52 protein-coding genes and 1 pseudogene (1 of these 53 running past the window's edge) are annotated in these 55,919 nt (G+C 72.5%); 27 read left to right on the top strand and 26 right to left on the bottom strand.

Translation table 11 applies throughout. The annotated features are described in order from the left end of the window. The 3 genes in view from ACSNN7_RS10445 to deoC are tightly spaced (at most 5 nt apart) and all read right to left on the bottom strand, a layout consistent with a single transcriptional unit that may run on beyond the window. Positions 1-416, bottom strand: the 5' portion of a protein-coding gene (locus tag ACSNN7_RS10445; protein ID WP_436680479.1) for an aldehyde dehydrogenase family protein. 409 nt of this gene lie to the left of the window's left edge; 416 of the gene's 825 nt are visible here — the first part of the coding sequence; its start codon is at positions 414-416; its stop codon lies beyond the left edge, outside the window. Continuing rightward, positions 409-1,839: an aldehyde dehydrogenase family protein gene (locus ACSNN7_RS10440; protein WP_436680478.1), complete on the bottom strand. Its 1,431-nt coding sequence runs from the start codon at positions 1,837-1,839 to the stop codon at positions 409-411. The genes ACSNN7_RS10445 and ACSNN7_RS10440 overlap by 8 nt, the downstream gene beginning before the upstream one ends. A gap of 5 nt (positions 1,840-1,844) precedes the next feature. Next, positions 1,845-2,804 (bottom strand): deoxyribose-phosphate aldolase, encoded by a 960-nt coding sequence (gene deoC, locus ACSNN7_RS10435; RefSeq protein WP_334451502.1) that lies wholly within the window; start codon positions 2,802-2,804, stop codon positions 1,845-1,847. Positions 2,805-2,941: 137 nt separating this feature from the next. Here deoC and upp point away from each other — a divergent pair, with 137 nt between their 5' ends. From upp to ACSNN7_RS10420, 3 genes are all read left to right on the top strand, one after another. Then, the gene (upp, locus tag ACSNN7_RS10430; RefSeq protein ID WP_436680477.1) at positions 2,942-3,574 is read left to right on the top strand and encodes a uracil phosphoribosyltransferase; all 633 of its coding nucleotides are present in this window, start codon (positions 2,942-2,944) and stop codon (positions 3,572-3,574) included. Positions 3,575-3,672: 98 nt separating this feature from the next. Next, a complete protein-coding gene (locus ACSNN7_RS10425) occupies positions 3,673-4,245 on the top strand; it encodes a VanZ family protein (RefSeq protein ID WP_436680476.1) in 573 nt (190 codons plus the stop codon). Positions 4,246-4,333: 88 nt separating this feature from the next. Further along, the gene (locus ACSNN7_RS10420; RefSeq protein ID WP_436680475.1) at positions 4,334-5,029 is read left to right on the top strand and encodes a GOLPH3/VPS74 family protein; all 696 of its coding nucleotides are present in this window, start codon (positions 4,334-4,336) and stop codon (positions 5,027-5,029) included. Between the two features lie 72 nt (positions 5,030-5,101). On the opposite strand, the gene ACSNN7_RS10415 is transcribed toward ACSNN7_RS10420, so the two are convergent. After that, positions 5,102-6,787, bottom strand: coding sequence for a phospho-sugar mutase (locus ACSNN7_RS10415; RefSeq protein WP_436680474.1), 1,686 nt, complete (start codon positions 6,785-6,787; stop codon positions 5,102-5,104). Positions 6,788-6,836: 49 nt separating this feature from the next. Next, on the bottom strand, positions 6,837-8,942 hold the full coding sequence (locus tag ACSNN7_RS10410) for a protein kinase domain-containing protein (protein ID WP_436680473.1): 2,106 nt from the start codon (positions 8,940-8,942) through the stop codon (positions 6,837-6,839). A gap of 196 nt (positions 8,943-9,138) precedes the next feature. Here ACSNN7_RS10410 and ACSNN7_RS10405 point away from each other — a divergent pair, with 196 nt between their 5' ends. Both ACSNN7_RS10405 and ACSNN7_RS10400 read left to right on the top strand, forming a co-directional pair. Further along, entirely contained in the window at positions 9,139-10,722 is a 1,584-nt protein-coding gene (locus ACSNN7_RS10405) for an acyl-CoA mutase large subunit family protein (protein WP_436680472.1), read from the top strand. 615 nt (positions 10,723-11,337) lie between these two features. Next, complete coding sequence (locus ACSNN7_RS10400) at positions 11,338-12,597, top strand: amidohydrolase (protein WP_436680471.1); 1,260 nt, start codon at positions 11,338-11,340, stop codon at positions 12,595-12,597. On the opposite strand, the gene ACSNN7_RS10395 is transcribed toward ACSNN7_RS10400, so the two are convergent. Next, a complete protein-coding gene (locus tag ACSNN7_RS10395; RefSeq protein WP_436680470.1) occupies positions 12,554-13,519 on the bottom strand; it encodes a DUF4349 domain-containing protein in 966 nt (321 codons plus the stop codon). The two genes, ACSNN7_RS10400 and ACSNN7_RS10395, sit on opposite strands and share 44 nt — an antisense overlap. A gap of 120 nt (positions 13,520-13,639) precedes the next feature. Here ACSNN7_RS10395 and ACSNN7_RS10390 point away from each other — a divergent pair, with 120 nt between their 5' ends. The 4 genes from ACSNN7_RS10390 to ACSNN7_RS10375 all read left to right on the top strand — a co-directional run bounded on the left by ACSNN7_RS10390 (position 13,640) and on the right by ACSNN7_RS10375 (position 17,095). Further along, entirely contained in the window at positions 13,640-14,269 is a 630-nt protein-coding gene (locus tag ACSNN7_RS10390; RefSeq protein ID WP_436680469.1) for an MBL fold metallo-hydrolase, read from the top strand. Between the two features lie 3 nt (positions 14,270-14,272). Next, positions 14,273-15,214 carry a hypothetical protein gene (locus ACSNN7_RS10385; protein WP_436680468.1) on the top strand — a complete coding sequence of 314 codons (942 nt, stop codon included), beginning with the start codon at positions 14,273-14,275 and terminating at the stop codon, positions 15,212-15,214. 31 nt (positions 15,215-15,245) lie between these two features. Then, on the top strand, positions 15,246-15,995 hold the full coding sequence (locus ACSNN7_RS10380; protein ID WP_436680467.1) for an SCO6745 family protein: 750 nt from the start codon (positions 15,246-15,248) through the stop codon (positions 15,993-15,995). Positions 15,996-16,132: 137 nt separating this feature from the next. Next, positions 16,133-17,095, top strand: coding sequence for a GNAT family N-acetyltransferase (locus tag ACSNN7_RS10375; protein ID WP_436680466.1), 963 nt, complete (start codon positions 16,133-16,135; stop codon positions 17,093-17,095). Positions 17,096-17,167: 72 nt separating this feature from the next. Here ACSNN7_RS10375 and ACSNN7_RS10370 read toward each other — a convergent pair whose 3' ends face one another. After that, complete coding sequence (locus tag ACSNN7_RS10370) at positions 17,168-17,623, bottom strand: gamma-glutamylcyclotransferase (protein WP_334451523.1); 456 nt, start codon at positions 17,621-17,623, stop codon at positions 17,168-17,170. A 106-nt stretch (positions 17,624-17,729) separates the two neighbouring features. Between ACSNN7_RS10370 and ACSNN7_RS10365 the strand changes: the two genes are divergently transcribed. Continuing rightward, the gene (locus ACSNN7_RS10365; RefSeq protein WP_436680465.1) at positions 17,730-19,133 is read left to right on the top strand and encodes an NAD(P)H-quinone dehydrogenase; all 1,404 of its coding nucleotides are present in this window, start codon (positions 17,730-17,732) and stop codon (positions 19,131-19,133) included. A 48-nt stretch (positions 19,134-19,181) separates the two neighbouring features. Here the strand turns inward: ACSNN7_RS10365 and ACSNN7_RS10360 are convergent, their stop codons facing one another. The 3 genes from ACSNN7_RS10360 to ACSNN7_RS10350 form a co-directional block, all read right to left on the bottom strand. Then, positions 19,182-20,015: an SDR family oxidoreductase gene (locus ACSNN7_RS10360; protein WP_436680464.1), complete on the bottom strand. Its 834-nt coding sequence runs from the start codon at positions 20,013-20,015 to the stop codon at positions 19,182-19,184. Positions 20,016-20,053: 38 nt separating this feature from the next. Next, positions 20,054-20,737, bottom strand: coding sequence for a DUF998 domain-containing protein (locus tag ACSNN7_RS10355; RefSeq protein WP_436680463.1), 684 nt, complete (start codon positions 20,735-20,737; stop codon positions 20,054-20,056). A 272-nt stretch (positions 20,738-21,009) separates the two neighbouring features. After that, on the bottom strand, positions 21,010-21,615 hold the full coding sequence (locus ACSNN7_RS10350; RefSeq protein WP_436680462.1) for a DedA family protein: 606 nt from the start codon (positions 21,613-21,615) through the stop codon (positions 21,010-21,012). 544 nt (positions 21,616-22,159) lie between these two features. On the opposite strand from ACSNN7_RS10350, the pseudogene thrS reads away from it, so the two are divergent. Beyond that, positions 22,160-23,383 (top strand): annotated as a pseudogene (thrS, locus tag ACSNN7_RS10345) (threonine--tRNA ligase); the annotation flags it as partial. A gap of 5 nt (positions 23,384-23,388) precedes the next feature. On the opposite strand, the gene ACSNN7_RS10340 reads toward thrS, so the two are convergent. The 3 genes from ACSNN7_RS10340 to ACSNN7_RS10330 all read right to left on the bottom strand — a co-directional run bounded on the left by ACSNN7_RS10340 (position 23,389) and on the right by ACSNN7_RS10330 (position 27,711). After that, complete coding sequence (locus tag ACSNN7_RS10340; RefSeq protein ID WP_436680490.1) at positions 23,389-25,332, bottom strand: ABC transporter ATP-binding protein; 1,944 nt, start codon at positions 25,330-25,332, stop codon at positions 23,389-23,391. 125 nt (positions 25,333-25,457) lie between these two features. Then, positions 25,458-27,191 carry an ABC transporter ATP-binding protein gene (locus ACSNN7_RS10335; protein ID WP_436680461.1) on the bottom strand — a complete coding sequence of 578 codons (1,734 nt, stop codon included), beginning with the start codon at positions 27,189-27,191 and terminating at the stop codon, positions 25,458-25,460. Between the two features lie 82 nt (positions 27,192-27,273). After that, positions 27,274-27,711: a MarR family winged helix-turn-helix transcriptional regulator gene (locus tag ACSNN7_RS10330; RefSeq protein WP_436680460.1), complete on the bottom strand. Its 438-nt coding sequence runs from the start codon at positions 27,709-27,711 to the stop codon at positions 27,274-27,276. An 87-nt stretch (positions 27,712-27,798) separates the two neighbouring features. Here ACSNN7_RS10330 and ACSNN7_RS10325 point away from each other — a divergent pair, with 87 nt between their 5' ends. Then, positions 27,799-28,335, top strand: coding sequence for a TetR/AcrR family transcriptional regulator (locus ACSNN7_RS10325; RefSeq protein WP_436680459.1), 537 nt, complete (start codon positions 27,799-27,801; stop codon positions 28,333-28,335). 93 nt (positions 28,336-28,428) lie between these two features. Here the strand turns inward: ACSNN7_RS10325 and ACSNN7_RS10320 are convergent, their stop codons facing one another. Further along, entirely contained in the window at positions 28,429-29,868 is a 1,440-nt protein-coding gene (locus tag ACSNN7_RS10320) for a GuaB1 family IMP dehydrogenase-related protein (RefSeq protein ID WP_436680458.1), read from the bottom strand. A 184-nt stretch (positions 29,869-30,052) separates the two neighbouring features. Further along, positions 30,053-31,804, bottom strand: coding sequence for an acetyl/propionyl/methylcrotonyl-CoA carboxylase subunit alpha (locus ACSNN7_RS10315; RefSeq protein WP_436680457.1), 1,752 nt, complete (start codon positions 31,802-31,804; stop codon positions 30,053-30,055). Positions 31,805-31,952: 148 nt separating this feature from the next. Here ACSNN7_RS10315 and ACSNN7_RS10310 point away from each other — a divergent pair, with 148 nt between their 5' ends. The 4 genes from ACSNN7_RS10310 (at position 31,953) to ACSNN7_RS10295 (ending at position 35,757) form a co-directional block, all read left to right on the top strand. Next, entirely contained in the window at positions 31,953-32,564 is a 612-nt protein-coding gene (locus ACSNN7_RS10310) for a PadR family transcriptional regulator (protein WP_436680489.1), read from the top strand. A gap of 127 nt (positions 32,565-32,691) precedes the next feature. Beyond that, positions 32,692-33,651, top strand: a complete 960-nt coding sequence (locus ACSNN7_RS10305) for an ATP-binding cassette domain-containing protein (RefSeq protein ID WP_436680456.1) — start codon at positions 32,692-32,694, stop codon at positions 33,649-33,651. A gap of 23 nt (positions 33,652-33,674) precedes the next feature. Continuing rightward, positions 33,675-34,430: an ABC transporter permease gene (locus ACSNN7_RS10300; RefSeq protein ID WP_154939599.1), complete on the top strand. Its 756-nt coding sequence runs from the start codon at positions 33,675-33,677 to the stop codon at positions 34,428-34,430. Between the two features lie 58 nt (positions 34,431-34,488). Then, positions 34,489-35,757, top strand: a complete 1,269-nt coding sequence (locus ACSNN7_RS10295) for an MFS transporter (protein WP_436680455.1) — start codon at positions 34,489-34,491, stop codon at positions 35,755-35,757. Between the two features lie 144 nt (positions 35,758-35,901). Here ACSNN7_RS10295 and ACSNN7_RS10290 read toward each other — a convergent pair whose 3' ends face one another. The 4 genes from ACSNN7_RS10290 to mycP are packed head-to-tail and all read right to left on the bottom strand — an operon-like array spanning position 35,902 to position 38,710. After that, a complete protein-coding gene (locus ACSNN7_RS10290) occupies positions 35,902-36,555 on the bottom strand; it encodes an O-methyltransferase (RefSeq protein ID WP_436680454.1) in 654 nt (217 codons plus the stop codon). 9 nt (positions 36,556-36,564) lie between these two features. Next, the gene (locus ACSNN7_RS10285) at positions 36,565-37,221 is read right to left on the bottom strand and encodes a Maf family protein (RefSeq protein ID WP_436680453.1); all 657 of its coding nucleotides are present in this window, start codon (positions 37,219-37,221) and stop codon (positions 36,565-36,567) included. Between the two features lie 53 nt (positions 37,222-37,274). Then, the gene (locus ACSNN7_RS10280; RefSeq protein ID WP_436680452.1) at positions 37,275-37,553 is read right to left on the bottom strand and encodes a hypothetical protein; all 279 of its coding nucleotides are present in this window, start codon (positions 37,551-37,553) and stop codon (positions 37,275-37,277) included. Continuing rightward, positions 37,550-38,710, bottom strand: a complete 1,161-nt coding sequence (mycP, locus tag ACSNN7_RS10275) for a type VII secretion-associated serine protease mycosin (RefSeq protein ID WP_436680451.1) — start codon at positions 38,708-38,710, stop codon at positions 37,550-37,552. Before mycP ends, ACSNN7_RS10280 begins: the two co-directional genes overlap by 4 nt. 795 nt (positions 38,711-39,505) lie before the next feature. Here mycP and ACSNN7_RS10270 point away from each other — a divergent pair. Further along, positions 39,506-39,727 carry a hypothetical protein gene (locus tag ACSNN7_RS10270; protein ID WP_436680450.1) on the top strand — a complete coding sequence of 74 codons (222 nt, stop codon included), beginning with the start codon at positions 39,506-39,508 and terminating at the stop codon, positions 39,725-39,727. Between the two features lie 355 nt (positions 39,728-40,082). On the opposite strand, the gene ACSNN7_RS10265 is transcribed toward ACSNN7_RS10270, so the two are convergent. Continuing rightward, a complete protein-coding gene (locus ACSNN7_RS10265; protein WP_436680449.1) occupies positions 40,083-40,535 on the bottom strand; it encodes a hypothetical protein in 453 nt (150 codons plus the stop codon). 146 nt (positions 40,536-40,681) lie between these two features. Beyond that, on the bottom strand, positions 40,682-40,894 hold the full coding sequence (locus ACSNN7_RS10260; protein ID WP_436680448.1) for an acyl-CoA carboxylase subunit epsilon: 213 nt from the start codon (positions 40,892-40,894) through the stop codon (positions 40,682-40,684). A gap of 91 nt (positions 40,895-40,985) precedes the next feature. Between ACSNN7_RS10260 and ACSNN7_RS10255 the strand changes: the two genes are divergently transcribed. Both ACSNN7_RS10255 and ACSNN7_RS10250 read left to right on the top strand, forming a co-directional pair. Then, complete coding sequence (locus ACSNN7_RS10255; RefSeq protein WP_436680447.1) at positions 40,986-42,935, top strand: protein kinase domain-containing protein; 1,950 nt, start codon at positions 40,986-40,988, stop codon at positions 42,933-42,935. Positions 42,936-43,024: 89 nt separating this feature from the next. Further along, complete coding sequence (locus ACSNN7_RS10250) at positions 43,025-43,255, top strand: hypothetical protein (protein ID WP_436680446.1); 231 nt, start codon at positions 43,025-43,027, stop codon at positions 43,253-43,255. A gap of 92 nt (positions 43,256-43,347) precedes the next feature. Here the strand turns inward: ACSNN7_RS10250 and ACSNN7_RS10245 are convergent, their stop codons facing one another. Both ACSNN7_RS10245 and ACSNN7_RS10240 read right to left on the bottom strand, forming a co-directional pair. Further along, the gene (locus ACSNN7_RS10245) at positions 43,348-44,100 is read right to left on the bottom strand and encodes a GH25 family lysozyme (RefSeq protein ID WP_436680445.1); all 753 of its coding nucleotides are present in this window, start codon (positions 44,098-44,100) and stop codon (positions 43,348-43,350) included. Between the two features lie 125 nt (positions 44,101-44,225). Further along, on the bottom strand, positions 44,226-44,777 hold the full coding sequence (locus ACSNN7_RS10240) for a Uma2 family endonuclease (protein WP_436680444.1): 552 nt from the start codon (positions 44,775-44,777) through the stop codon (positions 44,226-44,228). Positions 44,778-44,878: 101 nt separating this feature from the next. On the opposite strand from ACSNN7_RS10240, the gene ACSNN7_RS10235 reads away from it, so the two are divergent. The 4 genes from ACSNN7_RS10235 to ACSNN7_RS10220 all read left to right on the top strand — a co-directional run bounded on the left by ACSNN7_RS10235 (position 44,879) and on the right by ACSNN7_RS10220 (position 48,069). After that, entirely contained in the window at positions 44,879-45,622 is a 744-nt protein-coding gene (locus tag ACSNN7_RS10235) for a M50 family metallopeptidase (RefSeq protein WP_436680443.1), read from the top strand. Between the two features lie 25 nt (positions 45,623-45,647). Continuing rightward, positions 45,648-46,631: a ketopantoate reductase family protein gene (locus tag ACSNN7_RS10230; protein WP_436680442.1), complete on the top strand. Its 984-nt coding sequence runs from the start codon at positions 45,648-45,650 to the stop codon at positions 46,629-46,631. A 63-nt stretch (positions 46,632-46,694) separates the two neighbouring features. Beyond that, positions 46,695-47,195 (top strand): RNA polymerase sigma factor, encoded by a 501-nt coding sequence (locus ACSNN7_RS10225; protein ID WP_436680441.1) that lies wholly within the window; start codon positions 46,695-46,697, stop codon positions 47,193-47,195. Further along, positions 47,188-48,069: a hypothetical protein gene (locus tag ACSNN7_RS10220; RefSeq protein WP_436680440.1), complete on the top strand. Its 882-nt coding sequence runs from the start codon at positions 47,188-47,190 to the stop codon at positions 48,067-48,069. Before ACSNN7_RS10225 ends, ACSNN7_RS10220 begins: the two co-directional genes overlap by 8 nt. A 39-nt stretch (positions 48,070-48,108) precedes the next feature. Here the strand turns inward: ACSNN7_RS10220 and ACSNN7_RS10215 are convergent, their stop codons facing one another. Beyond that, positions 48,109-49,692 (bottom strand): acyl-CoA carboxylase subunit beta, encoded by a 1,584-nt coding sequence (locus ACSNN7_RS10215; protein WP_436680439.1) that lies wholly within the window; start codon positions 49,690-49,692, stop codon positions 48,109-48,111. An 84-nt stretch (positions 49,693-49,776) separates the two neighbouring features. Here ACSNN7_RS10215 and ACSNN7_RS10210 point away from each other — a divergent pair, with 84 nt between their 5' ends. Continuing rightward, complete coding sequence (locus tag ACSNN7_RS10210; protein ID WP_436680438.1) at positions 49,777-50,652, top strand: biotin--[acetyl-CoA-carboxylase] ligase; 876 nt, start codon at positions 49,777-49,779, stop codon at positions 50,650-50,652. A gap of 119 nt (positions 50,653-50,771) precedes the next feature. Next, positions 50,772-51,344 carry a PH domain-containing protein gene (locus ACSNN7_RS10205; RefSeq protein ID WP_436680437.1) on the top strand — a complete coding sequence of 191 codons (573 nt, stop codon included), beginning with the start codon at positions 50,772-50,774 and terminating at the stop codon, positions 51,342-51,344. A gap of 69 nt (positions 51,345-51,413) precedes the next feature. On the opposite strand, the gene ACSNN7_RS10200 is transcribed toward ACSNN7_RS10205, so the two are convergent. Both ACSNN7_RS10200 and ACSNN7_RS10195 read right to left on the bottom strand, forming a co-directional pair. Continuing rightward, positions 51,414-52,130 carry a GtrA family protein gene (locus ACSNN7_RS10200; protein ID WP_436680436.1) on the bottom strand — a complete coding sequence of 239 codons (717 nt, stop codon included), beginning with the start codon at positions 52,128-52,130 and terminating at the stop codon, positions 51,414-51,416. A 62-nt stretch (positions 52,131-52,192) separates the two neighbouring features. Then, on the bottom strand, positions 52,193-52,729 hold the full coding sequence (locus ACSNN7_RS10195; protein WP_436680488.1) for a GtrA family protein: 537 nt from the start codon (positions 52,727-52,729) through the stop codon (positions 52,193-52,195). Between the two features lie 449 nt (positions 52,730-53,178). Here ACSNN7_RS10195 and ACSNN7_RS10190 point away from each other — a divergent pair, with 449 nt between their 5' ends. Together ACSNN7_RS10190 and ACSNN7_RS10185 are read left to right on the top strand one after the other, a co-directional pair. Beyond that, entirely contained in the window at positions 53,179-55,023 is a 1,845-nt protein-coding gene (locus ACSNN7_RS10190; protein ID WP_436680435.1) for a phosphoenolpyruvate carboxykinase (GTP), read from the top strand. Between the two features lie 37 nt (positions 55,024-55,060). After that, a complete protein-coding gene (locus ACSNN7_RS10185) occupies positions 55,061-55,912 on the top strand; it encodes a hypothetical protein (RefSeq protein WP_436680434.1) in 852 nt (283 codons plus the stop codon). Positions 55,913-55,919: the final 7 nt, after the last annotated feature.

Here is a 55,919-nt window from a genome sequence, read left to right as displayed (position 1 = left end):
ACCACGGCGACCACGCCGGTCGGCTCCGGCGCGGACAGGTTGAAGTACGGGCCGGCGACCGGGTTGGCCCCGCCGTACACCTGGGGGAGCTTGTCGGACCAGCCGGCGTACCAGACCCAGCGGTCGACCGCCGCGTCCACCTCGTCGCCCGGCACGCCCAGCGCGACGAACTGCTCGCGCCGGCCCTCCAGCATCTCGGCGACCCGGTAGAGGATCTGACCCCGGTTGTACGCGGTCGCGCCGGCCCACCCCTTCACGGCGGCGCGGGCGGCGACGACGGCGTCCCGCGCGTCCTTGCGAGAGGCCAGTGACACGTTGGCGTCCTGCACGAGATACGACCGCCCCGACTCGCTGCGTGGGAACTTCCCGCCGATGAAGAGCTTGTACGTCTTGCGTACCGCGACCCGCTCAGACATTGAGGTAGCCCTCCAGCCCGTGCCGGCCGCCCTCGCGACCGTAGCCCGACTCCTTGTAGCCGCCGAACGGCGAGGTGGGGTCGAACTTGTTGAACGTGTTGGCCCAGACGACGCCGGCGCGGAGCCGGTCGGCCATCCAGAGGATCCGGGAACCCTTGTCGGTCCAGATCCCGGCCGACAGCCCGTACGGCGTGTTGTTCGCCTTCTCGACGGCCTCGGCCGGGGTGCGGAAGGTCAGCACCGACAGCACCGGGCCGAAGATCTCCTCGCGGGCGATCCGGTGCGCCTGGGTGACCCCGGTGAAGATGGTCGGCGCGAACCAGAAGCCCCGCTCGGGCAGCTCGCACGGCGGCGACCAGCGCTCGGCGCCCTCGGCGGACCCGGCGTCGGAGAGCTCGCGGATCCGCTCCAGCTGGGCGGCGGAGTTGATCGCGCCGATGTCGGTGTTCTTGTCCAGCGGGTCGCCGACGCGCAGCTGGGCCATCCGGCGCTTGAGCGACTCCAGCACCCGGTCGGCGACGTTCTCCTGGATCAGCAGCCGGGAGCCGGCGCAGCAGACGTGCCCCTGGTTGAAGAAGATGCCGTTGACGATGCCCTCGACCGCCTGGTCGATCGGGGCGTCGTCGAAGACGATGTTGGCGGCCTTGCCGCCCAGCTCCAGGGTGAGCTTCTTGCGGGTGCCGGCGACGGACCGGGCGATCGCCCGGCCGACCTCGGTCGAGCCGGTGAAGGCCACCTTGTCCACGCCGGCGTGCTCGACCAGCGCGCGGCCGGTCTCGCCCGCGCCGGTGACGATGTTGACCACGCCGGCCGGCAGCTCGGCCTGCTGGCAGATCTCGGCGAAGAGCAGCGCGGTCAGCGGGGTGGTCTCGGCCGGCTTGAGCACCACCGTGTTGCCGGCGGCCAGGGCCGGGGCGATCTTCCAGGCCAGCATCAGCAGCGGGAAGTTCCACGGGATGACCTGCGCGGCGACGCCCACCGGCTTCGGGTCCGGCCCGAAGCCGGCGTAGGGGAGCTTGTCGGCCCAGCCGGCGTAGTAGAAGAAGTGCGCGGCGACCAGGGGCAGGTCGACGTCGCGGGACTCCTTGATCGGCTTGCCGTTGTCCAGCGACTCCAGCACGGCCAGCTCGCGGGAGCGCTCCTGGATGATCCGGGCGATCCGGTACAGGTACTTGGCCCGGTCGCGGCCCGGCATCGGGCCCCAGACCTTCTCGTACGCCGTCCGGGCGGCGCGGACCGCGCGGTCCACGTCCTGCGCGCCCGCCTCGGCGACCTCGGCGAGCACCTCCTCGGAGGCGGGGTTGATGGACTTGAAGCTGCCACCGTCGGTCGGGTCGACGAACCGGCCGTCGACGAACAGCCCGTACGAGGCTTTGATATCCACCACCGAGCGGGACTCGGGGGCGGGCGCGTATTCGAACATCACTCTCAGTCCAGGGTGAAGTAGTCGGGACCGGAGTAGACGCCGGTCGTCAGCTTGGTGCGCTGCATGAGCAGGTCGTTCAGCAGGCTGGAGGCGCCGAAGCGGAACCAGTCCGGGTCCAGCCAGTCCGCACCGACGGTCTCGTTGACCATGACCAGGTACTTGATGGCGTCCTTGGTGGTCTTGATGCCGCCGGCCGGCTTCACGCCGACCTGCCGCCCGGTGGCGGCGCGGAAGTCGCGGACCGCCTCCAGCATCACCAGCGTCACCGGCAGGGTGGCCGCGATCGGGACCTTGCCGGTGGAGGTCTTGATGAAGTCGCCGCCGGCCAGCATCGCCAGCCAGGAGGCCCGCCGCACGTTGTCGTAGGTGGCCAGCTCGCCGGTCTCCAGGATGACCTTGAGGTGGGCGTCGCCGCAGGCGGACTTGGTGGCCACGATCTCGTCGTAGACCTCCTTGTACCGCCCGGCCAGGAAGGCGCCCCGGTTGATCACCATGTCGATCTCGTCGGCGCCGGCCTCGACGGCGGCCCGGGTGTCGGCGAGCTTGATCTCCAGCGGCGCCTGGCCGGAGGGGAAGGCGGTCGCCACGCTGGCCAGGTGCACGCCGGATCCGCGCAGCACCTCGGCCACGTACGGGACCATCGCCGGGTAGACGCAGACCGCGCCGACGTGCGGGCAGCTCGGGTCGGCCGGGTCGGGGCGCAGCGCCTTGGCCGCGAGCGCCCGGACCTTGCCGGGGGTGTCCGCGCCCTCCAGGGTGGTCAGGTCGACCATCCGGATGGCGAGGTCGATCGCCTGGGCCTTGGCGGTGGTCTTGATGGAGCGGGTGCCGAGCTGTGCCGCCCGCTGCTCCGCGCCGACCTGGTCCACGCCCGGCAGGCCGTGCAGGAAGGTCCGCAGAGCGGTCTCGGATCGTCCCAGCTCGGAGAGGTCCGACCGGGCCGACGTCGTTGTCGCCGTCATGCCCCGAATACTACGCATCCGGGCAGGTGGTGATCTTGGTCACGTCCGCCCCCGCCGGCGCTCGGGCACGTGAGCGGGGTCGCTGGTCGCCCCGCACCCGCAGTGCCGGGCCGGGCGGACCGGTAGGTTGAGCGATCGTGGACGTACACGTCATTGACCACCCGCTCGCCCAGTCCCGGCTGACCGCCATGCGGGACGCCCGCACCGACTCGTCGTCGTTCCGGGCCGCGCTGCACGAACTCACCACCATGCTGGTGTACGAGGCCGCGCGCACCTTCCCGGTCGAGAAGTACCCGGTGCAGACTCCGGTCACCGGCACCGAGGGCACCCGGCTGGCCAACCCGCCGCTGCTGGTGCCGGTGCTGCGGGCCGGTCTGGGCATGGCCGACGCCGCGCTCGGCCTGCTGCCGGAATCCTCCATGGGCTTCGTCGGCCTCGCCCGCGACGAGGAGACGTACGAGCCCCGCGCGTACATGGAGTCGCTGCCCCGCGACCTGGCCGGCCTGCCGGTGCTGGTGCTCGACCCGATGCTGGCCACCGGCGGTTCGCTGGAGCACTGCTGCCGGCTGCTCGCCGACCGGGGCTGCACCGACATCACCGTGCTCTGCGTGCTCGCCGCCCCGGTCGGCATCGCCCGGCTGGAGCAGTCCGGCCTGCCGTTGCGCCTGGTCACCGCGTCGATCGACGAGGGGCTCAACGACAACATGTTCATCGTGCCGGGCCTCGGCGACGCCGGCGACCGGCAGTTCGGCGGAATGCCCCGCTTCTAGGCCGTGGGCCGCCCGTGGGCGGCCACCGGCTGATCGCCGCGACGTGCGGGGCGGTTCTCTTCGTCGTGCCACCCATCCCGAGCAAGCTAGGAGACGCCGTGTCCGGCGCGCTGTACGAGATTCCCGCCCTGGCCGTGGTGCCACCGTTGGCCGTCGTGCTCACCCTCGGGGCGTGGCTGGTGCTCCGGCACCGCGGTGCGTTCTCCGCCCGGCGGCTGCTCGCCTGGTGGGTGATGTGCTGGTACCTGCTGGCCGTGGTGGCCGTGACGCTGTTCCCGTTGCAGATCGCGCTGGGTGCCTACGGCAACCAGAGCCCCTGGTACGAGAAGGCGAACTTCATCCCGGTCCTCACCATCGACCCGACGACGTTCGTGCTCAACATCATCATGTTCGTCCCGCTGGGTGTGCTGCTTCCCCTGGTCACCCGGGTCCGCGGCGTCCGGCACGTCGCCCTCGTGTCGCTGGCCGTCAGCGGCGTCGTCGAGATGATGCAGTTCCTCAGCAACGTCCTGGTCAGCAGCGGTCGCCTGGCGGACCTCAACGACCTGCTCGCCAACACGCTCGGCGGGGTGCTCGGTTGCCTGGCCTGGAAGGTGCTCGGCGGGCCCAGCGCCGCCGAGCGGTTCGTGAACCGGGACCGCGCCCCGCAGGTGCGCCAGCCGGTGGGCTGACGCCGCCGCGGCGGCGTTCGCCGACTCGACACCCCCAGGGGCGCGGTTACGCGCGCGGCGGTGCGGGCACCCGCTAGCGTCTGCGGCTATGACTGGTGTTGCGCTCGCCGAAGAGCTGCTGCTGCTGGCGTACGACGACGAGACGGGCCGGGCCACCATGCCCCGGATCAGCCTCGACCTGGGGATGGCCGCTGCCGTCCTGGTCGAGCTGGCCCTGGCCGGGCGCATCGCGTACGCCGACGGGTCCCTGACCGTCACCGACCCGGCGCCGGTCGGCGAGCCGATCATCGACGGGGTGCTCGGCCGGATGGCCGCCGACACCCCGCACACCCCGTCCTCCTGGGTGCAGCGGCTGCGGCACGGCCTGCGCGACAAGATCCTCGGTGACCTGGTCGCCCGGGGCGTGGTCCGCGACGTCGAGGAGACCGAGCTGGGCTTCATCGTGGTGCACCGCTACCCGGTGGCGGACACCTCGGCGGAGGACGACGCCCGGCGGCGGCTGGCCGAGGCGCTGGCCGGCGACCAGGTGTGCGACGAGCGGACCGCCGCGCTGGCCACCCTGGTCGCGGTGCTGCGGATGGAGCCGGCGCTCGGCCTGACCGGCGACGCGGCCGTCGACGCCCGCCGCCGCCTGGAGGAGATCGCCGGCGGTGCCGGCTTCTCCGGCAACGTCAGCCTCGACGACTCGATCGTCCGCCCCTCCGTCGGCCTGGTCGTCGCCGCCCTGGCCCAGGCCGTGGACCAGGCCCTCCGCACCGAGATCGCCACCGCCCTCGGCCTCTGACCCTCCCACCCCACCGAGTTGATCAAGAGGTTTGCGTCAGGAGAGCGCTTCCGGTTGACGCAAACCTCTTGATCAACGAGGCGGAGGGTGGGAGGCGGGGGGGGCGGTGGCGATCTCGGTGCGGAGGGCGGTTACCGCGGCCTGGGCGCGGGTGCGGGCGGTGGGGACGTCGCCGTTGGTGACCGGCTCCACCACCTCCAGGTACGCCTTGAGCTTCGGCTCGGTGCCGGAGGGGCGGATCACCACCCGGGCGGTGCCGGTCCGCAGGATCACCACGTCGGAGGCGGGGCGCAGGTCCTGCGCCTCGCCGACCGGCTGGCCGAGCAGGGTGGTCGGGGTGGCCGCCCGGATCCGCGCCATCGCGGTGGCGATCTCCCGCAGGTCCTCGACCCGCACCGAGAGCTGGTCGGTGTGGTGCACGCCGAACTCGGCGGCCAGCTCGTCCAGCCGGTCGGTCAGCGTCCGGCCCTGCGCCTTCAGGCCGGCGGCCAACTCGGCGACGATCAGCGCGGCGGTGATGCCGTCCTTGTCGCGGACGTGCTCCGGGGCGACGCAGTAGCCCAGCGCCTCCTCGTACCCGAACACCAGCGGCTGCGCCCCGCCGCCGGCCCGCACGATCCACTTGAACCCGGTCAGCGTCTCGTCGTACGGCAGGCCCCGCGCCGCGCACATGGCCCGCAGCAGCGACGACGAGACGATCGTGGTGGCGTACAGGCCGGTGACGCCGCGCCGCATCAGGTGGTCGGCGAGCAGCGCGCCCACCTCGTCCCCGCGCAGCATCCGCCAGCCGGTGCCGCCGTCGCGGACGACCACCGCGCAGCGGTCCGCGTCCGGGTCGTTGGCGATCGCGATGTCGGCGCCGGTCGAGTCGGCGAGCGCGATCAGCCGGTCCACCGCGCCCGGCTCCTCCGGGTTGGGGAAGTGCACGGTCGGGAAGGCCGGGTCCGGCTCGGCCTGCTCCGGCACCACACCGGGCACCGGGAAGCCGGCCCGGGCGAAGGCGGCGGTCAGCACCGCCGCGCCGACCCCGTGCAGCGGCGTGTACGCCACGGCCAGGTCGCGCGGGCCGTCCGGGGTGACCACCGCGGCGGCCCGCTGGACGTACGACGCCACCAGGTCGTCGCCGAGCGCCTGGCCGGCCGGGCCGATCGGCACCCCGGCCAGCGGGCCGACCGCCCGGATGGCCGCCTCGATCCCCGCGTCGGCCGGCGGCACGATCTGCGCCCCCGCCCCGAGCGCCCCACCGAGCTGGGCGCCCAGGTAGACCTTGTAGCCGTTGTCCTGCGGCGGGTTGTGGCTGGCGGTGACCATCACCCCGGCGACCGCGCCGAGGTGCCGGACCGCGTACGCCAGCACCGGGGTGGGCAGCGGCCGGGGCAGCAGCAGCGCGGGCCGGCCCGCGCCGGTGGCCACCTGGGCGGTGCGCTCGGCGAACTCGCGGGAACCGTGCCGGGCGTCGTACCCGATCACCAGCGGGCCCTCGCCGCCCTGGGCGGCGAGCCAGCCGACCAGCCCGGCCGCGGCCTGGGTGACCACGGCGAGGTTCATGCCGTTCGGACCGGCGCGCAGCGGGCCGCGCAGCCCGGCGGTGCCGAAGGTCAGCGGCCCGGCGAACCGGTCGGCCAGCTCCGGCGCGCTCTCCGGCAGCCGGTCGAGCAACGCTCGGAGCTCGTCACGGCTGGCCGGGTCGGGATCGTCGTCGAGCCAACGCCGGGCCTGGTCGCGAATGTCGTCAAGGTCAGTGGTTTCCGCCGCCATTGCCTATGGATAGCACGGCGGCGGATCACCACACCCCGGCGGCCTCGTCTCAGCTGGCCGCCGTGAGCTGGAACGACTTCACCATCTCGTCGAAGATCGGCTTGCTCTCGGCGAACTTGGCGTCGGTGGAGGAGAGGTAGAACGAGTACATCTTCCCGTCGCTGAGCACGCCCCGCCACACGCCGTGCCGCTTGCCCTCACCGGCGCCGCAGGTGTACTCGAACTGGACGCCCGGCTTGCCGGCGGTCGGTTGCTCATCCATGGCGACCTGCTCGTACGGGTCACCGCAGCTCGTGCTCTTGGTGCGCAGAAAGTTCTGGGCAGTCTCCGCCCACCGGGTGGGGGTGCCCTTCCACTTCTCGGCGAGGATGCGGACCTTGCGTCCCTCGTCCTGCGGATCGACGTAGTCGACGTAGGAACCGCCGGTCGCCTTCTCCCAGCCCTTGGGCACCATTACCCGCACGCCCCTGGCGTTGTGCTCCTGCATCTCGGGCAGCTCGCCGCCGGCCGCCGGCGCGCTCGGCTGGACCTGCGGCGGCGCGGTGCCCTCCGGGTCGCCGCCGCTGAACAGCGTGACCATGGCGATCAGCAGCACCACCGCCAGGCCGCCGGCCGCGGCGAGCTGGAGCTTGCGCGGCCAGCCCTGCACGGTGGCGACCAGCTTGCCGCCGGTGCCCTTGACCCTGCCGAGCGCGCCGCCGCCGGTGGCCCCGGCCGGCGCGGTGGCCGGTGAGGTCCACGACTGGCCGGTGCCCGGCACCGACCACTGGCCGCCGCCGTAGACCGGCTGGGTGGCCTCCGGCGCGCCGCCGTAGACCGGCTGGGTCGCGTCCGGGTGGCCGCCGATGCGCTGGGTCGTGTCGGAGCGCCCGCCGCCGATGCGCTGGGTGGCGTCCGAGCCGCCGCCGATGCGCTGGGTGGCGTCCGGGTGGCCGGTGCTGATCCGCTGGGTGGCCTCGGGCGCCCCGCCGTACGTCGTGCCGGCCGGCGGGCGGCCCGCCGAGGGCATCGCGCTGGTCGGGGTGTGCAGCGGGCCGGCCAGCGCGTCCGCGCTGGTGTCGTCGAGCCCGGCGGCGGGCGTGACCTGCTTGGGCCGCTCGCCCCGGCGCAGCGCGGCCAGCCGGTCGGTCAGCGACTCACCGGGAGCCAGCATGGCCCGGCCGCCGATCTGCCCGCTGGGCTTCGGCTCCGGCTCGGCCGCCGGAGGCGGCGCGGACGGGCGCTGCACCGGCACCACCGCGTACGGGTCGGTGACCGAGTTGACCGCGGTGGCGGTGCTGGTCAGCGGCCCGGCGAGCAGTTCGCGGAGCATCGCCCGGGCGGTGTGCACGTCCAGGCGGCGGGCCGGGTCCTTCTCCAGCAGGCCCATCAGCACCCGGGTCAGCGGCCCGCTGCGCTGCGGCGTGGCCGGCGGGTCCTCGACCACGGCGTGCATGGTCTCGATCGGGTCGCCCTTGTCGAACGGGGGCCGGCCCTCCACCGCGGTGTAGAGCGTCACGCCGAGGGAGAACAGGTCGCTCGGCGGGCCGAACTCCTGGCCCATGGCCCGCTCGGGGGAGATGAAGTGCGGCGAGCCGAGCACCATCCCGGGGGTGGTGAGCTGGACGTCGGTGGGCATCCGGGCTACCCCGAAGTCGGTCAGCACGCAGCGGCCGTCGGTGCAGATCAGCACGTTGGCCGGCTTGACGTCGCGGTGCAGCACACCGTTGGCGTGCGCCACCTCCAGCGCGCCGAGCAGCGCGATGCCGATCTTGGCGACCGCGCGGGGCGCGACCGGCCCGTCCTCGATCACCATGTCGGCGAGGCTGCGCGCGTCCAGCAGCTCCATCACGATCCACGGCCGGCCACCCTCGGTGACCACGTCGTACACCTGGACCACCGCCGGGTGCTGGATGGCCGCGGCGGCGCGGGCCTCGCGCAGGGTGCGTTCGTACATGGCGTCGCGGTCGCTGGGGGCCAGCCCCGGGGGCAGGACGACCTCCTTGACCGCCACGTCGCGCCGCAGCAACGTGTCGGTGGCACGCCAGACCGTGCCCATGCCGCCGTTGCCCACCGCGGAGCGCAGCGAGTAGCGACCACCGATGATGGTGCCGGGTGCCGCGCGTCCGTTGGAGGGACTGACTGGTCCGCCGCTCCACGTCGGGATCTGAGTCACAGAAGAGCCACCGGGGGAAATCGAGGGGGCTGGGACACAACCCCCCTATCTTGCTGGTTCCGACGCCCGATGCGAAACCCGACGCGGCGCGCCTTTACCTACCGGACGGTACGTGCCCGCCCGTTCACCTGTCGTGGGCTCGGGGTGTGCGGTATCCCTCACCCCTCGACGCCGTCGCGCGTCCTACCATCCGGTGATGAGCGAACGGCGGTCCAGCGAGTCCGGTTTCCCGATCAAGGGCGTCTACACGGCGGCCGACCTGCCCGAGGAGCTGGAGACCCGGCTGGGCGGCCCGGGGGAGTTCCCGTACACCCGGGGGGTCTACCCCACCATGTACACCTCCCGCCCCTGGACCATGCGGCAGTACGCCGGCTTCGGCACCGCCACCGAGTCCAACGCGCGCTACCACCAGCTGCTGCGGGCCGGGACGATGGGCCTCTCGGTCGCCTTCGACCTGCCGACCCAGATGGGCTACGACTCCGACGACCCGATCGCGCACGGCGAGGTCGGCAAGGTCGGGGTGGCCATCGACTCGATCGAGGACATGCGGATGCTCTTCGACGGCATCCCGCTGGACAAGGTCTCCACCTCGATGACCATCAACGCGCCGGGTTCGGTGCTGCTGCTGCTCTACCAGCTCGTCGCCGAGGAGTCCGGGGTGGCCGGCTCCGCGCTCAACGGCACCATCCAGAACGACATCCTCAAGGAGTACATCGCCCGGGGGACGTACATCTTCCCGCCGAAGCCCTCGCTGCGGCTGGTGGCCGACACGTTCGGCTACTGCCGCAAGGAGGTGCCGAAGTGGAACACCATCTCCATCTCCGGCTACCACATGGCCGAGGCCGGCGCGACGCCCGCGCAGGAGATCGCGTTCACCCTGGCCAACGGCGTCGAGTACGTCCGTGCCGCGCTGGAGGCGGGGCTGGCCGTGGACGATTTCGCGCCCCGGCTGTCGTTCTTCTTCGTCGCCCGGACCACTCTGCTGGAGGAGGTGGCGAAGTTCCGCGCCGCCCGGCGGATCTGGGCCCGGCTGATGCGCGACGACTTCGGCGCGAAGGATCCGAAGTCGATGATGCTGCGCTTCCACACCCAGACCGCGGGCGTGCAGCTCACCGCCCAGCAGCCGGAGGTCAACCTGGTCCGGGTGGCGGTGCAGGGGCTGGGCGCGGTGCTCGGCGGCACCCAGTCGCTGCACACCAACAGCTTCGACGAGGCGATCGCGCTGCCCACCGAGAAGGCGGCCCGGCTGGCGCTGCGTACCCAGCAGGTGCTGGCGTACGAGACGGACCTGACGGCCACCGTGGACCCGTTCGCCGGGTCGTACGTGGTGGAGGCGATGACCGCCGAGATCGAGGCGGCGGCGGTCGAGCTGATGGAGCGGGTGGCCGACCACGGCTCGGCGGTGGACGCCATCGAGGCCGGCTTCCAGAAGCGGGAGATCGAGCAGTCCGCGTACCGCATCGCCCAGGAGATCGACTCGGGCGAGCGGGTGGTGGTCGGGCTCAACCGGTTCACGGTCGACGAGGAGGAGCCGTACGAGCCGCTGCGGGTGGACCCGGCGATCGAGGCGGCCCAGGCGTCCCGGCTGGCGAAGCTGCGCGCCGAGCGGGACAACGACGCGGTCGAGCGGGCGCTGGCGGAGCTGCGCGCCGCGGCCGAGGGCACCGAGAACGTGCTCTATCCGATGAAGGAGGCGCTGCGGGCCCGGGCCACGGTCGGCGAGGTCTGCGGGACGCTGCGCCAGGTCTGGGGGACGTACCGGCCCAGCGATCGCTTCTGATCAGCGCGTGAACGGCGGCCTCCGCCGGTGCCTCCGGGTGCCGGCGGAGGCCGCCGTCGTCGCGCGTCGGGGTCGACAGGGGTCGTCAGGGGTGCCCCGGCGGAGCTACGGTCGGTGCAGGTTCCCGGTGCGGCACGGAGCTCCTCAAGGCTCCCGTGAGCGCCCGGGCAGCGTGGCCCGCCGGGCGGGGCGTGTGCCGCGAGGGTTCCTGGGTACCCGGACGGGTGATCGGGACGGACAGCGTGTCCGGCCGCGCGCGGGACGACCGTGTCACCGTCGGGAGTCGCCTGGTCGCCGACTGTCGTCGGTTAATTGTCCGAGCGGCAGTTAATTGCGGCGACTAATGCGACAATTCGGAACGACGGCCCCGGATCGACGCCGATTTCGCGACCGCCGAATCGGTTACGCGTTGTAGGAGGTGTGGGGCAGATGACGGCGTCCGAACGCGATCTACCTGCTGTCCCGCCAATATTCGAGCCCTCTCACCAGGGCTTACGTGACGCTGTGCGGTCCGATCATTACCGTAACGAGGTTGCGCAGAGTCACCGCCGGAGGTCTAGGCTGTCTGCTGTCCTCCCCGACGACCCATCCATTCCTAGTGATCGAGAATTCGACGTGACGAGTGCGTTGACGCTGCCGAACGGCAGCCAGCTGGCGTCGTCCTGGCCGGAGGCGCCATCCGGGTCCCAGCCGCTGCCCTTCGAGCTCGACCATCTGCTCGCCCTGCGGGTACCCGGCCTCATCGCCACCCGTCGCCACATCCACTCCCACCCGGAGCTCTCCGGCGAGGAGTTCGAAACGGCGGCGCTGATCGCGCGGGAACTGTCCCTGGCGGGCCTGCAGCCGCGAATGCTGCCCAAGGGCAACGGGGTCATCTGCGACATCGACGGCCGTCCCGACGGCCCGGTCATCGCGCTCCGCGCCGACATCGACGCGCTGCCGCTGACCGACGTCAAGGACGTGTCGTACCGGTCGACGGTGGAGGGCGTCTGTCACGCCTGCGGCCACGACGTGCACACCACGGTGATGCTCGGCGTCGGCATGCTGCTGGCCCAGCTCGCCGACGCCGGCCAGCTCGACGGCCGGGTCCGGCTGATCTTCCAGCCGGCCGAGGAGATCCTGCCCTGCGGTTCGCTGGAGGTCATCGAGGCCGGCGGCCTGGAGGACGTGGTCCAGATCTTCGCCGTGCACTGCGACCCCAACCTGCCGGTGGGCAAGGTCGGCCTGCGGGTCGGCCCGATCACCGCCGCCGCCGACAACGTCACCGTCCGGCTCACCGGCCCGGGCGGGCACACCGCCCGCCCGCACCTGACCGTCGACCTGGTCGACGCGCTGGGCCGGCTGGTCACCGAGGTGCCGGCCCTGGTGAGCCGGCGGGTGCCGGCCAACAGCGGGCTGCTGCTGGTGTTCGGCCACGCCTCGGCCGGCACCCGGTACAACGTCATCCCGTCGGAGGCGAGCGCCTCGGGCACCCTGCGGGTGATGGACCGCGACACCTGGGAGCTGGCTCCCAAGATCGTTGCTCAGGTGGTCCGGGACGTCATCGCGCCCACCGGCGCCACGGTCGACTTGGAATACCTGCGCGGTCGCCCGCCGGTGAGCAACGACGCCCGCGCCATCGGGGTCCTCACCGCCGCCACCGCCGCGGCGCTCGGCCCCGAGGGGATCGCCGAGACGCCGCAGAGCATGGGCGGCGAGGACTTCTCCTGGTACCTGGAGTACGTGCCCGGCGCGCTGGCCCGCCTCGGCGTCGGCCGGTCCGGGCCCAATGTGGACCTGCACCGGGCGTCGTTCGACGTCGACGAGCGGGCCATCCCCGCCGGGGTGCGCCTCATGGTCCAGACCGCGCTGCGGGCACTGGCGGCGGCGCGGTAGGCGCCGGCGGGCGCGGCGTGCCGGCCGGCGTGGTGGGCGGTGCCGGTGGTGCGGGCCGCTGCCGACGCCGCCGGCGCAGCACCGCCAGGACCACCACCAGGGGTACGCCGAGCGTCAGCAGCCAGGGCAGCACCGCCCCCAGCACGGTCAGCAGGATGGTCATCGAGGCCAGGAAGACCTTCCAGCCGCCGCGCAACCCGACCATGAAGCCGGTCTCGGTCTCCTCCTCGGCGGTGGAGGCGTCCTTGCCGACGAAGCTCACCGTGATGGTGGAGAGCGAGGTCAGGTCGGCCAGCCGGCGCTTCTTCGCCTCCAGCGACGCCAGGTCGGCCTCGCGCTTGCCGACCTCGTCCTCCAGCGACACCAGTTCGCTGACCGAGGTGGCGCGGGCGAGCAGCTTTCGGGCACTCTCCACTCTGGCCCGCTGGGTGGCGATCCGGGCGTCCAGGTCGACGGTCTCCTCGGTGACGTCCTGGGTCCGGACCTCCCGGCGCTGCTGCCGGCCGTACGTCGCCAGCTCGTCGATGAGCGCGGTGAACTTCGCCGCCGGCACCCGCAGCTCCAGCTCGGCCTCGGCGTCGGCGGCCACGCTGCGCCGGTTGTCGCCCCCGACGAACCCGCCGGCCGCGACCACCGCGGCGACCGCCCGGCGGGCGGCGTCCTCCACGTCGTCCACCTGCACCCGCATGGTTCCGGTGTAGATGATCGACCGCTGGTCCACCCGCAGGTCCGGCGCGCCCGCGCCGGCCTTGCCCGGCTGGCCCGCACCACCCGGCGGCGCCCCGCCGGCCGGGGCCTCGGCCGCCGAGTCCTCGCTCGTCGAGCTCGAGCGGTCCGCCGCTCCGCAACCGGCCAGCAGCAGAGCCGCCAGCCCCAGCGCCGCCAGGGCCCTGCCCCGGCGTCGTGTCGTCTGTCCGTCCATCCCCGCTCCGTCCTCTGGCTGCCCCGTTCCCGAGGCGATAGCTCGGACGCGACGCGACACCGCGCCGGTTCCGGCAGACTGCGCTGAGGACGTCACGATTCGATAATCGAGGAGTCACGTATGCAGCTCACCAAGTACTCCCACTCCTGCCTACGGCTGCAGCACGACGGCGGGGTGCTCGTCGTCGACCCCGGCGTGGTCAGCGAGCCGGCGGCGTTGGACGGGGTGGACGCGGTGCTGATCACCCACGAGCACCCGGACCACGTGGACGTGGAGGCGCTGACCCGGGCGCTGGACCGCCGCCCGTTCACCGTCCACGGCCCGGCCTCGCTCGCCGGCGTCCTGGGTGACGCCGCGGAGGTGCTGACCGTGGTCACCCCCGGGGAGTCCTTCACCGCCGCCGGCGTGCCGGTCCGCGCCCACGGTGGCCGGCACGCCGTCATCCACCCCGACATCCCGGTCGTGGAGAACATCGGATACCTGTTCAACGACGTCGTCTACCACCCGGGAGACGCGCTGTTCGTGCCGGACGACGTCCAGGTGGACACCCTCTTCGCGCCGATCCACGCGCCCTGGTCGAAGTTCTCCGAGGTGCTCGACTTCATCCGGGCGGTCGCGCCGCGCCGCGCGTACGCCCTGCACGACGGTTACCTCAACGACAACGGGCTCGCCGTGGTCGACCGGCAGTACACGGCCCTGTCCGGGACGGACTACCAGCGGCTGGAACCGGGCAGCCGGATCGACGTCTGAGCCGTGCCCACGCTTTCCTCCGAGCTGGTCCAGCGGCTGTACCGCACGCCCCCGGAGAAGTTCGTCGCCGCCCGGGACGCCGCCGTCGCCGAGGCCCGCCGGGCCGGTGACGCGGCCGGTGCCCGCCAGATCGCCCGGCTGAAGCGGCCCACCGTGGCCGCCTGGCTGGTCAACCTGCTCGCCCTGGAACGCCCCGAGCTGGTCGCCGACCTGGCCCAGCTCGCCGAGGCGCTGCGCACCGCCCAGCGTGACCTGAAGGGACCGAAGCTGCGTGAGCTCTCCGCCCAGCGGCGCGCGGTCGTCGCCGCGCTGGTCGCGGAGGTGCGCCGGATCGCGGCCCGGACGCCGGATGCCCCGTCGGGCGGGAAGCTGCCGCTGGGCGAGGTGGAGGCCACCCTCAACGCGGCGCTCGCCGACGCCGAGGTGGCCGAGCAGGTCCGCGCGGGCACCCTGCTGCGCGCGGTCCACTACGCCGGCTTCGGCGAGGTGCCCCGGCCCCAGCTGCGACTGGTCACCGGTGGGGCCGAGGAGCCCCCGCGGGCACCCGACCGGGCGGCGGAGCGGGCCGGGGAGCGCAGGGCGCGCGACGAGCGGGCGGCGGAGCGTGCCGCCCGGGCCGAGCGCGAGAAACGACGCCGGGCGCTGGAACGGGAGCTGGCGTCGGCGCGTACCGAGCTGGGGCGGGCCGAGAAGGAGCTCGACGGCGCGACGGCGGCCGAGCGGGACGGCGTCGCCGCGCTCGACGAGATCGAGGCGGAACTGGCCGAACTGGAGCGCCGCCGGGCCGCCGCCGAGCAGGAGCTGAGCCGGTCCAGACTGGCGCGCCGGGGCGCCGAACGCTCGCTCACCGCCGCGCGCCGCCGCGCCGGCGAGGTGGAGGCGGCGATCGAGGCGCTGGACGCCGAAGAGGAGGATGTCGCCGGGGGCGACGGCGAGGCACACTGAGCGCGATGGATGCGTGCAGTGGGTGGTCGGGATGACGCCGGAACAGGTGGCCGCCGCCAGCAAGCCTGCCGTGCTCGAACTGGGCGACCTGTTCAGCCGCTGCCCGGGGACCCTGCGCCGGGCCCGGCTGCTGGGCATCTCCGGCTGGGCCTTCTACATCACCGGACGGGCCGGTGCGCTCGGCGACGTCCGTGCGGAGACCGTCGCCGCCGCGCTCGGCTTCATCGCCCCGGAGGCGGTCGCCGAGGGCTGGGACGCCGCCGCCCGGGTGGTCCGTCCGCTGGAGGTGGCGACCGTCAACCTCGCCGAGTGCTGCCGCTGGGGCGCCCAGCACCTGGACGACCTGCCCGGGATGCCCCGGCTGGCCGCGCTGCTGGAGCGGGTGGTCGCCGCGGCGGACGCCACCGGGATGCCGCTCTTCGCCGCGTGGCGCGCCATGCCGGTGCCGCAGCACGCGGCGGGGGCCCGCGCCGCGGTGGCGCTGCTGCTGCTCCGCGAGCACTTCACCGGGGCGTACCTGCTGGCGGTGCGGGCGGGCGGGATGACCCCGCTGGAGGCGGTGCTCGCCGGGCCGGAGGGGGAGGCCGGGGCGTCGGCCTGCGGCTGGTCGCCGCCGTACCCGCCGGTGGGCCCGCTGGTGCGGCGGCGGCTCTGGGCCGAGGCGATGACCGACCGGCTGACCTCCACCGCCTTCCGGGCGCTGCGTGCCGGGGAGGGCGCGGAACTGGTGGAACTGCTCGCCGCCACCCGGGCCCTGCTCGCCGGCGCCGCCCCGCGCTGACGGGGGTGAGCGCCCCCGTTTGCGGCGTGTCGGGGTGTCGTGCGGGCCGGACACCCCGACACGCCGCACAGCGGGGTGGATCACGCGGCGCGAAAAACCGGCGGCGCGGGACCCGCCCGCCCTGCCAGGATCGCGCCGTGACGCTTCCCGCCGGCTGGACCGCCCGCCGCCCCACCCTCGACGACATCCCGGCGATCCTGGCCGTGGTGCACGCCGCCGACACCTTCGCCGTCGGCTACCCGGACTTCGACGCCGAGGACGTCCGGGCCGCGCTGACCGCCCCCTTCTTCGACCCCGCCCGCGACTCCTGGCTGGTCACCGACCCCGACGGGACGGTCGTCGCCTGGACGGCGGTGGACAATCCCACCGGGGTGGGCCGTGACTTCGTCGAGGTCTACGTCGACCCGGAGCGCGGCGCGGCGCTGCGCGCCCCGCTGCTGGCCCGGATGCTCGACCGGACCGCCGAACGGGCCGCCGAGCGCGGGCTGCCCGAGCTGACCGCCCGGGCCACCGCCTTCGCCCCGGAGACCCGCTGGGCGGCGGAGCTGGCCGAGGCCGGCTTCACCCTGGTCAAGCGGTACGTGCGGATGAGCCGGTCGCTGGCCGGGCTGCCCGCCGAGCCGCCGCCCCCGCCCGGGGTGACCGTCCGCCCGCTGCGCGCCGACGACGAAACCGACCTGCGCCTGTTCCACCGCATCTTCGACACCTCGTTCCGGGAGACCCCGGACTACGAGCCGGTCGGCTTCGACCGCTGGCGGGAGCAGCTCCCGGCATCCGGGCGGGTCTGGGACGAGTGGTTCGTGGCCGAGGTCGACGGCGAGCCGGCGGGGGCCCTGCAATCCTCCGACCAGGCGCTGGAACAGGACATGGGCTGGGTCCGCACGCTCTCCGTGCTGCCCGCGTACCGGCGGCGCGGGGTGGGCGCGGCGCTGCTGTGGCGGGCCCTCACCTGCTACGCCGGCAAGGGCCGCGCCGCGGCCGGCCTGGGCGTGGACCTGACCAACCCGACCGCCCCGGTGACCCTCTACCGCTCGGTGGGGCTGCGCGAGGAGCGCTGGACCGACATGTACGAGCGGATCGTCCCCGCCGCCGGTGTGTGATGGGCGACGCCGGGCGGGGTCGACGGTGACGGTCCGTCGTCCCCGGAGCAGACTGGAGGGGTGCGATACGCGCTACGCCGACGCGGTGCCGGTGGGGCGGGACCGCAGCTCGGTGACGTAGTCGTCCGGCGCGCCCGCCTTCTCGGCGGCGTTCGCGATCTCCGACAGGTACCACGAGGTCGGCAGGCCGCCCTCGTACCCGTCGAAGACGTAGATCCAGGCGGTGACGTCGCCGTCCAGGGTCGAGACGCGGACGTGCAGCTTGCGGTACGTGCCGGCGGTCACGCCCTCGATCTCGTCGAGCTGGGCGGCGTCGTACGGGTGGATGTCGTACAGCGCCACGAAGACCCGGTCGCCCGGGGACTCCACGACGGTGCTGACGGAGCCCTCCCAGCCGATGACGTCCTCGCCCGCGAAGGTCAGCCGCCAGCCCTCCAGCCAGCCGATGCCCACCATCGGCGAATGCGGGCAGTAGGCACGCATCCGGGCGGGGTCCAGGTTTGAGCCGTAGGCGGCGTAGTGACGCACGGCGATGACGATAGCCCGGCGGACGGGTGGGGGAGAATACGACGGTGCGTGTCGAACGCGTTCGGGAGAAGAAAGTCACTGTGAACAACGACGAGGGGCGAGCGCTGTGAGCCGGATCGTGATCATCGGCGGGGGGCCGGCCGGCTATGAGGCGGCGCTGGTCGCCGCGCAGCTGGACGCCGACGTCACCGTGGTGGAGGCCGAGGGGGCCGGCGGCGCCTGCGTGCTCTCCGACTGCGTCCCGTCGAAGACGTTCATCGCCAGCTCACAGGTGGTCACCGGCTACCGGGACACCGAGGAGTTCGGGGTGCACTCCGACGGGCTGGAGGCGGTGACGGTCGACGCCCGCGCGGTCCACGAGCGGGTGAAGCGGCTCGCCCTGGCCCAGTCCGACGACATCCACGCCAAGCTGGTCAAGGCCGGCGTGACCTTCGTCGCCGGGACCGCCCGGCTGGGCGAGGACACGCTCGGTCACACCCACCGGGTGATCGTCACCCCGGCCGACGGTGGCGAGGAGCAGTCGATCGCCGCGTCGACCGTCCTGGTCGCCACCGGCGCCACCCCGCGCCAACTGCCCACCGCGCTGCCCGACGGCGAGCGGATCCTGACCTGGCGGCAGGTGTACGACCTGCCGGAGCTGCCCGAGCACCTGATCGTGGTCGGCTCCGGCGTCACCGGCGCCGAGTTCGCCAGCGCCTACCTGGCGATGGGCGTCCAGGTCACCCTCGTCTCCAGCCGGGACCGGGTCATGCCGCACGAGGACGCCGACGCGGCGATGGCCATCGAGCGGGTCTTCCGCAACCGGGGCATGAGCATCCTCAACAACTCCCGGGCCGACGCGGTGCGCCGCACCGATGACGGCGTGGAGGTCCAGCTCTCCGACGGCCGGGTCGTCTCCGGCTCGCACGCGTTGATCGCCGTCGGCTCCATCCCCAACACCGCCGACCTGGGCCTGGCCGAGTACGGCGTCGAGCTGGCCCGGGGCGGTTACGTCACCGTCGACCGGGTGTCGCGTACCAACGTCCCCGGCATCTACGCGGCCGGTGACTGCACCGGGGTGCTGCCGCTGGCCAGCGTCGCGGCGATGCAGGGCCGGATCGCGATGTGGCACGCGCTCGGCGAGGCGGTCCGGCCGTTGCGGCTGCGTACGGTGGCGGCGAACGTCTTCACCGACCCGGAGCTGGCCACGGTCGGCGTCTCCCAGGACGAGGTGGACGCCGGCAAGGTGCCCGCCCGCCAGGTGATGCTGCCGCTGTCCGGCAACGCCCGGGCGAAGATGGACGACCTGGCCGACGGCTTCGTGAAGCTGTTCTGCCGCCCGGCCAGCGGCCAGGTGGTCGGCGGCGTGGTGGTGGCGCCGAAGGCGAGCGAGCTGATCCTGCCGATCACCATGGCGGTGGAGAACAACCTCACCGTCAACGAGCTGGCCCAGACCATCACGATCTACCCGTCGCTGTCCGGTTCGATCACCGAGGCGGCCCGCCAGCTCATGCTCCACGAGCTGGAGTGACCCCCGCGTCCGCCGGGCCGGCGAGCAGGCCGGTCCGGCGGCGGCCGGTCAGCGGAAGGCGGGGGCGTGGTCCGCGGCCCATTCGGCGTACGGGCGGGCCGGGTGGCCGGTGATCCGCTCGACCGTGTCGGTGACGGGTTCGGGGTGATCGACGAAGGCGGCCCAGCCGCGCAACGCCAGCTCGGCGAACTCGGCGTCGCCGAACGCCGCCGTCAACATCTCCCGGGCCTCGTCGACGGGCATCTCCGCCCAGTGCAGGTTCCGCCCGATCGCCCGGCCGATGCGGCGTGCCTGCTCCCGCTGGGTCAGGGCCGCCGGCCCGCTGAGCAGGTACCGGGCGCCCAGGTGCCCGTCCGAGGTCAGCGCCGCGACGGCCACCTCGGCGAGGTCCCGCTCGTGCACCAGTGACCTGGCCGCCTCCCCGTACGGCCAGCGCACCACGTCGCCGGCCCGGATCTGGTCCGCCCACATGAGCGTGTTGGCGGCGAAACCGACCGGGCGCAGGAAGGTCCACCCCGCCCCGGACGCCTCGACGGCCCGCTCCACGACCGCCCAGGACGACTCCTGCTGGTCGGCGCCCGGCGCGGAGAGGTAGACGATCCGGGGGACCCGCGCCGCGATCAGCCGAGCCACCTCGGGGGCGTGCTTCCGGGCCACCGCCGGGTCGGTGAACGGCCAGACCAGGAACACCGCGTCGACGTCGGCCAGGTGCGGCGCGAGCGACGGCGGATCGGCGAGGTCGGCTCGCACCGCCTCCACGTCGGCGGGCAGCCTGGCGGCCGTCGGGTCGCGTGTCACCGCTCGGACCGGCTCCCCCCGGGCTCGCAGGACCGACACCACCTCTCGGCCGACCGTGCCGGTCGCCCCCGTCACCAGGATCATCGCCGCTCCTTCCGGTCCCGCTACGCCGGCCGTCGGCGTCACCCACCGACGCTAGGAGCTGAAGTCCGGTTGAGGTCAACCGCGGAGGGGCCCCGCAGTGGTGCGGGCGCTGCACCGGACCGAGTCAGGGCGGCCGCGACGACGGCGAGCAGGCCCACCTCGGCGAGGATGAGCAGTCGCTCGGCGAGGCCGATCAGCATCCGGTCGCCGGGATGGGCCGACCAGGCCATCGCCGCCGCGAGGGCCAGGCTGGCCAGGGCCAGCCCGCGTACCCACCGGCCCGCCGTCGCTCCGGGCAGGTGCCGGGCGAGCAGCCAGCCGCCCGTCGGCAGGGCCAGGAAGGCGGCCACCGAGGCGTACCGGTGCAGGTGAGCGGCGGTCTCCATGGGCAGGCCCGGCTCGTTGGTCGGCACGATCGCCGCGGCCAGCAGCCCAACCGCCCAGGCGGCCAGCAGCAGGCGCGCACCCCGACCCGCCGTGCCGCCGCCGGTCGGACGCTGAGCCAGCCGGCGCAGGGCGGGAAGCAGGACGGCGGTGGCGGCGGCGAGCACCACCATGGCGGCGTCGATGACGCCGCCCCGGTCGGCGACGGCGAAGTCGCTGACGGTCAACGACCACGGGTCCAGGTCGTCGTTCACCTCCAGGTGGCCGATCACGGTGAGCAGCGCCGCCAGGGCGAGCGCGCCGAGGGCCACCAGGGCGTGCTTCCGGGTCGCAGGCATGCCGCCAGCCTGTCGCCGGACCCACCCGAAGCGAATCGGGGACGCCCACCGAGATCGCGCCCGGGGTGCGCCCCTAGTTGCGTTGGCCGTGCGACGACGGCCCTCCGTGAGGCGGCCCTCCTTCCGGCGCTACAGAGCTGATGACACGAACGACTCAGGCTGCGGCGATCCATTGACGGCATCAGTTCGGTAGCGTCGAAAGGAGCATCGCCCGGTGCCGGGACCGGCGCTGTGTGGGCGGGCACCTCGCCCGCATCGAGCGGAGCGGCCCGTCAGTCGACGGGTACCTCGCCCCGGGTCCGGGCGCCGACCACGGTCATCGCCCAGCCCGCCGCGGCGAACCCGACCGCCGCCGCTGCCGCGATCAGCACCAGCCGCCAGGCCGACTCGGTCAGCGCCGTGCCGCCGAGGTGGCCGACCAGCGCGCCGTAGGCCGCCCAGCCGGTCGCCGCGGCGCCCTCGTAGAACAGGAAGAGCCGGTAGGGGTACCGGCTGCGGCCGGCGGAGAAGCACGCTGCCATCCGGCCGCCGGGCACGAACCGGCAGAGCAGGATGACCAGCGGCCCCGGCTGCCGCAGTCCCCGGGTGACTCGTCCGGCCATCCGCCGGGCCCGGCCCGGCTCGGCGTGCCGGGGGACGCGGCGGTCCGGGGCACTGCGGCCCAGCAGGTAGCAGGCCAGGTCGCCGGCGAAGACGCCGAGCGCCCCGACGCCGATGGTCAGCGGCAGGCTCAGCCCGCCGTAGACGGTCAGCGCGCCGCTGGTGATCATGACGACCTGGGTGGGGATGACCGGGACGAACGCGTCCGCGATCAGCAGCGCGAGCAGCACCAGGTACGCCCACGTCGGCGAAGCGACGTCAGTGAGAAGTTCGGGCACGGCTGCCACCTCGCCGGTCAGGGCCGATCACGTCCACCGAGCCTGACGGCGTGGCCGCCGTCACCGGGGACAGGCCCGGCCGGTGGTGACGGTGGACACGACAGGGCCACCTGGGCACAACGATCCGGTCCCACCCGGAGTGACGGGTCGAGCCGGCCCGATCCAGGCGGGTAGCGGACGGCGAATTCGGGCCGGTCGGCGTACCGTTGTCGGCGCGCGGCCGGACGCGCGTCGGGCCCCCCGTTCCTGACGAGCCGGCCGCCGCGGGTCGCCGGCAGGTCCCGTGCCGGCGGCCCGCCCCTCCTCCCACCCCGCCCCGAGGGCCGTCCGAGCGGCCGGCGGCGGGTGTCGGAAATTCGTTCGCCGCGCTCCGCGCCGGGTCCGTACCGTCGGCGCATGCGCAGCGCGGTGGTGACCACGACGCCGGGAGGCCCCGGCGCGCCGCACTGACGTTTCCGTCGACGAGGCCCCGGGGCGATCCGCCCCGGGGCCTCGCGGCGTCCGTGGACCAGGTCGCCCCCGGGTCGTACCCCGTGAGGAGAGCGACATGATCGACCACCGCAGGCTCGGCCGCGAGCTGGACCTGTTCGTCTCGGACCCACTCGCCGGCGCCGGGCTGCCGATCTGGCTGCCGGCGGGCGCCGCCGCCCGGCACGCCGTCGAGGAGTACGTCCGCGACCTGGAACGCCGGGCCGGCTACCAGCACATCTACTCCCCGCCCCTGGGCAAACGGGAGCTGTTCGAGCTCTCCGGGCACCTCGGCTACTTCGCCGACGACATGTTCCCGCCGCTGCGGCTCAGCGCCGACGACGAGTTCGTGCTGCGCCCGGCGCTCTGCCCGCACCACGCGCTGGTCTACCGGGCCCGTGGGCGCTCCTACCGGGAGCTGCCGCTGCGCGTCGCCGAGCTGGGCGGGATGTACCGGGCGGAGCGGTCGGGCGTGCTGGGCGGCCTGTCCCGGGTCCGCGCCATCTCGCTCAACGACGCGCACAACTTCTGTGCGCTGGACCAGGTCGGCGAGGAGGTGCGGGAGATCCTGCGGCTGATCCGCGAGGCGCACGCCGCGCTCGGCGTCCGCCCGGCCGGGTTCCGGCTGTCGCTGCGCGGGCCGGGGGAGAAGTACGTCGGCGACGACGCCCAGTGGGCGCGGGCCGAGGAGCTGCTGCGCGCGGCGCTCGACGGGGTGGACTTCACCGAGGCCCCGGGCGAGGCCGCCTTCTACGGCCCGAAGATCGACATTCAGATCGTCGACGCCGCCGGCCGGGAGTCCACCCTCTCCACCGTCCAGCTCGACTTCGACAAGCCGGAGCGGTTCGACCTGTCGTACACCGACGCGTCCGGCGCCCGGCGGCGGCCGGTGATGGTGCACCGCAGCCTCATCGGCAGCATGGAGCGGCTCTTCGCCTACCTGATCGAGGTGCACCAGGGCGCCTTCCCGCCCTGGTACGCCCCGGTGCAGCTGGTGCTCCTGCCGGTCGACGCCGGGCAGGCGGAGGTGGCGGCCGGACTCGCCCGCCGGGCGGTCGCCGCCGGGCTGCGGGCCGAGGTCGACGCCGGCGGCTCGCTGGGCGCCCGGATCCGCGACGCCGCCCACCGCCGGGTGCCGTACGTCGGGGTGGTGGGCGCCCGGGAGGCGGCCGACGGGTCGGTCTCGCTGCGCCTGCGCGACGGCCGGGGGTTGGACCCGATGCCGGTCGCGGACGCGCTGGGGCTGGTCGGGGCGGTGGTCGCCGCCCGCTCGGCCGACCTGCTGCCGCCCGCCGCCTGAGCCGGTCATGAGGAGAGCGCCCCCTGGACCGACGGGGTCCGGGGGGCCGCCCCGTCGTCCTCGTCGTCCACCAGCGCGCCGGTGAACTGCGACCGGTAGAGCCGGTGGTACGCCCCCTTCGCGGCGACCAGCTGCTCGTGGGTGCCCTGCTCGACGATCCGGCCGTGCTCCATCATCAGGATCAGGTCGGCGTCCCGGATGGTGGAGAGCCGGTGCGCGATGACGAAGCTGGTCCGGTCCGAGCGGAGCGCCGCCATCGCCCGCTGGAGCAGCACCTCCGTGCGGGTGTCCACCGAGCTGGTGGCCTCGTCCAGGATCAGCAGCGACGGCTCGGCCAGGAACGCCCGGGCGATCGTGATGAGCTGCTTCTCGCCGGCGCTGACGTTGCTGCCCTCCTCGTCGATGACGGTGTCGTACCCGTCGGGGAGGCTGCGTACGAAGCGGTCCACGAAGGTGGCCCGGGCGGCGGCGAGGATCTCCTCCTCGGTGGCGTCCGGCCGGCCGTAGGCGATGTTGTCCCGGATGGTGCCGCCGAAGAGCCAGGTGTCCTGGAGCACCATCCCGATCCGGCTGCGCAGCTCGTCCCGGGGCATGCTGGTGATGTCCACCCCGTCGAGGGTGATCCAGCCCGCGTCCAGCTCGTAGAAGCGCATGATCAGGTTGACCAGGGTGGTCTTGCCGGCGCCGGTCGGGCCGACGATCGCCACGGTGTGGCCCGGCTCGGCGACCAGGGACAGATCGTCGATCAGCGGCTTCTCCGGGTCGTACCGGAAACAGACGTGCGCGAACTCGACCCTGCCGGTGACCCGGGCCGGTGCCACCCTGTGCCGGCTCTGCTCCTCGGCGTCGAGCACCGCGAAGACCCGCTCGGCGGAGGCCACCCCGGACTGGAGCAGGTTCGCCATCGAGGCGATCTGGGTGAGCGGCTGGGTGAACTGCCGCGAGTACTGGATGAACGCCTGCACGTCGCCGAGGCTCATCGTCCCGGAGGCCACCCGCAGCCCGCCGACCACGGCGATCGCGACGTAGCTGAGGTTTCCGACGAACATCATCGCCGGCATGATGATCCCGGAGATGAACTGGGCCCCGAAGCTGGCTCGGAACAGCTCCTCGTTCTTCGCGTGGAAGGCGGCTTCCACCTCGCGCTGCCGACCGAAGATTTTGACCAGCTCGTGGCCGGTGTACGCCTCCTCGATCTGACCGTTCAGCTCGCCGGTGTGCCGCCACTGGGCGATGAACTTGCGCTGGGACCGCTTGGCGATCCGCTGGGTCACGATCACCGACAGCGGCACCGCGACCAGCGCGACCAGCGCCAGCAGCGGCGAGATCCAGAACATCATGGCCAGCACGCCGACGACGGTCAGCAGCGACGTGAGCAGCTGGCTGAGCGTCTGCGACAGGGTCTGCGAGATGTTGTCGATGTCGTTGGTGACCCGGCTGAGCAGCTCGCCCCGGGGCTGCCGGTCGAAGTAGGGCAGGGGCAGCCGGTGGAGCTTCTCCTCCACCTCGGCGCGCAGCCGCAGCACCGTCCGCTGCACCACCCCGTTGAGCAGCCACCCCTGCCACCAGATCAGCACACTGGCTGCCAGGTAGAGCGCCAGGGCCAGGACGAGCACCCGGCCGAGGGCGGCGAAGTCGATGCCGGCGCCCGGCACCACGTCCATCCGGGCGAGCATGTCGGCGAAATTGTCGTTGCCGGCGGCCCGGGCCCCCGCCGCGGCCTGCTCCGTGGTGGTCCCGGCGGGCAGTTGCCGACCGACCACCCCGTTGAAGATCAGGTCGGTGGCGTGGCCGAGGAGCATCGGCCCGATGACGCTGAGCCCGATGCTCGCCACGGCGAGCGTGATCACCGCGGCCAGCTGGAGCCGGTGCGGCCGCAGCCGGCCGAGCAGGCGCCGGGCCGACGGACCGAAGTTCATCGACTTCTCGGCCGGCATCGCGGCGCCCATCCACGGCGGACCGCCGCGTTGGCCGCCGGGGGGCAGCCGCTTCGGCGTCCGTGCCTCCGGGACCTTCTGCCCGGGTACGGGCGCCCGGCCGCCACCGGCTCGGGCAGGCCGCCCGTCGGGCCGGCTCACGCCGGCACCTCCGCCGTCTGCTGGGACGCGACGATCTCGGCGTACGTCGGGCAGCTCTCCAGCAGTTCCTCGTGTCGTCCCGTGCCGACGACGCCGCCGTCCTCGAGCACGATGATCTGGTCGGCGTCGACGATGGTGGAGACCCGCTGGGCCACGATCACCACCGCCGCGTCGGCGGTGACCGGTCGCAGCGCCGCCCGGAGCCGGGCGTCGGTGCCCAGGTCCAGCGCCGAGAACGAGTCGTCGAAGAGGTAGATCTCCGGCTGGCGGACCAGCGCCCGGGCGATCGCCAGCCGTTGCCGCTGACCGCCGGAGACGTTCGTGCCGCCCTGGGCGATCGGGGCGTCCAGCCCGCCCGGCATCTCGGCCACGAAGTCCCACGCCTGGGCGATCTCCAGCGCCCGCCACAGCTCCTCGTCGGTGGCGTCCGGGTTGCCGTACCGGAGGTTGCTGGCGACCGTTCCGCTGAACAGGTACGGCCGCTGCGGCACCAGCCCGATCCGGCGCCACACCTCGTTCGGGTCCAGCAACCGCACGTCCACCCCGTCGACCAGCACCGCGCCGGCGGTCGGATCGACCAGCCGGGGTATGAGCGTGAGCAGGGTGGTCTTGCCGGCGCCGGTGGACCCGATGATGGCGGTGGTCCGGCCCGGCCCCGCCCGGAACGAGATGTCGTGCAGCACCGGTGCGCTCGCCCCGGGGTACTGGAAGGCGACGCGGCGAAGCTCCAGCTCGGCGCGCCTGGTCATCGCGATCATCGGATCGGCCGGCGGCACCACCGACGACTCGGTGTCCAGCACCTCGACGATCCGCTCGGCGCACACCGCCGCGCGCGGCACCATCATCAGCATGAAGGTGGCCATCATGACGGCCATCAGGATCTGCGTCAGGTACTGCAGGAACGCGGTCAGCGCGCCGATCTGCATCTGGCCCGCGTCGACCCGCTGCGCGCCGAACCAGAGCACCGCGACGCTGGAGACGTTGAGCACCAGCATGATCACCGGGAAGATCAACGCCTGGAGCCGGCCGACCCGCAGTGCTGTCGCGGTGAGGTCCGCGTTGGCGGCGCCGAACCGGTCCGTCTCGTACGGCTCGCGGACGAACGCCCGGATCACCCGGATGCCGGTGATCTGCTCGCGCAGCACCCGGTTGACCGTGTCGATCCGGGTCTGCATCTCCCGGAAGCCCGGCACCATCCGCCGGACGACCAGGCCCAGCGCGACCGCCAGCACCGGCACGCTGACCAGCATCAGCCAGGAGAGCCCGACGTCCTCCTGCAACGCCATCACGATGCCGCCGATGCCCATGATCGGGGCGGCCACCAGCATGGTGCAGCTCATCAGCACGAGCATCTGCACCTGTTGCACGTCGTTGGTGTTGCGGGTGATCAGCGAGGGCGCGCCGAACCGGGTCACCTCCCGGGCGGAGAAGCTGTTGACCTGGGAGAAGAGGGCGGCCCGGGTGTCCCGGCCGAAGCCCGCCGCGGTCCGCGCGCCGAGGTAGACGGCGGCCACCGAGCAGGCGATCTGGACCAGGCTGACCAGCAGCATCCAGCCACCCGTACGCATGATGTAGTCGGTGTCGCCCCGGGCCACACCCCGGTCGATGATGTCGGCGTTGAGGCTCGGCAGATAGAGCGAGGCCATCGTGCCGACGAACTGGAGCAGCACCACCCCGGCCAGTGGCCGGCGGTAGGGGCGCAGGTGGCGGCGCAGTAGGCGGATCAGCACGGGCGGCCTCCCGGTCTCGCCTCGTCGGGTTCCTGGTCTGCCGGGTTCAACCTCGCGTCCTCCCCGTCGGACATGGTCACAATCAACTCGGTCGGAACTCGCGGATCACCGCCTTCTTCGCCGGGTCGGCGTCGACGGAGGTCAGCGGGGTGTCGCTGTGGATGAGGTCGAAGAGCGCCTGCACATGCTCGCGGCCCTTGCCGGTCAGCGCGAGCTGCACCGTACGGCGGTCGGCGGCCTGGCGGTGGCGCTCGACGAAGCCGTCGCGCTCCAGGGTGTCGACGATCCCGGTGAGGGTGGCGGGCCGGACGAAGCAGCGGTCGGCCACCGCCCGGTGGGTGGTCTCGCCGGTGCGGGCCAGCGTGAACAGCACCCGCATCCCGGCGGGCGTGAGGCCGTGGCGTTCGGACAGGTAGCGGCCCCAGCGCTGGTCGACCAGGTGACCGGCGACCGCGACCAGCCGCCCCAGCGGCGCGTTACGCAGCGGGTCCGGGAGGCGGGCCGGCGGTTCGTCATGCACGTCGCTGACGTTAGCTTCGGGATCGTCAGGGGCCAAACTAATTTCTCGCCGCGCTCATCTTGTCGGTGGCAAGTTATGCTCCCCGCCATGACGGCGCGCGGCTACCACCACGGCGACCTGCGGCGGGCCCTGCTCGACGTGGCAATCCAGGCCATCGAGGAGTCCGGGCCGGCCGCGCTGAGCCTGCGGGACCTGGCCCGGCGTGCCGGGGTGTCCCACGCCGCCCCGGCCCACCACTTCCGCGACAAGGCCGGCCTGCTCATCGCGCTGGCCGTCGAGGGGTACGACCTCCTCGCCGACGAACTGACCGGGGCCGGTGACGACCTGCTGGAGGTGGGTGTGGCGTACGTCCGGTTCGCCGTCGACCACCGGGCGCACTTCGAGGTGATGTTCCGGCCGGACCTCTACCGCGGCGACGCCCCCGAGGTGGCCGCGGCCCGCGACCGGGCCGGCGCCGTACTGCGCGGTGTCCTGCCGACCGCCGAGGCCGACCGGGAGGCCCTGGCCGCCTGGTCGATCGTGCACGGCTTCGCCACGCTCTGGCTGGCCGGGGCCCTGCCGCGCGACGCGGGCCGGGACCCGGAACGGGCCGCCCGCGCGGTGATCCGCCGCCTCCTCGGGTGACCGCGGCCTGCCCCGATGTGCGGCGGGTCGGGCTGTCCCGTCGCCCGGACAGCCCGACCCGCCGCAATTCGGGGGTCGCGACCCCCCGGACGCTCACCAGCTGGTGGGCAGGGGCATTCCCTCGGTGTAGCCGGCGGTGCTCTGGACGCCGACCAGCGCGCGCTCGTGGAACTCGTCCAGGTTGCGGGCGCCCGCGTAGGTGAAGGCGCTGCGCACCCCGGCGATGATCTCGTCGATCAGGTCCTCGACGCCGGGCCGGGCCGGGTCCAGGTACATCCGCGCCGAGGAGATGCCCTCCTCGAAGACCGCCTTGCGGGCCCGGTCGAAGGCGCTGTCCTCGGCGGTACGCGCGCTGACCGCCCGGGCCGAGGCCATGCCGAAGCTCTCCTTGTAGCGGCGGCCGTCCGGCTCGGTGTAGAGGTCGCCGGGGGACTCGTAGGTGCCGGCGAACCACGACCCGATCATGACGTTGGACGCCCCGGCGGCGAGCGCCAGCGCCACGTCCCGGGGGTGCCGCACGCCGCCGTCGGCCCAGACGTGCCGGCCCAGGGCGCGGGCCGCCGCCGCGCAGTCGAGCACCGCGGAGAACTGCGGCCGGCCGACACCGGTCATCATCCGGGTGGTGCACATCGCGCCCGGCCCGACGCCGACCTTGACGATGTCGGCGCCCGCCTCCACCAGGTCGCGTACGCCCTCGGCGGTGACCACGTTGCCGGCCGCCACCGGAACGGCGGGGTCGATCTTGCGTACCGCCCGCAGCGCGGAGATCATCCGCTCCTGGTGGCCGTGCGCGGTGTCCACCACCAGGGTGTCCACCCCGGCCGCCAGCAGCGCCTCGGCCTTGCCGGTCACGTCGCCGTTGATCCCGACGGCGGCGGCGATGCGCAGCCGCCCCCGGTCGTCGACCGCCGGCCGGTAGAGGGTGGCGCGCAGCGCGCCCTGCCGGGTCAGCACCCCGATCAGCCGGCCGTCGGCGTCCACCACCGGGGCCAGCCGGCGTCGGCCGGCCGAGAGCCGATCGAAGCCGGTACGCGGGTCCGCGTCCGCCGGCACGGTGTGCAGCTCGGTCGACATCACGTGGCGCAGCTGGGCGAACCGGTCCACGCCGATGGTGTCCGCCTCGGTGACCACGCCCAGCGGGCGGCCCGCCTCGTCCACCACGATCACCGCGCCGTGCGACCGCTTCGGCAGCAGGTGGATGGCGTCGCCGACGGTGTCGGTCGGGCCGAGCGTGATCGGGGTGTCGTGCACCAGGTGCCGCTGCTTGACCCAGGCGACGACGTTGGCCACCACCTCGATCGGGATGTCCTGCGGAATGACCGCGATCGCGCCGCGCCGGGCGACGGTCTCCGCCATCCGGCGGCCGGAGACCGCCGTCATGTTGGAGACCACCAGCGGGATGGTGGTGCCCGTGCCGTCGCCGGTGGCCAGGTCGACGTCGAGTCGCGAGCCCACCTCGGAGCGGGCCGGCGCCATGAAGACGTCGTTGTAGGTCAGGTCGTGCGCGGGGACCGCGCCATGAAGGAACCGCACCCGGCCATCATTCCTGCTCCGGACCGGTTCCGCCGTCGCTGGTGTCCCAAACCACCCCGCCCGCCCTCCTTCCCGGCGCGGCGCTTCAGGGGGAGACGCTGCCAGTCGATCTTCGGCAACGGCGACCGTCCCTGAGTTGCGAGCGTGGTCGGGCGGGCGGGGCGAGGCGGGTGGGGCAGGAGGGTCAGGCGATGGTGCAGATCGCCGCGCCGGCGGTGATCACGGCGCCGACCTCGGCCGACAGTCCGCTGACCGTACCGGCCTTGTGGGCGTGCAGCGGCTGCTCCATCTTCATCGCCTCCAGCACCACGACCAGGTCGCCCTCGGCGACGGTGTCCCCGTCAGCCACGGCGATCTTGACGATGGTGCCCTGCATCGGGGAGGCGAGCGCGTCGCCGCTGACCGCCGCCCCGGCCTTGGCGCCGCCGCCCCGGCGGGCCGGCTTGCGGGCGGCGGGGGCCGCGGTGGTCGTACCCGCGCCGAGGCCGGCGGGGAGGCTGACCTCCAGCCGCTTGCCCGCCACCTCGACCACGACGGTCTCGCGGCCGGCCGGCGCCTCGGCGGGGCCGGCGGCGGCGGTGAACGCCGGCACGGTGTTGTCGAACTCGGTCTCGATCCACCGGGTGTGCACGGTGAACGGCTCGCTGGTGAACGCCTCGTCCCGGACCACCAGGCGGTGGAACGGCAGCGCGGTGGCCATGCCGTCGACGACCATCTCGTCCAGCGCGCGGCGGGCCCGCTCGATCGCCTCGGCGCGGGTCTCGCCCGTGATGATCACCTTGGCGAGCAGCGAGTCGAAGTTGCCGCCGATCACGTCGCCGGCCGAGATGCCGGTGTCCACCCGTACGCCCGGACCGGTCGGCAGCCGCAGCGCGGTGACGGTGCCCGGGGCGGGCAGGAAGTTGCGGCCCGGGTCCTCGCCGTTGATCCGGAACTCGATCGAGTGCCCGCGCGGGGTCGGGTCCTCCGAGAACCGCAGCTTCTCGCCGTCGGCGATCCGGAACTGCTCGCGGACCAGGTCGACGCCGGCGGTCTCCTCGGTGACCGGGTGCTCCACCTGGAGCCGGGTGTTCACCTCCAGGAAGGAGATGGTGCCGTCAACGCCGACCAGGTACTCCACCGTGCCGGCGCCGTGGTAGCCGGCCTCCCGGCAGATCGCCTTGGCGCTCTCGTGGATCTGGGTGCGCTGCGCGGCGGTGAGGAACGGGGCCGGGGCCTCCTCGACCAGCTTCTGGTGCCGGCGCTGCAGCGAGCAGTCCCGGGTGCCGACCACGATCACGTTGCCGTGCTGGTCGGCGAGGACCTGCGCCTCGACGTGCCGGGGCTTGTCCAGGTACCGCTCGACGAAGCACTCACCCCGGCCGAACGCGGCGACCGCCTCGCGGGTGGCCGACTCGAACAGGTGCGGGATCTCCTCCATGGTGCGGGCCACCTTCAGCCCGCGCCCGCCACCGCCGAAGGCGGCCTTGATGGCGACCGGCAGGCCGTGGTCGACCGCGAAGGCGATCACCTCGTCGGGGCTGCCGACCGGGTCGGGGGTGCCGGGGACCAGGGGCGCGCCGGCCCGCTGGGCGATGTGCCGGGCGGTCACCTTGTCGCCCAGGTCGCGGATCGCCTGCGGGGTGGGGCCGATCCAGGTCAGCCCGGCGTCGATGACGGCCTGGGCGAAGTCGGCGTTCTCGGAGAGGAAGCCGTAGCCCGGGTGGACGGCGTCCGCGCCGGACCGGCCGGCGACGTCGATCAGCTTGTCGATCCGCAGGTAGCTGTCGGCCGCGGTGTCGCCGCCCAGGGCGTACGCCTCGTCCGCCAGCGTGGCGTGCAGGGCGTCCCGGTCGGAGTCCGCGTAGACGGCGACGCTGCCCAGGCCGGCGTCGCGGCAGGCGCGGATGACGCGGACGGCGATCTCGCCGCGGTTGGCGATGAGTACCTTGCGCACCTTGAAGGCTCCTCCCGGGAGGTCGTTGACCGGGAGTGTATCGGTCACTCTGATGGCCCTAACGATCGCTCAGTGTGGGATGGCGCACTGTTCCGCCGACACCTTAGTCAAACTTGTTTATTACGCTTGTCCGGTGTCTGCGACTCGGATGATGATTCTCGGCCTGGTCCGGTGGATGCAACCGGTGCACGGCTACGACGTGCGCCGCGAGCTGCTCAGCTGGAACGCCGACCGGTGGGCCAACGTGCAACCCGGATCGATCTACCACGCCCTGCGCAAGCTGGCCGAGGAGGGGCTGTTGCGCGAGGTGGCGACCGAGCAGGTCGGCGCCCGCCCGGCCCGCACCACGTACGAGGTGACGGCGAAGGGGGAGGACGAGTTCGAGACGCTGCTGCGCGGCTTCTGGTGGCAGCTGCACGAGACACCGGACCCGTTCGTCGCGGCCTTTTCCTTCCTGCCCGCGATGCCTCGCGAGGAGGCCACCGCCGCACTGCGGAACCGGGCCAATCTGCTGCGTGCCGGTATCGAGTCGATGCGCTCCTCGTTGGACTCCGACTGGATGCGCAACACCAAGCCGGTGCACGTGGCCTGGATGTTCGAGCTCTGGGCGGCCCGCGCCGAGGCGGAGGTCGCCTGGTGCGACCGGATCGTCGAGCGAATCGAGTCCGGGGTGTCGTACCTGCCTGCTGGACTGGCCGGAGCGCAGGGCTGGCCGGGATGGACCGACGGTGCGGCGCCGCGCGACACAGAGACGCAATAATCAACGTTGACTAGAAAAGCTATATCGCGTTAGCCTTCTCGCCGCACCCACGGGGGAGCGCGCCGCCCGGCGTCGGTCCCAGGGGACAGGTGGCCGGTGCGTCCGGCCCGGACGACCAGGAGCAGACATGATCGAGACCAGGGGGCTGCGGAAGTCGTTCCGTTCCCGCGCCGGTCGGGAGACGAAGACGGTCGACGCCGTACGCGGAGTCGACCTCAAGGTCGCCGAGGGGGAGATCTTCGGCTTCCTCGGCCCCAACGGCGCCGGCAAGACCACCACCCTGCGGATGCTCGCCACGCTGATCGAGCCGGACGGGGGCGAGGCCACCATCGCGGGCGCGGACCTGCGCAAGGACCCGGCCGAGGTGCGGCGCCGGATCGGCTACGTCGCCCAGGGCGGCAGCACCTGGGACGAGTCCACCGCCCGCGAGGAGCTGGTGCTGCACGCCCGGATGTACGGCATTGCCAAGGCCGAGGCGCACCGCCGTGCCGCCCGCGCCCTCGACGCCTTCCAGCTCACCGAGTACGCCGACCGCAAGTGCAAGACGTACTCCGGCGGCCAGCGGCGCCGGGTGGAGATCGCCCTCGGCATCATCCACGAGCCGAAGATCGTCTTCCTGGACGAGCCGACCACCGGCCTGGACCCGCAGAGCCGCGCGCACATGTGGGACGAGATCCGCCGGCTGCGTACCGAGGGCATGACGGTCTTCATCACCACGCACTACCTCGACGAGGCGGACGCGCTCTGCGACCGGATCGCGATCATGGATCACGGCGAGGTGGTGGCCGAGGGCACCCCGGCCGAGCTGAAGCGGGAGATCTCCGGCGACGTGGTGCTGGTCGGCCTGGACGTGGCCGGCACCCCGCAGGCCGCGCAGCTGCTCGACGGCGAGGCGTTCGTCAACAAGCTGGAGACCGCCGACGAGGGCGGCCTGCGCCTCTACGTCGACGAGGGGGCCACCGCCATCCCGCAGATCCTCCGCCGGCTCGACAGCGCCGGGCTCACGCTCTCCTCGATCGAGCTGCACCGCCCCAGCCTCGACGACGTCTTCCTCACCAAGACCGGCCGCTCGCTGCGCGAGTCCTGAGCATTCATCACAGGAGAAACGTCATGAAACTCGCCCGCGACACCTGGCTCATCTTCCAGCGTCAGATCCAGCTGCTGCTGCGCAACCCGGTCTGGGTCTTCGTCGGCGTCTTCCAGCCGGTGATGTACCTGCTGCTCTTCGCCCCGCTGCTCAAGCCCGCGCTGAACGCCCCCACCCAGGCCGCCGCCTACAAGATCTTCGTACCCGGCCTGCTGGTGCTGCTGGCCATCTTCGGCGGTCTGTTCCAGGGCTTCGGCCTGATCGCCGAGCTGCGCGCCGGGGTGATCGAACGCTCCCGGGTCACCCCGGTCAGCCGGCTCGCCCTGCTGCTCGGCCGCTCCCTGCGGGACGTGGTCTCGCTGCTCGTGCAGGCGGTCATCATCACCCTGCTCGCGCTCCTGTTCGACCTGCGCGTCTTCATCGGCGACCTGCTGCTCGCGTACCTGATGCTCGCCCTGATCGCGCTGATGACCTCGGCGGTCTCCTACGGGGTCGCGCTCAAGGTCAAGAGCGAGGACGCGCTCGCCCCGCTGATGAACACCGTCGCCCAGCCGGTGCTGCTGCTCTCCGGCATCCTGCTGCCGCTGACCTTCGCCCCCGGCTGGCTCCAGGGCATCGCCGACTGGAACCCGTTCTCCTGGGCGGTCGACGGCACCCGGGCGCTCTTCGCCGGGGACCTGGGCGACGACAAGGTCTGGCAGGGGCTGACCATCACCGCGGTGCTCGCCGTCGCCGGCGTCTTCTGGGCCGCCCGGCAGTTCGCCCGCAGCGTCCGCTGACGAGAGCTGCCTCTCACCAGGAGCGGGGCACCGGCCAGGCGCTTGTAGCGTAAGGCCGGTGCCCCGCCTCACCCATGACCGGACCACCTGGCTGACCTACGCCCAGCTGGGGTTGTGGGGCTTCTTCCTCTACGGGTTCGGCCCCGTCGTACCGCTGCTCAGAGACGAACAGGGCACCAGCGCCGCCGTCGCCGGCCTGCACAGCACCGCCATCGCCGTCGGCGCGCTGCTCGGCGGGGCACTCTTCGCCCCGCTCGCTCGCCGGTTCGGCCGGGGCGGGGCGATCTGGGTCGGGCTGGCCGGGCTCGCCGTCGGCGTGACCGCCTTCGGCCTGCTCCGCCCGCTGCCCGCCACCCTCGCCGCGGTCGCCGTCGTCGCCACCGCCGGGATGATGGTGGTCAGCGGCGTCGCCGTCGTCCTCACCGCCCGGCACGGCCCGGCCGCACCCGCCGCGCTCACCGAGGCCAACGCCGTCTGCGCCGGCATGGGCATCCTCGCCCCGCTGGTCATCGGGTTCAGCGTCGACGCGGGCGCCGGCTGGCGGCCGGTGATGGCCGTCGAGGTCGGGCTGATCGCGCTGGTCGCGCTCGCCGCCCGCCTCTTGCGGGTACGCCCGCCGCAGCCCGCCCCCGCTACCGCGGCTGCCGCCAACCGGGTCGGGGTGACCGCCTCGGCGGCGGAGGGGGCCGACGGTGTCCCCGGGCCCCGCAGCGGTGCCGGCGCGAGCGACGGGCTGCCCCGGGCGTACTGGATCGCCTGGGTGCTGATGTCGGTCACCGGGTCGATCGAGGTCTGCCTGTCGCTCTGGACCGCCGACGTGCTCCGCTCGCACGCCGGGATGACCGCCGCCTCCGCCTCGGCGGCCGTCGCCGCGATCGTCTGCGGCATGTTCCTCGGCCGGCTCGTCGGCGGCCGGATCGCCCTGCGCTGGCCGCCCGCCCCGCTGCTGCTCGGCGCGCTGACCGTCTCCCTGGTCGGGTTCGCCCTCTTCTGGCTCGCCCCGGTCGGCTGGCTCGCCGTCACCGGGCTGGTGGTGCTGGGACTCGGCAACGCGCTGCACTACCCGCTGGCCATCTCGATCGCGCTGGCCGTCGCCGGTGCGGCCGCCGACAAGGCGGCCGGCTGGTCGGCGTACTCGATGGGGGTGGGCTTCGGGATCGCGCCGGTGGCGCTGGGCGCGGTGGCCGACGGGATCGGACCCCACCTGGCCTTCCTGCTGCTGCCCGCCTTCATCGCAGCCGCCCTGCTGCTGACCGTGCGACTCGGCCGCGCCCTGCGCGCCACGCCGACGGACGACGACCGCGCCCCGGCCCTGGTCGGCGCCTGACCTCTGCCGGCCCGCCTCGTGCGCGGCGCTCGCCTGTGCGCCCGCCCGCGGCGCGGCGCCCGCCCGCGGCGGGTGGGTGCGGCCCAGTTTGCGGCGTGTCGGGGTGTCGAGCCGCCCGGACAGCCCGACACGCCGCAAAGCGTGTCAGTGGACCCGGGCGAGGGTCACGCCGTCGGCGAGGGGGAGCATGATCGCCTCGACGCGCACGTCGGCCAGCACCTCGTCGTTGAATGCGGCGATCGCTCGGTCTCCGGCGTTCTGCGGGGCGAGCACCCGGCCCCCGCGCAGCGTGTTGTCCACCGCGATGACCGCGCCCGGACGCATCCGGGGCACCAACTCGTCCCAGTAGATCGGGTAGCCCGTCTTGTCGGCGTCGATGAAGGCGAAGTCCAGGTGCCGCTCCAGCGGCAGCTCACGCAGGGTGTCCCCGGCCGGGCCGATGCGTAGCTCGATCCGGTCGGCCACGCCCGCGCGCTCCCAGTAGCGACGGGCGATGCCGGTGTACTCCTCTGAGATGTCGAAGCAGGTCAACCGGCCGTCCTCGGGCAGCCCTCGGGCGATCGCCAGCGAGGAGAGCCCGGTGAAGGTGCCCACCTCCACCGCCTGCCGCACGCCGAGCAGCCGGGTGAGGAAGGTGAGGAACGCGGCCTGCTCCGGCGCCACCTGCATCATCGCCTGGTCGGGGAGGACGGCCAGGGTCTCCTCGGCCAGGTCGCGGATGATCTGGTCCGGTGGGGAGCCGTGGGCGACGAGGTACGCGTGCAGTTCCGGGGTCAGCGGCAGCGACTTGGTGGTCATGAACGGACGCTAGCCGAGATGTTCAACCTCCTGGCCGCCCGGCGCGACCTTCGTCCACAGGTCGGTGATGCTCAGCTCCAACTCGCCTAGGAGGCGACGCAGCAGCGGCAGGGAGAGCCCGACCACCGTGCCCGGGTCACCCTCGATGCCGGTCAGGAACGCCCCGCCCAGCCCGTCGATGGTGAACGCCCCGGCCACCGCCAGCGGCTCACCCGTCGCCACGTACGCGGCGATCTCCCCGTCGCTGATGTCGGCGAAGTGTACGACGGTCGACGCCACTGCCTCCGCCCGCGCCTCGTGGGTCACGTCGATCAGGCAGTGCCCGGTGTGCAGCACCCCGCTGTGACCCCGCATCCGCCGCCAGCGCTCGGTGGCGTCGGCCGCGTCCGACGGCTTGCCCAGAATCTCGCCGTCGAAGGCGAGCACCGAGTCGCAGCCGAGCACCAGCGTGCGCTCGTCCGGGGTGGGACGCAGGCGGTCGAGCACCGCGAGTGCCTTGAGCCGGGCCAGTTCCAGGCACAGGTCCTCGGCCCGGTCCGCGACCACCTGGGACTCGTCGACGCCGCTGACCAGCACGTCGGGTTCGACTCCGGCCGCTTGGAGGAGCTTGCGGCGGGCGGGGCTCTGGCTGGCGAGTACGAGGCGCAGTGGCAGCGAGTTCGGCACGTCTCCGACGCTACCGGCTGCGCTACGGCGAGGGACGGTCGACCGGCCGGGCCTCAGCGCTCGGGGAGGACATGCCCTGCCCAGACCCGACCCGGATGGGCCAGCGCGGCGTCCTCCCGGGAGACCACGAGAAGGTGCTGACCGGTGCGCCGCGTCGCCGGAGTGGAGAAGTCGACGCCGATGACTCGGACCGGCGCACCGGTCAGTTCGTCCACGAAGCGCACCGCGCCGATCGGTACGTCGTCGAGCATGGTCCCGCAGGCGACGAGTCCCTGCCGGGCAGGCAGGTCGTACACCGCGTCGACCCGGAAGCGATGGGTGCCGCTGGTCACCGGCTGATCCGCGGCGGCGGATCGTGTGCGTTGCGGCGCCGTCGCCAGAGCAGGTAGCCGGCGCTAGCCGCCACGATCACGCCGAGGGTGGCCAGGCCACGGGCGGTCGGATTGGCGGTCCCCCCGCCATTGGCCGGCTCCGCCGCTGCCGATGTGGCTGATGTCTTGGCCGACGGTGTGCTTGTCGTCGCCCAGTCAGGGGGGAGGGGAGGTACGTCGGCGGTCAGTGCTGCCACCAGGTCGATGACGCCGTAGCCGTACTGGTCGTCACGGCCGGGCGGACCCTTGTCGACAGCGGTGGCGGTGAGTCGGTGTACTACTTCTGATGCTGGCAGATCCGGGTACTTGGAGCGGACGAGCGCGGCAGCTCCGGCAACGATCGCGGTGGAATCGGACGTGCCTGTGCCCTTGCGATAATTCGCGGAGTAGCTTGTGCTGATGATCTCTACGCCTGGCGCTGCTACATCTACTTCAGGCCCTGAAACCGATATGTCGGCGTGTCGACCGCTCCGGTCAACGCCCGCCACCGCCAGCACGCCCGCTTGGCTGGCAGGATAACCAACGAACTGCTCCCGAGGACGATTTCCTGAGCCTGCCACAACCACAATGTCGGAAGCAATGGCGCGCCGAACGGCTTGTTCTAATTCGGCGCTGGAGTCGCCCCCGCTGGAGACGCTGATTACCCGGGCTCCGTTCGCGACTGCATAATCGATCCCTCTAGCAAGCGCGTCTGGTTGTCCATCTCCGCCGGGCGGCGTTACTAGAATGGGCAAGATTTTGGCTTCCGGGGCGATCCCCAAGGCGCCCCGGTTTCCTGGTTGCCCGTGCGCGGCAACCAGTCCGGCCATTCCCGTGCCATGGCTGTCTCGGTCTCCGATTCCATTACCGCTGCCGCCGTCAATTGTGTCGGTGCCAGAAAGTAAATTGCCGCGTAAATCAGGGTGGGGGTCGACTCCGGTATCTGGGACGGCGACCACCACTCCCTTTCCCCTGGTTAGTCGATGCGCCTCCGCTACTTGTAAGTAGCCCAGGTGCCACTGCTGGCTTCGCACCCACTTGCCGTCGGGCGGCTTGGGAACCTCCCTTGCTCCAGCCCCGGATGCGGTGATCGCCAGAAGTAGTGCTCCGACGCCCAACGTTGCAACAACTTGCCTCAACGGCCGAACCCAATAGCCGGACCGGGATCTATCGGGCCTTCCTCGTCCGGCGGACGTACGACCGGGGCAACGCCTTCGTCGACTTCCCAAGGATGCTCTGGGTCCCACCGCCGGGATTCATCATCCAGCTTGGATCGCCTTTGTTGGCCCGCAATTCCAGTGCTTGCGTTCGAGCCGGGGCTACCACCAAGCGGGGGCATCCCGTAAGTGCCGCCCAAATGGTTGCCCCGCCCTCCTCCCGGACGAGAACCGGCTGCGCCGGTAGGTGCTGTCCCGGCGCCGCCGCCGCCGATAACACCGCCGACGGGATTGACTCTGCGGGGCGTTTGCGCGCCTCCGGGCTGGTGGAGGTTCATTCCTGGAAGGCCGCCTATGAGTCCACTGGGCGGGAAAGGTCGCGGCGATGCGTTCGGTGGAAGTGGATTGCGATTGCCTGCAGTAGGCGGCGTCTGCGAAGGGCTGTGCTGGGTTCCATTCTTAGTTGGTCGGCTCGATGTGCTGGGAAGAGACGGAAAGCCAGGCGGTGGCCCGACGTTAGGCGTTGGTACCGGGGATGAGGGCGGCGGGACTGCAGTGGGACCAGTTCTCGTCGATGCATGTGCCAGTCCTGTTCCGGTGCTACCAAGTACCGGCCCGACGTTGGGGGCCTGAGGCATCGAGACTGCGCTTGCCGGAGCGGCCAACCTGGACTTGGAGGTGGTAGCGGTCGAAGGAGCTATTGGCACGGGCACGATTGGCGGGATGAGGGGCGCAGACGACGCGCCCGCGCCCTGTATCACCGGTTCGGCATCGTCGATGCGCGGACGTATCGGAGGTGGCTTCTGGAGCATCACCTGGGCCTGCTGGAGTTCTCCGCTCAACCCGTACATGATTCCCCGGGCCTTGCTGTTGAGCTGCTCCAACTCCACATCCGTAACCGGCGGGTCGACCACCCGGCTGCCCGCCGCCGCCTTCGGATCGGCCAACGTCGCCTCGTACGACCGCTTCTGCTGGAGCTTCGTCGAGTACTGCTCGTAGAGCCGCTTCAGCTCGGGCCGGGCGCTGTCGATGGCGCGGGTGGCGGCGGCCAGCGCGTCGTGGTTGGCGGCGGCGGCGTCATGGGTGCGCTGGACCCGCTCGATGAGCTGGTCGAGTTCGCCCAGGTACGCCCGCGCCGCCGCGTTCGTCTCCGGGGGCCACGCCTCGGCCAGGCCGCGCCGGTATTCGTGCAGCCGCCGCAGGTGGGTCATCGCGAGGTCGCAGACCTTGCGCCAGCCGGCGACCTGCTTCCAGTGTCCCTGGGTCTCCTGGTCCTGGACGCACGCCCACATGCTGAGCACGTCCATCAGCTGCCAGTCGGTGAGGCCGGAGGTCCGGCCGCTGCCCCTTTCGATCACGGCAGCACCACCGGCCCGCCGTTCGGGCCGGTGGGATCGGGCAACCGGGGTCGGCCGCCGGGCATGGTGGAGTACGGGTTGGCCAGCGCCGCCTCCACGTCGGCCACCCGGGCGGAGGCGAAGGCGTCGGCTCCCCGGTAGTGGGTGGCGATCTGGCCGGCCGCGGAGGCCAGGTGGCCGGTGGCCCCGCCCAGGTCGTGCACCATGTTCGCGGTGGCCTGCTGGGTCTCCCAGTGGGCGTGCAGGAACTGCACCAGCTCGACGAAGGCGTCGCAGGGGTTGGGGACGGCGGCTCTCATGTCGTCGGCGATGTACGACAGGTGTGGCGCGTAGTTGCGTTCGACCTCGGCCTGGAGCCGATCGGCGAACTCGCTCATCTGGCGGATGTCGGCCTCGATGCCGCCGTAGTCGCGCAGCCAGGAAGCTGGGCGGTCCTCCTCAGGGATCATCGATCCTCCCTACCCGTCACGGCCCCGTTTCCCTGAGTGAGGTTAATGGGTGCGGCGGGATCTGGGCAGCCCTGAGAACATCCTGGTGGCTACGCCCCAGCTCAGTCCGCTCGGATCCGCGAGAAATTCTCGGATCCGCTGGAGGGTCAGCGGGGCAGGCCGGAGGCGCGCCACGCGCCGGGTCCGGCGGCGGGCGCCGCGAGGGTCGGGCGACCGCTGCGCGCCCAAACGGAGGTGGTCACCGGCGCGGGCGCGGCGGCCGGCCGGGACCGGACGACGATCGCACCCACCAGCGCGGCCAGTTCGTCAGCGGTCGGGACGCCCCGGACGACACGGAACAGCGGCTCTTCGGCAGACATGGCGTCAGCGTACGCGTCACGAACTTGACCTTCACCGCACAGTGGCGTGCCGCCGGTGTGAGGATTGACGGCGCCGGGTACGGTCTCTCCGATGTCTGACGCGCTTCCCCAACTTGTCGCTGACCGGTACCGGCTTCTCTCGCCGCTCGGTCAGGGCGGCATGGGCCGGGTATGGAAGGCGCGTGACGAGGTCCTGCACCGGGACGTGGCCATCAAGGAGCTCGTTCCGCCGCCCAGTCTCACCGACGACGAGCGCCGCGAGATGCGCGAACGCTCGCTGCGTGAGGCCCGGGCCATCGCCCGGCTGAACCACGTCAACGTGGTCCGCATCTTCGACGTGCTGCGTACCGACGGCGACCCGTGGATCGTCATGGAGTACGTCGCCTCGAAGTCGTTGCAGGACACTCTCGCCGAGGACGGCCCGGTGACGCCGGCGCGCGCGGTGGAGATCGGGCTGGGTGTGCTCGGCGCGCTGAAGGCGGCGCACAAGGCCGGCGTGATGCACCGCGACATCAAGCCCGGCAACGTCCTGCTCGGCAACGACGGCCGGGTGGTGCTGACCGATTTCGGTCTGGCCACCATTCCCGGCGACCCGAACGTGACCCGCACCGGCATGGTGCTCGGCTCGCCCGCGTACATCGCGCCGGAGCGGGCCAAGGACGGTACGGCGGGCCCCGAGGCGGACCTGTGGTCGCTGGGCGCGACCCTCTACGCCGCCGTGGAGGGCAAGTCGCCGTACGCGCGGCCGTCGGCGATCGCCACGCTGGCCGCCCTGGCGACCGAGCCGTTGCCACCGCCGAAGAACGCCGGGCCGCTCAAGCCGGTGCTCCAGGGCCTGCTCCGCAAGGACCCGACCGAGCGGATCACCGCCGAGGTGGCCGAGCGCCTGCTGCGCCGCGCCGGTGGCAAGCGCGCCAAGGGGATCTCGCTGCTGGACGGCGTCCGCCGGCCGGGGCCGAACGGCCCGCGCGAGCCGCGTAAGCCGCTGGTGCCGGCCCCGCGCCCGGCCGAGGTGAGCGCCGAGTCGACGCCGAAGCCCCCCGCGCCGCGTGCTGAGGCCACGCCGCGAGCCGCTGAGGCGGCGTCAAGTGCCGCCGCGGCCGCCGGGGTCGCCGCTGCCGCCGAGGACGAGACGAGCACGACGCCGGCGGGCGTCGACGCCGAGCCGACCGCCAAGGTCGACCCGCCGCGTCCGGCCGCCGACGCCGAGCCGACGACGAAGGTGGACCCGCCGAAGCCGAGCAACCCCACGTCGGTCATGCCGGCGCCGGTGAGCCCCGCTCCCGCGCCGGCGCCGGCGCCCGCCGAGCGCGTTCCCGGTTCGGTGTACGACGGGTCGAAGCGCGGCCGGCAGAAGCGGAACCTGCTGATCGGCGCGGTGGTGCTGGTGCTGCTGGTCGGTCTCGCGGTGCTGGTGCCGCTGCTCGGCCGGGGCGGGGACGACCCCGAGCGGGGCGGGCAGCAGGCCGGCGGTGCCACGGGCGCTGCGGCGACCTCGTCGGCGGCCGCCCCGACGACGGCCCCGGCCGCGCCCGCGCCGACCAGTGCCGCCCCGCCCAGCCCGACGCCGTCGGCCACCCCCTCGACGGACCCGAACGCGCTGCCGGCGGGCTGGACCCGGCACAGGGGACCGACCTTCTCCGTTCCCCTCCCGCCGAACTGGAGCGCCCGCCGCACGAGCTCGGACACGGTGGTGTTCTTCGAGCGTGGCGGGGTGGGCGAGATGCTCGTGCAGTGGACGAGCAACCCGAAGCCCGACGCGTACGCCGACTGGAAGGCGATCGAGCCGGACCGCCGCAAGTTCGTCAACAACTACCAGCTGCTCGGCATCGAGCGCTGCGACTGGCACCGGACCTGCGCCGACTGGGAGTGGCTGGAGAGCCGGGACAACACCCGCATCCAGGTGCGTAACCGGGGCTTCGTGACGGCCGGCAACCGGGGCTACGCCATCCGGTGGGAAGTCGCGCAGAAGGACTGGCAGGCTCAGCTCGCCAGCTTCGACCAGATCGTCAAGGGGTTCGAGCCCGACCGCCAGGGCTGATGCGCGGGAATCGCGTCCGCGTGAAATGGATTCGCATGACCTTCCTTCGTTCGGGGTATCTCTCCCGTGACGACGGAAGGAGGCACGACATGGGTTACCGACGCAAGGACGCCCGCCCCCGGCTGGCACTGTGGATGCTCGTTGCCCTCGGCGACATCGTTCTGCTGCTGATCAGTGCCGGTATGCCGGCGCTGGTGGCGCTGCTCGCCGTCGTGACGGTCACCGCCGCCGGAGTCGCCGCCTGGCGCCTGTCCCGGCGGTCCGCACTGGCCGGCCGGGAGGCCGTGCCCGTGTCGATGGCCACGCGACGCAGGGTCTGACCGCGTACGGACGACGGCGGCAGCCGGACCGGTTGTCGACCCCACCAGGGGTGATCATCGGTCCCGCTGCCGCCGTTCGCGTGTGCTGCCGATCAGGTGTTGTTGGCCAGCGCGATCAGCCGCGCCCGGTCGCCGTTCCAGTAGTTGCGGTCGACGTCGCCGCTGATTCCGGAGACCCGCCCGGTGGCGGTGTACTGCCAGAAGCTCCAGAACGGGGCGCCGGCGGGCAGGGTGCCGGGGCTGGTGGACCAGCGGGCCACCCAGAGCGGGTGGTTCGCCCAGGGGCCGGTCCAGCTGCCGGTGCACTGGTTCCAGAAGCTGGTGGTGGTGTAGATGACCGCGTACCGGCCGGTGCGGGAGCGGTAGGTGTTGAGGAAGTCCTGGACCCAGTTCCGCATGCCGGTCGTGCTCAGGCCGTAGCAGTAGCCGCCGCTGTACGGGTTGGCCTCGAGATCCAGCGCCGCCGGGAGGGTCCGGCTGTCGGCCGACCAGGCGCCGCCGTTGGAGGCCAGGTAGTTGGCCTGGGTCGAGCCGGCGGAGATGTTTGGCCGGGCGAAGTGGTACGCCCCGCGGATCACCCCGGCGTTGTAGGCGTTGACGTAGTTGGCGTTGAAGTTCGGGTCCTTGTAGCTCGTACCCTCGGTGGCCTTGATGAAGGCGAACTGGATGCCGGCGCTGCGGACGCTGGTCCAGTTGATGGTGCCCTGGTAGCGGGAGACGTCGATGCCGGGGGTGGTGGCCGCGGCCGCCGGTCCGGCGGTCGCGACGAGGGCCGCGGCCGCGGTGGCGGCGACGGTGAGGCCGGCGGCGAGGAGCCGGCGCAGGGAAAATCTGGTACGGGTCATGGGTGCCTCCCAGGGACGCCGATCGATTGACGCCAATCCTTGGAGGTAGTTGCCCTAGATCGCAAGAGCGGCTGAGGAAATTTTCATCGACGTCGGTATGTGGCCGCCCGCCTGATCCGGATCGGTCAGCGGAGCGAGGCCGGATCGATCTGCCACCGGAACGGCTCGGTCACGGACAGCGTCTCGCCGGCCTTGGCCACCTGGTCCTCGACGTAGTGCTCACCGTCGAGCCGGTAGAGCCGCAGCGCGTGCGTCTCGCCGTCCTGTTCGACCAGCAGGTACCACGGGATCCGCGCGATCGCGTAGAGCTGCATCTTGACGAGCCGGTCGGCGGCGGCGTTCCCCGGCGAGACGATCTCGCAGACCAGAGCGATCTCGCCGGCCTCGACCACGGTGCCCTCGTCGTCGGTGGCGGCGACCACGACATCCGGGATGACGATCCGGTCAATGCCGAGACGAACGTTGACGGCGTCGAAGACCGAGAGACCATGGCCCTCGGCCGCCGCCTCCGCACTGTTCGCGAGGCGGCGAGACACCAACTGGTGGCGCCTGCTCGGGACAGGGGTCACGATCAGGCTCCCGTCGAGCAACTCGATCCGGTTCGGGGTCTCACCCATGGCGAAGTAGTCGGCCTCTGTCCAGAGGCCGACATGAGGCTCCAGGGGTGCCGCGCTCACCGGCGTTCACCTCCCGCTCCGCTCGCCACCCGGTCAGTCTCACACGATACGGGGCCGCGGTCCCCGAGCCACGCCAGCCGAGGCGGGTAGGCTCCCCGCCCATGGTGTCGATCAACGGACTGGGCGAGACCTGGGACAAGCTCCTCGGCGCGCAGCCCGACCCACCCCCGCTGCTCGTCCTGGTCACCGCTCTCGTCGCGCTGGCGGTGGTCGCCACCCGGCTGCCCTGGCGGGTCGCCCGCAACGCGGTGACCATCGCCCACGAGGGCGGCCACGCCCTGGCGGCGCTGCTCACCGGGCGTCGGCTGCACGGCATCCGGCTGCACTCGGACACCTCCGGCCTCACCCTCTCCGCCGGCCGCCCCACCGGCCCCGGCATGATCCTCACCCTGCTGGCCGGGTACGTCGCCCCGTCGCTGGTCGGCCTCGCCGGTGCCTGGCTGCTCGGCGGCAACCGGATCACCCTGCTGCTCTGGCTGGCCGTGGCGTTGTTGCTGGCCATGCTGGTGCTGATCCGCAACGTCTTCGGCGTGCTGTCGCTGCTGGTCACCGGCGGGGTGGTGCTCGCCGTCTCCTGGTACGCCTCGCCGCAGGTGCAGGCCGCCTTCGCCTGGACCGGCGTCTGGTTCCTGCTGCTCGGCGGCGTACGGCCGGTGGTGGAGCTGCAACGGTTGCGCAGCCGGGGACGGATGCCGCAGTCCGACGCCGACCAACTGGCCCGGCTCACCCCGTTCCCCGCGCTGTTCTGGGTGACCGTCTTCGGCCTGGTGAACCTGCTCGCCCTGGCCGTCGGCGCGATGCTCCTCGCCGGCCCGATCCTCACCGATGCCGGCCTGACGATCTGAGCCGGTCGGGGAGCAGAATGGCCGCATGCGGTACGTGATCATCGGGGCGGGTGCGGTCGGCGGCACGATCGGCGTACGGCTGGCAGAGGCCGGCCACGACGTGACGCTGGTGGCCCGCGGCGCGCACCTGGACGCGATCCGGCGGCGTGGGCTGACCCTGCGCACCCCGGACGGCACGGTGACCTGGTGCGGCCCGGTCACCGACGCTCCCGAGCAGCGGCCGCTGCCCGCCGACACCGTCCTGATGCTCACCGTCAAGTCGCAGGACACCCCGGCCGCGCTGGCCGCCTGGGCGGACGCGCCGGTCGCCGGCGGCGGCACGGCGGGCGAGCGGCTGCCGCTCTTCACCGCCCAGAACGGGGTGGCCAACGAGTCGGCCGCGTTGCGCCTCTTCGCCCGGGTCCACGCGGTCTGCGTCTGGCTCCCCGCCACCCACCTGGAGCCGGGCGTGGTCGTCGCCAACGGGTACCCGCACTCGGGCATGCTGCACCTCGGCCGCTACCCGTCCGGCTCGGACGCGCTGGACCACGCGGTGGCCGCCGACCTCACCGGCGCCGGCTTCGTCGCTCCGGTGCGCGACGACGTGATGCGGTGGAAGTACGGCAAGCTGCTGGCCAACCTGGGCAACGGGCTACAGGCGCTGCTCGGCCGCGACGTCCCCGCCGACCTGCGCGACCGGGTCCGCGCGGAGGGGCAGGCGGTGCTCGCGGCGGCCGGGATCGCGCACACCGGTACCGAGGAGGAGGCCGCCGAGCGGGGCGACCGGGTCGGGCACCGGCCGGTCGACGGGCAGGAACGCTCCGGCAGCTCCACCTGGCAGAGCCTGGCCCGGGGCGTGGGCTCCACCGAGGTCGACCACCTCAACGGCGAGATCGTCCTGCTGGGTCGGCTGCACGGGGTGCCGGCCCCGGTGAACGCCGCCGTCGCGTCCGCGGTGCGCCGGGCGGTCCGCGAGCGGATCCCGGCGGGCGGCTTCCCGCCCGCCGAGCTGGCGAAGATGATCGGCTGATCCGGGCAACCGCCAGGGTCCCACCGCGCGTGTCACCTCCGACCGCCCTTCGGAGGTGAGCAGGTGCCCGACGTCGACGGGTTCGACGACTTCTACCGGGGCAGCCGGCAACGGCTGCTCGGGTACGTCTACGTGCTGACCGGCGACCTGACCGAGGCCCAGGACGCCGTGCAGGAGGCGTACATCCGGGCCTGGCAGCGCTGGTCGACCGTCGGCGGGTACGACGACCCGGAGGCGTGGGTCCGGGTGGTGGCCGCCCGGATCGCGGTCAGCCGCTGGCGCAGCCTGCGCAGCCGGGCCCGGGCCTACCTGCGCCATGGCACGGTCGAGACCACCCCCGCCCCGGGCACCGACACTGTCGAGGTGGTGGCCGCCCTGCGCCAGCTCCCCGAGGAGCAGCGGGTCGCGCTGGCCCTGTACTACCTGCTCGGCATGCCTGTCGCCGAGGTGGCCCGGGAGACCGACGCGCCCGTCGGCACGGTCAAGGCCCGGCTCTCTCGGGGCCGGGCCGCGTTGGCGAGGCTGCTCGCCGTCGTGGATCTGGAGGAGACCGCTGATGCGTGACGACCTGAACTTCGTCGACGTGCTGCGCCGGGACCTGCGGGACGTCCGTTGGCCCGATGCGGCCGAGATCCGGATCAGGGCCCGACGCCGCAGCACGCGCCGGGCGGTGGGGGCCGCCGTCGCGATCCTCGTCGTGCTGTCTGCCCCGGCAGTGGCCGCGTTGCCCGCGGGCAGCGGACGATCCCACCCGGCCGGACCGGTGCCGTCGCCGGCGGTTCGGGCGGAGATTCCGATCGAGGCGCTGCTGCAGCCCGAGGACATGTCGGCGAAGGTCGACGAACGATTCACCCAGTCCGGTCTGGCGGAGCCGGTCGTGGTCGAGCCGGAATGGACCCGGTGCTTGGAGCAGAAGCGGGTGTCGCCCGCCTGGGAGAGGTCCCGTTACTCCCGCTCGCAGTCGCTCAGCCGGAACCCGCCGACACAATCGCCGCACCCGTCCGGCCTGGACTTCGACACGTCAATTCAGCTCATTCAGGACGTCTACCGAGTCGACCCGCAGGTCACGGGGTCGCTCTTCGCCGGCATCGACCGGCGGGTCGACGCGTGCCGCGACTGGGGTGACACCCAACGCGGACAGATCGCTGAGGGCGAGTGGGCCGACATCTTCGCCCGGCACCGCTGGGACGTGGTGGGCAGGGGATTCGCCGGTGACGAGTCGGTGGTGGTACGACACACGATCAGCGAATCACGGCGCGACGACGCCGACGGGGAGGTGCTCGCCTTCCCCCCTGAGCCGCAGAGCACCGCGGTGGTGCGGGTCGGCGACCTGGTGACGGTCCTCAAGCTGGGTTCGTTGGGTGGGGAGCTCGAACTCCGCCGCCTGGCGGTGCTTGCCGCCGAGCGGATGTGCGCCGCCGCCAACCCGGCCTGCTGACGCCAGGGGCCGGCGCCGGCGCCGACCCCTGGCCGCGGCTCACAGCGGGATGTTGCCGTGCTTCTTCGGCGGCAGGGTCTCCCGCTTGGTACGCAGCACCCGCAGCGCGCGGACGATCTGCGCGCGGGTCTCGTGCGGCGGGATCACGCTGTCGACGTACCCGCGCTCGGCGGCGATGTACGGGTTGGCCAGCGTGTCCTCGTACTCGGCGATCTTCTCGGCCCGGACGGCGGCCGGGTCCTCGGCGTCGGCCAGCTCGGAGCGGTAGAGGATGTTCACCGCGCCCTGCGCGCCCATCACCGCGATCTGCGCGGTCGGCCAGGCGAAGTTCAGGTCCGCACCGAGGTGCTTGGAGCCCATCACGTCGTACGCGCCGCCGTAGGCCTTGCGGGTGATCACGGTGACCTTCGGGACGGTCGCCTCGGCGTACGCGTAGATCAGCTTGGCGCCGCGCCGGATGATGCCGTCCCACTCCTGGCCGGTGCCGGGCAGGAAGCCGGGCACGTCCACGAAGGTCAGCACCGGGATGTTGAACGCGTCGCAGGTGCGCACGAACCGGGCGGCCTTCTCGCTGGCCGCGATGTCCAGGGTGCCGGCGAAGTGCATCGGCTGGTTCGCCACCACGCCGACCGGGCGTCCCTCGACCCGGCCGTAGCCAATCACGAGGTTCTGCGCGTAGAGCGGCTGCACCTCCAGGAACTCGCCGTCGTCGAGCACGTGCTCGATGACCCGGTGCATGTCGTACGGCTGGTTGGCCGAGTCCGGGATGAGCGTGTCCAGCTCCCGGTCCTCCTCGGTGATGTCGAGGTCGGCCGGGGCCTCGTAGACGACCGGCTCGTCGAGGTTGTTCGACGGCAGGTACGACAGCAGCGCCTTGACGTACTCGATCGCGTCCTCCTCGTCGCTGGCGAGGTAGTGCGCGTTGCCGCTGCGCGAGTTGTGGGTGCGAGCGCCGCCCAGCTCCTCCATCGCCACGTCCTCACCGGTGACCGTCTTGATGACGTCCGGGCCGGTGATGAACATGTGCGAGGTCTGGTCGACCATCACGGTGAAGTCGGTGACCGCCGGGGAGTAGACCGCGCCGCCCGCGCAGGGACCCATGATCAGCGAGATCTGCGGGATGACGCCGCTGGCCCGGACGTTGCGGAAGAAGATCTCGCCGTAGAGGCCGAGCGAGGCGACCCCCTCCTGGATGCGGGCGCCGCCGGAGTCGTTGATGCCGACGACCGGGCAGCCGATCTTCATGGCCAGGTCCATCACCTTGACGATCTTCTCGCCGAAGACCTCGCCGAGGGAGCCGCCGAAGACGGTGAAGTCCTGGGCGAAGACGCAGACCTGTCGGCCGTCGACCGTGCCGTAGCCGGTGACCACGCCGTCGCCGTACGGGCGGTTGCGCTCCAGCCCGAACGCCGTCGACCGGTGCCGGGCCAGCTCGTCCAGCTCGACGAAGGAGCCCTCGTCGAGCAGCAGCTCGATCCGCTCCCGGGCGGTCTTCTTACCCCTCGCGTGCTGCTTCTCGACGGCGCGCGCCGACCCGGCGTGCACCGCCTCGTCGACCCGTCGCTCCAGGTCCGCCAGCTTGCCCGCGGTGCTGTGGATGTTGATCCCGGTCTCGGTAGTCACCCAGGGAATATAACGATGGTTCAGGACGACGCCGCTGTGCAGTACGCCTCAATACCCTCCGTCGCAACGCCGTAGGCTGGCGGGATGCCGGGCTCGCCGTACACCGATCTGGACCGCCCGCCGCTGTCGGCGGCGCGGCTGTCCCGGGCGCTGACCGCGCCGCAGGGGCCCTGGCGCCGGCTCGACCTGCGCACCGAGACCGGCTCCACCAACGCGGACGCCGTGGCGGCGGCCCGCGCGGGTGAACCGGAGGGCCTGGTGGTGGTGGCCGAGCGGCAGACCGCCGGCCGGGGCCGGCGGGGCCGGGTGTGGCAGTCGCCGGCCCGGGCCGGCATCGCGACCAGCGTCCTGCTGCGGCCCGGCGAGGCCGTCGCCGACCGCGGCTGGCCGCCGGCACCTCCCACCGGGTACGGCTGGCTGCCGCTGCTCGCCGGCGTCGCGCTGGTCGAGGCGGTGGTCCGGCTGGCCGAGCTGGAGGCCCGGCTGAAGTGGCCGAACGACCTGCTGGTCGGCGACGCCAAGTGCGCCGGGATCCTGGCCGAGGCGGTGCCGGGCCCGTCCCCGGCGCAGCCGCCCGCGATCGTGCTCGGGGTCGGGCTCAACGTCACCCTGCGTGAGGACGAGCTGCCGGAGAACCCGACCGGTCTGCCGGCCACCTCGCTGCAACTGGCCGGGGCGGTGGCCACCGACCGCGACCCGCTGCTGCGGGCGCTGCTGCGTTCGCTCGCCGACTGGTACGACCGCTGGCGTAACGCCGGCGGCGACGCGGTGGCCAGCGGCCTGCGCGACGCCTACCTCGCCTCCTGCGCCACGGTCGACCGGCGGGTACGGGTGCTGCTGCCCGACGGCGGCGAGCTGACCGGCCTCGCCACCGGGGTGGACGCCGACGGCCAGCTGGTGGTCGACACGGGCGCCGGTGAGCGGCGGCTGGCCGCCGGGGACGTGCTGCACCTGCGCTGAACTCCGATCACCGGCGATCGTGCAGCCGCAGGGGCGCGATCGGGCCCGCGCGGCTGATCCACCGGGTCGCGGTGACCGGTTACGGTCAGCGCGTCCGATCCGTGCCGAGGAGGTTTCCCGTGGCGTTCCCCGAAGACGTGCTCACCGAGGACGAGCACGTCGTGCTGCATCTGCACCCGCACTGGAAGGCGCTGCTGCGGCCGATCCTGGTGCTGGTCCTCGGCGTCGCCGCCGTGGTGGCGGGCTGGGTCCTGCTGCCCGACGGCGACGGCGGCACGATCGCGCTGTACGTGATCGCCGGGCTGTTCCTGGTGCTGGCGCTCTGGCTGGGCCTCTGGCCGTTCCTGGTCTGGCGCAGCACGCACTACCTCTTCACGAACGAGCGGGTGCTGCTGCAGCAGGGCGTGCTCTCCCGGGACCGGCGGGACATCCCGCTCACCCGGATCAACGACCACGCGATGAGCCAGCGTTTCGTCGAGCGGCTGCTCGGCTGCGGCACGCTCACCATCGAGTCGGCGGGTGAGCGCGGCCAGTCCGTGCTGCACGACGTGCCGTCCGTGGGCAAGGTGCAGACCAAGCTCTACGAGCTGGTCGAGGCCCACCACGACAAGCACTCGCTGGGCGAGGGCGAGATGCGCGACATCCTGGCCGACATGCGCGAGGGCAAGTCGCTGCGCGATCCCACCAGCTGACCGGCCCTCGGGCTCGTCGACGTGGCGGTGTCCGCGCGGACACCGCCACGACCGTCGTGGGTGGGGGCGTCAGCGGCGGGGGCGGCGGGTGCCGACCTGCAGCTCCGCGGCCAACTCGGCGTCGAGGTCGGCGTCGACCGTGCCGGCCAGGCCCGCGTCGAGCGGGGCGGAGCGTCCCTGCGGCTGCCGGAAGACCGGCTCGGCGGCCGGAGCGCTCCGGCGCTGCGCCGGCTGCTGCTGGGCCTCCTCCAGCTCGCTGACCGACTCGGCCAGCTCGGCCACCGGGTCCAGCTCGGCCATGGTGTCCCACTCGTCCCGGTGGATCGTGTGCCAGGTCTCCTCGGCGTGCTTGGGCACCGGCTGGAACACGAAGGTCCGGTACGACCAGAACCGGAACATGGTGGCCAGCAGCACGCCGCCGGTCTTCGCCACGTTGAGCGCGAGCAGGCTGTTGACGCCGAGGCCGTACTTGGCGGCGGCGAGGACGCCCAGCTCGATCAGGAGGCCGGTCGCGTTGAAGAGGAAAAACAGGACGTATTCCCGCTTCATCGCGGATTTCGGTCGATCCCGGTACGTCCAGTGCCGATTCATCAGATACGACGTGATCGTCGCCACCACAGTGGCGATCACGGTCGCCTTCAGCTGACCGTTGACGAAAACGGTGAGTGCCAGGACATTGAACACCGCGTAATTGATGACGGTGTTGATGCCGCCGACGATGCCGAATTTGAGCGCCTCGTTGATGAACTTCTGCCAGCGCTCGGGCAGCAGACGGACAAGACGCATGCGGAACACCTTAGGGCAGTGGGCGGGGCCGGCAGGTTCCGGCCGGACGGGTGGGCGGCAGGTCACGCCCTTGGCGGCCGGTCGTGCGCCGCCTCCGGAACCGGGGGGTTTCCCGCTTCCACGAAGACGAACCGTCGGTAGGACCAGAACCGGAACAGCGTCCCCAGGCCGGTGCCGACGATGAAACTGGCGATGTTGTCGGCCAGCGGCGTCTGGAACACCGTGGGCCAGATGCTGCCCAGGCCGTACCGGCTGAGCGCCAGGCAGGCCACGGCGATGCCCAGGCCCACCGCGTTGAAGAAGAAGAACAGCGCGTACTCGCGGGCCGGGTTGGAGCGTTTGCGGTGCCGCCAGGTCCAGAACCGGTTGCCGATGAAGGCGACGGTGGCCGCGATGACGGTGGAGATCGTCTTGGCGGTGACCTGCTCGACGCCGCGCACGCTCGTCAGGTAGTTGAAGAGCGTGAAGTCGATGAGGAAGGCGATCCCGCCCACGGTGGCGAACTTGCTCAGCTCGCGGACGAGGTGACCGAAGCGGTCCAGCAGGGTGCGGACCAGGCTCGGACGGGTCTGCGGAGACCCTGGCTGGTCGCCGGTCATCGTCGCGGCCACCCGCCGAGAGTACCGGTCGGGAGCGAGTCGGACGCGCAGCAACGGCGAGCCGGCCCGGATCACTCCTGACGCCGGTCGCCCGGCACCGCTGCCGGTGAGCAGAGCGTAACTCCCCGTACGGCGATCGCCGTACGGATCGTCCATCGACGGGTCCGTCACCGCAAGCCCGGTTCCGCCGTCCGTCATCGTCCGTTCCGATGGGCGACGAGAGTTCGCCGCAGGATTTGCGTGAAACTGCGCGCGAAAGCGGGTATTAGCTCGTGATGCCGCAGCCGGGCCGTACCTTGTGCAGTTCTTCACAACCAGTCCCACTGACTCGCGGCTCGGCCCGGTTTACGCTGAGCGCAATCCCAGGTTTCCACGATGGCGACGCGGCTCGCGCCCGCCAGACTCGTGCATCCATAGAACGGTCAGCGTCGACCACAAGGAGATGTGTCATGGTTGCTCCGGCTACTGTTCGGGGTATCGATCAGGCCCCGACTACCCATCCCAAGCTGCTCGCCTGGGTCAGAGAAGTCGCGGCACTGACCACCCCCGACCGCGTGGTCTGGGTGGACGGGTCTGATGAGGAGTGGCGGCGCCTCACCGACGAGCTGGTCGAGTCCGGCACCCTGATCCGGCTCAACCCGGAGAAGAAGCCCAACTCGTTCTACGCGCGCACGGACCCGACGGACGTCGCCCGGGTCGAGGAGCGCACCTACATCTGCTCCGTCGACGAGGCGGACGCCGGCCCCACCAACAACTGGATGGCGCCGGCCGAGATGAAGCGGACGATGACCGAGCTGTACCGCGGCAGCATGCGCGGTCGCACCATGTACGTCATCCCGTTCTGCATGGGCCCGGTCGAGGCCGAGAGCCCCATGTTCGGCGTCGAGCTCACCGACAGCCCGTACGTGGTCGCCTCGATGCGGATCATGACCCGGATGGGCGCCAAGGTCCTCGAGGCGATGGGCGACGACGCCGACTTCGTGCACGCGCTGCACTCCATCGGCGCCCCGCTCGCCCCCGGCCAGCAGGACGTCGCCTGGCCGTGCAACGAGACGAAGTACATCTCGCACTTCCCGGAGACCCGGGAGATCTGGTCCTTCGGCTCCGGCTACGGCGGCAACTCACTGCTCGGCAAGAAGTGCTACTCGCTGCGCATCGCCAGCGTGATGGGGCGCGACGAGGGCTGGCTCGCCGAGCACATGCTGATCCTCAAGATCACCTCGCCGGAGGGCAAGGTCTACCACATCGCCGGCGCGTTCCCGTCCGCCTGCGGCAAGACCAACCTCGCCATGCTGGAGCCGACCATCCCGGGCTGGAAGGTCGAAACCATCGGCGACGACATCGCCTGGATGCGCTTCGGTGCCGACGGCCGCCTCTACGCGGTCAACCCGGAGTACGGCCTCTTCGGCGTCGCGCCCGGCACCGACTGGAAGACCAACGCCAACGCCATGCGGACGCTGGACCGCGGCAACTCCATCTTCACCAACGTGGCGCTCACCGACGACGGGGACATCTGGTGGGAGGGCATGGGTGAGCCGCCGGCGCACCTGATCGACTGGAAGGGCAACGACTGGACGCCGGAGAGCGACAGCCTCTCCTCGCACGCGAACAGCCGGTTCTGCACCCCGATCACGCAGTGCCCGATCCTCGCCGAGGACTACTACGACCCCAACGGCGTGCCGATCGACGCGATCCTCTTCGGCGGCCGCCGCCGGGACACCATCCCGCTGGTCACCGAGGCCCGCGACTGGGTGCACGGCGTCTACATGGGTGCCACGCTCTCCTCGGAGACCACCGCCGCCGCGTCCGGCGCGGTCGGCGTGGTCCGCCGCGACCCGATGGCCATGCTGCCGTTCATCGGCTACCACGCCGGTGACTACTTCCGGCACTGGATCGAGATGGGCAAGGGCGTCGACGGCGACGAGGCCAAGCTGCCGAAGATCTACTACGTGAACTGGTTCCGCAAGGACCCCGAGGGCAGCTTCCTCTGGCCCGGCTTCGGCGAGAACTCCCGCGTGCTCAAGTGGGTCGTCGAGCGGCTCGAGGGCCGGGCCGACGCGGTCGAGACCCCGATCGGCATGGTCCCGGCCCAGGACGCCCTGGACGTCGAGGGTCTGGACATGACCCCGGAGGACGTCCGGATCGCGCTCAAGGTGGACCCGGAGGAGTGGCGCCAGGAGCTTCCGCTGGTCACCGAGTGGTTCGAGAAGTTCGGCGACAAGCTGCCCGGTGTCCTCTGGGCCGAGCTGGACGCGCTGCGCGCCCGGCTCGACGCGGAGCAGCCGCAGAAGTAGGTGTGACGGTTGCCCGTACCGGGCAACATCGGATCCCATGAGGACGGCCGCCGAGACCCAGGTCCGGCGGCCGTCCGTCGTCCGGGTGCTGACCACGCTGCTCGCCGTCACGGCGGCGACCACCGTCGTGGTCGAGTTGCTCAACTGGTGGTACGCCCCGGAGCAGGAGTTCGGCCTGGCCGTGCGCACCGGCTGGGCGATGCTCCGCTCGCTCGGCTTTCTGCTGCTGATCGGGCACGTCAACCGGGGTCGTACGGTCGCCAAGCCGCTCGGGCTGATCCTCGCGGTGACCACCGTCTTCGCGGTCGGCCGGCTGGTGGTGCCCCGGCAGGGGGTGCCGCCGCTGCCCGGGCTGCTCGGCTTCGCCCTGCTCACCGCGCTCTGCGTGAGCGTGGTGGCGCTGCTCTACCGCTCTGAGGTGATCGGCGCGCACCTCGTCCGGCACCGGAAGACCCTGGTGGTCTCCGGCGGCACGATCTCCTGGCGGGAGGCCGCCCCGAAGCGCCCACCGGTCACCGGGTGGCTGCTCACCAGCCGGGTCGCCGCCTTCACGTACAGCCCGCTGATGCTGGTACCCGCGCTGGTCGCCGGCGGCGCGATCCTCGACGGCCGGCTGATCGCCGTACCGGCGGTGCTGTTCTGGTTCTTCGCCGGCATCGCGGTCAGCTACGCGGTGCTCCTCTGCACCGCGTTCCTGATGCGCGGCAAGCGCTGGGCCCGCACCCTGCTGGTGGCGATCACCCTGGGCGTGCTCGCCATCCACCTGCCGCTCTGCTGGTGGCTGCTCGGCGTCGACGGCCTGATCCGCGACGGCGCCCCCCTCATCGCCGCCGCCACCCTCGCCCTCTACGCCCTCCACCGCGCCACCCACACCCCCGACCCCACCTGACCCACCC

Origin of the sequence: Micromonospora sp. URMC 105, from assembly GCF_051386295.1 — a bacterium.
Classification (GTDB): Bacteria; Actinomycetota; Actinomycetes; order Mycobacteriales; family Micromonosporaceae; genus Micromonospora.
This window is presented reverse-complemented; position numbering and strand designations above follow the sequence as displayed.

Coding starts and splice junctions, on each gene's coding strand:
- ACSNN7_RS10290 (WP_436680454.1), bottom strand. CDS start 36,555: ATGACCACCAAGTCGCTGCCGCTGACCCCGGAACTGCACGCGTACCTC.
- ACSNN7_RS10360 (WP_436680464.1), bottom strand. CDS start 20,015: ATGATCCTGGTGACGGGGGCGACCGGCACGGTCGGCCGAGAGGTGGTG.
- ACSNN7_RS10405 (WP_436680472.1), top strand. CDS start 9,139: ATGAGCGAACGGCGGTCCAGCGAGTCCGGTTTCCCGATCAAGGGCGTC.
- ACSNN7_RS10300 (WP_154939599.1), top strand. CDS start 33,675: ATGAAACTCGCCCGCGACACCTGGCTCATCTTCCAGCGTCAGATCCAG.
- ACSNN7_RS10310 (WP_436680489.1), top strand. CDS start 31,953: ATGATGATTCTCGGCCTGGTCCGGTGGATGCAACCGGTGCACGGCTAC.
- ACSNN7_RS10210 (WP_436680438.1), top strand. CDS start 49,777: ATGCCGGGCTCGCCGTACACCGATCTGGACCGCCCGCCGCTGTCGGCG.
- ACSNN7_RS10245 (WP_436680445.1), bottom strand. CDS start 44,100: ATGACCCGTACCAGATTTTCCCTGCGCCGGCTCCTCGCCGCCGGCCTC.
- ACSNN7_RS10200 (WP_436680436.1), bottom strand. CDS start 52,130: ATGCGTCTTGTCCGTCTGCTGCCCGAGCGCTGGCAGAAGTTCATCAAC.
- ACSNN7_RS10355 (WP_436680463.1), bottom strand. CDS start 20,737: ATGCCTGCGACCCGGAAGCACGCCCTGGTGGCCCTCGGCGCGCTCGCC.
- ACSNN7_RS10440 (WP_436680478.1), bottom strand. CDS start 1,839: ATGTTCGAATACGCGCCCGCCCCCGAGTCCCGCTCGGTGGTGGATATC.
- ACSNN7_RS10235 (WP_436680443.1), top strand. CDS start 44,879: ATGGTGTCGATCAACGGACTGGGCGAGACCTGGGACAAGCTCCTCGGC.
- ACSNN7_RS10230 (WP_436680442.1), top strand. CDS start 45,648: ATGCGGTACGTGATCATCGGGGCGGGTGCGGTCGGCGGCACGATCGGC.
- ACSNN7_RS10270 (WP_436680450.1), top strand. CDS start 39,506: ATGCGCGGACGTATCGGAGGTGGCTTCTGGAGCATCACCTGGGCCTGC.
- ACSNN7_RS10265 (WP_436680449.1), bottom strand. CDS start 40,535: ATGATCCCTGAGGAGGACCGCCCAGCTTCCTGGCTGCGCGACTACGGC.
- ACSNN7_RS10220 (WP_436680440.1), top strand. CDS start 47,188: ATGCGTGACGACCTGAACTTCGTCGACGTGCTGCGCCGGGACCTGCGG.
- ACSNN7_RS10340 (WP_436680490.1), bottom strand. CDS start 25,332: ATGGGCGCCGCGATGCCGGCCGAGAAGTCGATGAACTTCGGTCCGTCG.
- deoC (WP_334451502.1), bottom strand. CDS start 2,804: ATGACGGCGACAACGACGTCGGCCCGGTCGGACCTCTCCGAGCTGGGA.
- ACSNN7_RS10390 (WP_436680469.1), top strand. CDS start 13,640: ATGCAGCTCACCAAGTACTCCCACTCCTGCCTACGGCTGCAGCACGAC.
- ACSNN7_RS10185 (WP_436680434.1), top strand. CDS start 55,061: ATGAGGACGGCCGCCGAGACCCAGGTCCGGCGGCCGTCCGTCGTCCGG.
- ACSNN7_RS10250 (WP_436680446.1), top strand. CDS start 43,025: ATGGGTTACCGACGCAAGGACGCCCGCCCCCGGCTGGCACTGTGGATG.
- ACSNN7_RS10415 (WP_436680474.1), bottom strand. CDS start 6,787: ATGGCGGCGGAAACCACTGACCTTGACGACATTCGCGACCAGGCCCGG.
- ACSNN7_RS10395 (WP_436680470.1), bottom strand. CDS start 13,519: ATGGACGGACAGACGACACGACGCCGGGGCAGGGCCCTGGCGGCGCTG.
- ACSNN7_RS10305 (WP_436680456.1), top strand. CDS start 32,692: ATGATCGAGACCAGGGGGCTGCGGAAGTCGTTCCGTTCCCGCGCCGGT.
- ACSNN7_RS10255 (WP_436680447.1), top strand. CDS start 40,986: ATGTCTGACGCGCTTCCCCAACTTGTCGCTGACCGGTACCGGCTTCTC.
- ACSNN7_RS10260 (WP_436680448.1), bottom strand. CDS start 40,894: ATGTCTGCCGAAGAGCCGCTGTTCCGTGTCGTCCGGGGCGTCCCGACC.
- ACSNN7_RS10195 (WP_436680488.1), bottom strand. CDS start 52,729: ATGACCGGCGACCAGCCAGGGTCTCCGCAGACCCGTCCGAGCCTGGTC.
- ACSNN7_RS10380 (WP_436680467.1), top strand. CDS start 15,246: ATGACGCCGGAACAGGTGGCCGCCGCCAGCAAGCCTGCCGTGCTCGAA.
- ACSNN7_RS10325 (WP_436680459.1), top strand. CDS start 27,799: ATGACGGCGCGCGGCTACCACCACGGCGACCTGCGGCGGGCCCTGCTC.
- ACSNN7_RS10420 (WP_436680475.1), top strand. CDS start 4,334: ATGACTGGTGTTGCGCTCGCCGAAGAGCTGCTGCTGCTGGCGTACGAC.
- ACSNN7_RS10190 (WP_436680435.1), top strand. CDS start 53,179: ATGGTTGCTCCGGCTACTGTTCGGGGTATCGATCAGGCCCCGACTACC.